Genomic DNA, 57,671 nt, shown 5'->3' on the forward strand with positions numbered 1-57,671 from the left:
CAAATACCTACGTCAATGGTGCTCGTCTCTTTGAAGCTTCCACAATCGTTGATAAAGATAAGACTGTGGAAGGTGATGAGTTTGTTGTAATCGGCGTGACAACACCTGAAACTGCTACAAAAACCCACCCTAAAAACATTAAAGGGGTAACTTTTACAGATCCAATCTCTGAAGTCAATAAGGTCATCGAAGAAGTTCAAGCCAAGGCTCGTGCAGAAGGTAAGGACTACAAACACTATGTTGTGCTTGCTCACTTGGGTGTAGATACCACAACTCCAGTCGAGTGGCGTGGTTCAACCTTGGCAGAAGCTCTCTCTAAAAATCCTCGTTTGAAAGGGAAACGCGTAACAGTAATCGACGGTCACTCTCATACAGTAGAATCAACGACCTATGGAGATAATGTTACCTATAACCAGACGGGAAGCTACCTTCATAATGTAGGAAAAATCACCTACAAATCACGTCAGCTTTTGGGCAATCCAACTCAGATTCCGGCTGCTGATGCTAAAAAATTACCAGCTAATCCTACAGTTGAAAAACTAGTCAAAGACATTAAACAAAAATACGATGCTGAAAATGCTGTTGAAGTCGTTTCAAACAGCCCTGTAGAACTAAACGGTGATCGTGAAAATGTTCGGGTTCGTGAAACTAACCTCGGAAACGTCGTAGCGGACTCCCTCTATCAGTATGGTCAAACAGGATTTAGCCATCCGACAGACATCGCTGTGACAAATGGTGGTGGCTTGCGTGAAACCATTGCAAAAGGCAAACCAATCACTAAAGGAAATGTCATAGCTGTTCTTCCGTTTGGAAATACCATCTCACAAATCCAAGTGACTGGGCAACAAGTTTTGGATATGTTTGAAAAGTCACTCGGCTCTATCTTGCAGGTCGATAAGGATGGCAAGAAGGTCTTGGATGAGAACGGCCAACCATTGCTAGAACCAAGTGGTGGCTTCTTGCAAGTTTCAGGTGTGAAGGTCTACTATGATACTAATCTACCATCAGGAAAACGTGTCTTGGCCATCCAGGTCAAAAACCGCACGACTGGTCGTTATGATCTCCTAGACCTCGCAAAAACTTACTATCTTGCAACCAATGATTTCCTAGCTGCGGGTGGTGATGGCTACACTATGTTGGGTGGCGCTCGTGAAGAAGGCCCATCTATGGATGCTGCCTTTGAAGAGTATCTGAAAACCGCTGATTTGACCCAGTATGAAAAGATTAATCCGAACTCACGGACGATTTCTGTGGACTCTACAACTTTTAGTCTGCCGGTAGAAACGCCTCAAACGAATGCGGCTGCTAACGATGCGACTACAAATGTGCCATTGACTTATGAGGTGGCAGGTCAATTTAGCAAGAAAGCAGTTGTCTCAGAAAAAGCCCTCCCAAATACAGGAAGCGAACAGTCCATCTTCTTGCTCTTAATGGGAATGGTAGCTGGTTTGGCAGGTATCTTGTCGAGTCGAAAACCAAAGCAAAAATAGGTTAAATTTCATATCTAGAAGAGTCTAGGGAAACGTTTTTACGCCTTTTTCCCTTGACTCTTTTTTGGTTTATGATATAATTAACCAGTAAAGAATCGGTGGCTATCTATGTTTTTTTACGAAAAAGATAGCTAGGGAAGGAGTAACACATGAGACAGCTTGCGCAGGAAATCGATAACTTTTTAAACGAGGTGATCTTGAGATCTGAGAACCAGCATGAAATTCTAATCGGGCATTGCACGAGTGACGTTGCCTTGACCAATACTCAGGAACACATCCTCATGCTCTTATCAGAAGAATCCCTAACCAACTCGGAGTTGGCCCGTCGTCTCAATGTCAGTCAGGCGGCAGTGACCAAGGCTATCAAGTCTTTGGTCAAAGAGGGTATGTTAGAGACATCCAGAGATCCAAAGGATGCGCGTGTGATCTTTTATCAACTGACAGAACTAGCTCGACCGGTAGCAGAGGAACACCACCACCATCATGAGCACACGCTCTTAGCCTATGAACAAGTGGCAAGTCAGTTTACTCCAAATGAACAAGAAGTTATCCAGCGGTTTTTAACTGCTTTAGTAGGAGAAATCAAATAATGAGGTATATTACAGTAGAGGACTTGTCTTTCTATTATGACAAAGAGCCTGTCCTCGAGCATATCAACTATAGTGTTGATAGTGGGGAGTTTGTCACCTTGACTGGTGAAAATGGGGCTGCCAAGACGACGCTGATTAAGGCAAGTCTAGGCATCTTGCAACCAAGATTTGGTAAGGTAACCATCTCAAAGACAAACACTCATGGGAAAAAGCTTAGGATCGCTTATCTTCCCCAGCAGATAGCCAGTTTTAATGCTGGTTTTCCAAGTACGGTTTATGAATTTGTCAAGTCGGGTCGTTATCCGCGAAAGGGCTGGTTTCGTCGCTTGAACGCCCATGATGAGGAACATATCAAGGCCAGTCTAGACTCAGTTGGTATGTGGGAACATCGTGACAAACGAATTGGCTCTCTCTCGGGAGGGCAAAAGCAACGAGCAGTTATTGCAAGGATGTTTGCTTCTGACCCAGATATCTTTGTCTTGGATGAGCCGACGACAGGGATGGATGCTGGAAGCAAAAATGAATTTTACGAACTCATGCACCATAGTGCCCACCATCATGGCAAGGCTGTTTTGATGATTACCCATGACCCTGAGGAGATCAAGGACTACGCAGATCGCAATATCCATCTAGTCCGTAACCAAGACTCGCCGTGGCGTTGTTTTAACGTTCACGAAAGCGACCAGGAGGTGGACCATGCTTAGTTTGTTATCTTATGACTTTATGCAGCGTGCCTTCTTGGCGGTCATTGCCATGAGTCTCTTTTCTCCAGTTCTTGGGACTTTCCTTATCTTACGTCGTCAGAGTCTCATGAGCGATACCCTCAGTCACGTTTCTCTATCAGGAGTAGCCTTTGGTCTGGTTTTGGGGATTTCTCCAACTATTTCAACCATTGCTATTGTCCTGATCGCTGCTGTCTTTCTGGAGTATCTCCGTACAGTCTATAAGAACTTTATGGAAATCGGGACAGCTATCCTCATGTCTACAGGGCTTGCAGTCTCCCTTATCGTCATGAGTAAGGGGAAAAGTTCGAGTTCCATGAGTTTGGACCAATATCTCTTTGGGTCTATTGTGACTATTAGCCAGGAGCAGGTGATTTTCCTCTTTGCCATTGCTGCGGTCGTTTTGCTCTTGACTTTCTTGTTCTTGCGACCAATGTATATCCTGACTTTTGATGAGGACACGGCCTTTGTGGATGGCTTGCCAGTTCGTACCATGTCTATCCTCTTTAACATGGTGACAGGGGTGGCGATTGCCCTTATGATTCCAGCAGCAGGAGCTCTTTTGGTATCGACCATTATGGTCTTGCCAGCTAGTATTGCCCTTCGTCTGGGGAAAAACTTCAAATCCGTTATGTTACTAGCCAGCGCTATTGGCTTTTTGGGAATGGTGGCAGGACTTTATATTTCCTACTATGCGGAAACCCCTGCTAGCGCTAGTATTACCATTATCTTTGTAGCTGTCTTTTTGTTAGTCAGTCTACTGAAACGTTTTATCAAATAGGAGAATGAAATGAAAAAAATTAGCTTACTACTGGCTAGTCTATGTGCCCTGTTTTTAGTGGCTTGTTCCAATCAAAAACAGGCAGATGGGAAGCTAAATATCGTGACAACCTTTTACCCTGTCTACGAATTTACCAAACAAGTCGCAGGAGATACTGCTAATGTAGAACTTCTAATCGGTGCTGGTACAGAACCCCATGAGTATGAACCGTCTGCCAAGGCAGTTGCCAAAATTCAAGACGCAGATACCTTTGTCTATGAAAATGAAAATATGGAAACATGGGTTCCAAAATTGTTAGAATCCTTGGATAAGAAAAAAGTGAAAACTATCAAGGCAACAGGTGATATGCTCCTCTTGCCAGGTGGTGAGGAAGAAGAGGAAGGGCATGATCATGGCGGTGAGGGTCACCATCACGACTACGATCCCCACGTTTGGCTTTCACCAGCACGCGCCATCAAACTGGTAGAGCATATCCGTGACAGCTTGTCAGCAGATTATCCTGATAAAAAAGAGACTTTTGAGAAGAATGCAGCTGCCTATATTGAAAAATTGCAAGCATTGGACAAGGCCTACACAGATGGCTTGTCTCAAGCGAAGCAAAAGAGTTTCGTGACCCAGCACGCAGCCTTCCGATACTTGGCTTTGGACTACGGTCTCAAGCAAGTATCCATCTCAGGTCTTTCACCAGACGCAGAACCATCAGCAGCTCGTTTAGCAGAGTTGACAGAGTATATCAAGAAAAACAAGATTTCTTATATCTACTTTGAAGAGAATGCCTCTCAAGCCCTTGCCAATACCCTTTCCAAAGAAACAGGCGTCAAACTAGATGTGCTCAATCCGCTAGAAAGTCTGACAGAAGAAGCAACCAAGGCCGGTGAGGACTATATCTCCGTGATGGAGAAAAACCTCAAGGCTCTCAAGCAGACAACAGATCAAGAAGGGACGGAAATTGAGCCAGAGAAGGAAGAAAACACCAAGACAGTTCACAATGGTTACTTTGAGGATGCAGATGTCAAGGACCGCTCCTTGAGTGACTATGTTGGTAACTGGCAATCTGTCTATCCTTTCCTTGAGGATGGAACTTTTGATCAAGTCTTTGACTACAAGGCTAAGTTGACTGGCAAGATGACCAAAGATGAGTACAAGGCTTACTATAGAAAAGGCTATCAGACAGATGTGACTAAGATCAACATCACTGACAACACTATGGAATTTGTTCAAGGTGGCCAAAGCAAGAAATTCACCTACAAGTATGTCGGCAAGAAAATCTTGACTTATAAGAAAGGCAATCGTGGCGTGCGTTTCCTCTTTGAAGCGACAGATGCGGACGCTGGACAGTTCAAGTATGTTCAGTTTAGTGACCACAATATCGCCCCAGTCAAGGCAGAACATTTCCATATCTTCTTTGGAGGTACTAGCCAAGAAGCCCTCTTTGAAGAGATGGATAACTGGCCAACCTACTATCCAGATAACCTATCTGGCCAAGAAATCGCCCAAGAAATGTTGGCGCATTGATGCAAGAGAGAATCCCGCAAATCTGCGGGATTTTTTGCTAGAAACTTTATCTGGTTAGGTTGCGAGACGGTAAACCGCCTCTGCGTAGATGTCCATAGCGCGATAAAGATCGTCTAGGACAGCTGCTTCATTTGCCTGATGTTCAGTTTGTTGTGCTCCTGGAAAAAGAGCGCCAAAGGCTACACAGTTTGGCATGGTGCGGGCAAAGGTAGCACCACCTGATGAGAGAGGAGGAGTTTTATCTCCGGTTTTTTCTTGGTAGACTTGCATAAGGGTAGTAACAAGTTGGCTATCTCTTGCGACATAGAGGGGTGCTAGATAGTCAAATTCCTGGTAGCCAAGTTGGTAGTCTTTGGCGCACTGAGTGAGCTGTGCCACCAGTTTCTCCTTATCTGCTAGCACAGGTATACGTATGTCGATCCGAATTTCGGAGCGATCGGGATTGATTGTTAAGCCCGCAACATTAAAGGAAAGGGAACCGGACGGTTCATCAGCGACCTCTCCAAATATTTTCAGCCCTTTGCCGTCCTGCCCGGCTTTGTCGGTTAGAAAATGGAGAGTAGGATGCGAGTGAAGGCTTGCGAGTACACTGGCTAGTCGAATGACGGCATTTATACCCTGACTAGCGTCTTTGGCATGTTTGGGCAAACCGATAACAGTCACTGTTTGGTCTGCAGTTTGGTAATCATAACCAGCTTCTGTTAAACCTCTACAAACCGCTTCATAAAGAGGACCTTGGTAACTTGCCTTGTCTGGTACCACATTAAAGGCGCCTCCGATATCGAGCTTGAGTTGATCAGAGCCGGGGCCATGAAGCTTGACTTGAAGGAGCCCCTTTTCAGCGTATGTCAAAGGAAATGACGAATCAGGGGCGAATCCCATACTGGCTGTTTCTTCGAGGGCATTGTAGCGTGCCATACATCTCCAAAGGGTTTCTTCATCCGTACCAAAGATAAACCGCACGCGCTTCTTAAATTGGATGCTTTGGTCAAGCAAGCTTTTCACTGCGTAGAGAGCTGCCAGTGAAGGACCTTTATCGTCCTGTGCCCCTCTTCCGTAGAGGATTCCTTCTTTAATGCTTGCTTCAAATGGTGGCGTCTGCCAATCTGATAAATCTCCTGCAGGTACAACATCCAAGTGGCAGAGGATGGCAAGGAGCTCTCCCTCGCCAACCTCAGCATAGCCATAATAGCCCTTGGGATCAATATAGGTTCGAAAGCCAAGTTCATGGCAGATTTCCAGCGTCTTTTCTAGGACGTCTTGAATAGCTTGTCCAAAAGGTGTTCCCTTCTCCCCTTCGTGAAGGACAGATGGATAAGAAATCAAGGTTTGTAGGCTCTTCACAAAGCTTTGTTTAATAGAATCAGTGATGTAGACGGTCATTCGTTTTACCTCGCACTATTTTATAGGAATGGCAGGAAGGTGCCTAGGATAAGTAGAAGCATGCTCACAATCACGATGGTGATAATGAGTTTCGCAACAAATTTCCACCAAGTTCCTAAGCTGATACGACCAAGTGCGAGAGCTCCCATCACAATACCAGAAGTAGGAGTGATGAGGTTAAGTACACCAGATGCAGATTGGTAGGCAGTGATGATGAGGCTTGCCTTGACATTGACAAACTCACCGAGTGGTGCCATGATACCCATTGTAGCACTAGCTAAACCTGATGAAGATGGGATAAGGAAGGACATAGGGAGGTAGAAGAGGTAGGTCAAGACGATAAAGACTTGAGGTGAGAGACCTTGAAGGCCGACTTCGCCCCAGTGAAGGATTGTCGCAGTGATCATACCGTCATTCATGATAACTTGGATACCACGGGCTACCGCACAAATCAAAGCTACTGTGAGAAGATCTGCTGCCCCATTCATAAAGGTAGAAATGATTTTACTTTCCTTGAGGCCGTATACGATACCGATGAGGATCCCCATGACGGCAAAGAGCATAGCCCCTTCAGGGAAGTACCAACTACCAAAAGGTTGAGCAGATGAACCGATCACTCCACCAACAACAGGAAGTCCAATCAACCAGTTCTTCATATCTTCAAACAAGGTGATATGCAAGTCTACCCAAGGGATAAAGCTGGCGATCATGATGATAAAGGTCAAGATGAACAAGGCCAGTACATGTTTTTGTTTCTTGCTCAAGACAGATGGGGCATCATCATTGTCAGTGACTTTGAAATGTTTGAGGTCTTCTTCTCTTTGAGAATAAACGAGTGATTTTGTAGGATCTTTTTGAATTTTTTCTGCATAGCGGTAAACGAAGTAGGTACTCATACCCGTCATCACAATCCAGAAAATAATCCGGAGAATGACACCGTCCATAGAAGATACGCCTGCAGTATCAGAAGCGATAACAGTTGCGAATGGATTGAGTGTAGAGGCGAGACAGCCAACTTGAGAACCGAGTAGGATAATGGCAACAGCAGTAATGCTATCGAAACCAACAGCCATCATCACAGGGACGAGGAGTGGGTAAAATGCCATGGTTTCTTCACCCATACCATAAGTTGTTCCTCCTAGTGCAAAGAGGGGCATGAGGATGAGAATTAGCATTTTTTCGCGTCCCTTGTATTTCTTAACAATAGAGGCTATACCAACATCTAGTGTGCCAGTTGCATTGACAACGCCAAGGAATCCTCCTACCATGAGGATAAAGAAGGCAACGTCAATAGCGGCTTTTGTAGGTTCGTGACCGAGCATAGCCCGAATCGGAGCCATTAAAACATCGTAAATCCCTTGGGGATTAGAGGTAACGGTTTGATAGGTACCTGCAATGAGGTTACCTGCTTCGTCTGTATCATACTTACCTGCTGGGATGATCCAGGTCAAGATTGCCATAATAGCAATGATAATGATCAAAACAGTGTAAGATGACGGCATTTGGAACCTTTTTTTTGTATTTTCACTCATTTGTTTTTCCTCCTAAACTATGTCACAAAGTATAAAACGAATGATGTTGGTCTGCCTGTGTACTACTAATCAAGCTTGTTGAAAATCGACTAGTCTTTCACAATGATTGTTCCACTTTCGGATTCAATCAGGGCACCGAGATTGCTGAGTGAGGTGATAACAGCCTTACCAGCAGGGTGATGGGTGACAAAGTCAATGGCAGCTTCGACCTTGGGTAGCATGCTACCTGGAGCAAATTGTCCTTGTTTGATGTATTCTTGAAGTTGACTAACGGTAACGCGTTCCAGCCTTTCTTGATTTGGTTTATTGTAGTTGATGTAGACGTAGTCTACGCCAGTGAGCACGATAAAAACATCTGCCTCAACCAATTCTGCCAGCAGTTGAGAAGCAAAGTCTTTGTCTATAACGGCTTCAACACCGTCCAAGTAACCGTTTTCATTTTCAATGACAGGAATACCTCCGCCACCAGCAGCGATGACGATTTGTCCGTCATTGAGTAAAGTACGGATGCTATTGATTTCTTTGATGCCAATTGGTTTAGGTGAGGCGACTACCTTACGCCATCCCCGGCCAGCATCTTCCTTAAAGGTAGCACCTGTCTTTTCACTTTCTGCTTTTGCTTCTTCTTCGCTATAGAAAGGACCGATTGGTTTGCTTGGATCAGCGAATGCCGGGTCGTCCTTGTCGACGATGACTTGAGTGACTACAGAGGCGACGCTCTTTTCGATGTTAGCGTCTACTAGGGCATTTTCCAAGGCGTTTTGGAGCCAAAAACCGATACTGCCCTCGGTCATAGCGACTAGAGAATCCAGTGGAAAGGCAGGATTTTTTTCAGAATTAGCCTTCAAGTGTTGGAGCAGGAGATTTCCAACCTGAGGGCCGTTGCCATGGGTGATGATGAGTTCATCCCCGTTTTGAATCAGTTTGACCAGATAACGAGCTGTTTCTACCAGAGCAGCTTCCTGAGCCTGGGCAGAGGGATCGGTGGAGAGGATGGCATTTCCGCCTAAGGCGACGACGATTTTCCGATGAGACATGATCTCTCCTTTCACTAAGATACAAACCTATCAGACCTCAAAGAAAAGATTGAAAGTAAGACCAAGATTGGATACCTGGAGCAAGCACTATTTCAGATGAGGTGAGAGGTAGATGCATTGAGGCAATCTGGACGAAGGGAGTTCAAAAATGGATAGCAATGGTTTAAACCACCAAAGGGACTAGACTAGTGATAAAAGGATGATAGGAAGGTTTGTTTAGAGGTGGCAATTGATTAAACGAACTTCTTATTTCTAGAAATATGGATTGTAATGCTTACTAGCCAGAGTCCCTAAGGTGCTTGGTTACTACATATTAGACCTTGGGAATATAGAGATTTCCAAGAGTCGCTGCCATGACAGCTTTGATGGTATGCATCCGATTTTCTGCTTGATCAAAGTGTCGTGCGTATTGACTGCGGAAGACTTCGTCCGTTACTTCCATTTCTTCTACGCCGAATTTTTCAGCTACTTGTTTACCGTAAATGGTATTGGTATCATGGAAGGCTGGCAAGCAGTGAAGGAAAATTAACTTGTCGTTCCCAGCTTTCTTCACCAACTCCATGTTGACTTGGTAAGGTTTGAGTAGGGCAACCCGCTCAGCAAATTTGTCTTCTTCACCCATAGATACCCAAACGTCAGTGTAGAGGACGTCAGCTCCTTTGACAGCCTCATCAGCATCTTCTGTAATCAGGATGTGGGCGCCGCTTTCTTTTGCATATCCTTTTGCCAATTCTACGACCGATTGGTCAGGGAAGAGTTCTTTTGGAGAGAAGACATGTACGTTGACTCCGAGAATCGCTCCCGTCACAAGGAGACTATTGGCAACGTTGTTACGACCATCTCCACAGTAGACCAAGGTCAATCCTTCTAGATGACCAAAGTTTTCTTGTACGGTGAGGTAGTCGGCCAACATTTGAGTTGGGTGCCATTTGTCAGTCAAGCCGTTCCAAACAGGAACGCCAGAATACTGAGCCAGTTCTTCTACCATATCCTGGCTAAATCCACGAAATTCAATTCCGTCAAACATGCGTCCGAGAACTTTAGCGGTATCTTCAGTTGATTCTTTCTTGCCAAGTTGGATATCGTTGGCGCCTAGGTATTCAGGATGTGCACCTAGGTCAATGGCTGCTGTTGTAAAAGCAGCCCGGGTTCTAGTAGAAGTCTTTTCAAACAAGAGAGCAATGTTTTTACCTGCTAGATAGCGGTGTTCGATATTGCGTTTTTTGAGGTCTTTCAAGTGAGCTGATAGACCGATAAGGTATTCGAGCTCTGCTCGGCTAAAATCTTTTTCTGCTAGAAAACTACGTCCTTGAAATAGGGAATGTGTCATGATAACCTCTTTCTAATACTTCGTCCTAAGGGACTTGGCCAAGTATAATCTGTCTATCTATCAGAAGGATGAGGAAGTCAAATTTCTTCGCGTTCAAACGGCATAGACATGCAACGAGGTCCACCACGGCCACGTACCAATTCCCTTCCGCGAATCTTAATGAGGCGAAGACCGTATTCTTCCAGTTTCTTATTGGTAACGGTATTTCGTTCATAAACGACTACCACACCTGGTGCGATTGCAAGGGTGTTAGAACCGTCATTCCATTGTTCACGAGCAGCAGCAACGATGTTTCCGTCCCCACATGGGATGAGGGTTACCTTCTCAACACCGAGGTTTTGGGCAAGGAGTTCTGCTAGATCGCCTTTTTCTTCGACGATTTGCAATTCTTCATTTTCATAGGTCACAGAGAAGACTCGGAGGTTGCCTTGGATTTCTGGGTGGATAGTAAATTTATCGTAGTCCACCATAGTAAAGACAGTATCCAAGTGCATGAACTTACGGCTGTTTGAGAATTCAAAGGCCAATACTTTTTTGAAGCCAACATTTTTCTTGAAGATGTTAACAAGTAGTTTTTCTATAGATGCAGCATCCGTCCGTTGAGAAATACCTACAGCTAGAACATCTTTAGAGAGAACAAGTTCATCGCCTCCTTCGATGCGTGTCGTTTCTTCGCGATTGTAGATCAAATCAAGGCCACCGTAAACTGGGTGGTATTTAAAGATGTATTTACCGTAGAGGGTCTCGCGATTGCGGGTGTCGGCATACATATGGTTGAGCGATACAGCATGTCCGATAGTAGCAAATGGATCGCGAGTGAAGTAGAGGTTGGGCATGGGATCGATAGCAAATGGATAATCTGATTCAACTAAGTCGGTCAATCCTTTTGCTGATTCAGGGATTTCAGGAAGTTCTGTTTTTTGAACCCCAGCCATGGTTTTTTCGATCAATTCGAGATTGTCTTCTATGTCTTGGAGGAGCTTGCGAATTGCAATCTTAGTTTGACGGCCACGGATGTTGGCTTCGTCTAAATATTCCTCGATGAATTGATTTCGGATTTCTGGAGTAGTCAATGATTCAGCAGCCAGTTGCTCTAGGTAAAGAACTTCGACTCCTTCGTCACGAAGTGCCTGAGCAAAAGCGTCGTGCTCACTCTGGGCGTCCGCTAAAAATGGGATGTCATCAAAGAGTAGCCTCTCGAGGTGGTCCGGCATTAAGTTTTCCAACTCTTTGCCCGGACGATGCAACATAACTTTTTTCAGTTTCCCAATTTCTGAGAATACCTGAATGGGATGTGAAGACATGTGGTTTCCTCCTTTAAAATTTTGCTTTGATACCTTTTTTGATACCGCTTACATGTTCGTTATAACACAAACAATAATGCTTGTCAAGGACGAAAATATAGAGAAAATTTCGACAAAACATGGTTTTTATAGCGTTTTATGTTAATATGCAGTAGGGGATAGAAAACAAAGATAAAATGGATATACATACAATAAAATGAATAGAAAAATTTTTAAAATTTTATATTAAATTTTATGATTTGAGATGAAAAAATTACTTTCATATATAGAATTAATAAGGGATTCGGCTGAGGTTGTAATTGAAAGAATGATGGTAAATTATATGAAATTTATCTGAAAAGCCTTTCTTCTGGAAAGTATAAAATGTATATTGTACAAATTATAGAATCTTTTCTGAGTATTTAGGGAGACAGTCTTATCTTATTGACGCTACTTAGATTTTTTGTTATAGTCAACGAGATAACAACTAGGAAGAATGGGTTATTCACAAGTTGTGGATAAGTCTGGGGAGAGCAGGACATTCAGTTAGTAAGCTAGAGGTATCTTGAGAATAGTACCGGCAACTAGTAACGAGCTTGTTTTCTAGTAGAAATCGTAGAGCAGTGGGGGATTTGAGCAGGCTGCCTGATGGTGCCAGTTTCAAAGTCTAAGAGCTGGAGTTTGAAAAAGCTAATTTTTAAGCATATTTTCTTATCCACAACCTGTGGATAACTTTGGGGACAAGAGAAATAATCAGAGAAAGAGATATGAGATGATGACAAAAATAAAACCGCATGGACCATTACCAAGTCAGGCCCAGCTAGCTTATCTGGGAGATGAACTAGCTGCATTCATCCATTTTGGCCCCAATACCTTTTATGACCAGGAATGGGGAACAGGTCAGGAGGAGCCTGAACGCTTTAACCCGACCAAGTTGGATGCGCGTGAGTGGGTTCGGGTGCTCAAAGAAACAGGTTTTAAAAAACTGATTTTGGTGGTCAAGCACCACGATGGCTTTGTCCTCTACCCGACAGCACATACAGATTATTCGGTCAAGGCTAGTCCTTGAAGTTTCCCAAGCTGCAACTGAGTTTGACATGGATATGGGAGTTTATTTATCTCCTTGGGATGCCCATAGTCCCCTTTATCATGTGGACCGAGAAGCAGACTACAATGCCTATTATCTGGCTCAGTTGAAGGAAATCTTATCAAATCCTAACTATGGGAATGCTGGTAAGTTCGCTGAGGTTTGGATGGATGGTGCTCGAGGGGAAGGGGCCCAGAAAGTCAACTATGAGTTTGAGATTTGGTTTGAAACCATTCGTGACTTGCAGGGCGATTGTTTGATTTTCTCAACTGAAGGGACCAGTATCCGCTGGATTGGAAATGAACGAGGCTATGCAGGGGATCCCTTGTGGCAAAAAGTCAAACCAGAGCAGTTAGGAACAGAGGCGGAATTAGATTATCTACAGCACGGAGACCCCTTGGGGACGCTGTTTTCAATCGGTGAGGCGGATGTATCCCTTCGGCCGGGTTGGTTTTACCATGAGGATCAGGATCCCAAGTCTCTCGAGGAGTTGGTCGAAATCTACTTTCACTCGGTAGGGCGGGGCACACCTCTCTTACTCAATATTCCGCCTAATAAAGATGGACTCTTTGACGAAAAGGATATCCAGCGTCTCTATGAATTTGCTACCTACCGTGACGAACTCTATAAAGAAGATTTGGCTCTGGGAAGCAAGGTATCTGGTCCGGCTCTATCAGAAGACTTTGCCTGTCATCATCTGACAGATGGACTAGAGACTAGTTCTTGGGCAAGTGATGCAGAACTGCCAATTCAGTTAGAGCTCGATTTAGAGTCACCTAAAACTTTTGATGTGATCGAGCTGAGGGAAGATTTGAATCTAGGACAACGCATCGCTGCTTTCCATGTTCAGGTAGAGTTGGATGGTGTTTGGCAGGAGTTTGGATCAGGATTTACAGTGGGATATAAACGCCTTTTGCGAGGATCCATGGTAGAGGCTCAGAAGGTGCGTGTAATCATCACAGAGGCACAGGCTTTGCCTTTGTTGACCAAGATTTCACTCTATAAAACACCTACCTTGTCAAAAAAAGAAGCTATTCAGCAACTAGAGTTTTCAGAAAAAAGTCTAGCTGTGACCAAGGGAGAAAATGTCCACTTTACAGTGAAGCGCATAGAATCTAGCAGTCCTTTAGAAGCTAAGATTTCGATTCAACCAGGGACGAGTGTACATGGTGTCGCTTATCAGGATGAGATTCAAGTTATTGAGTTTCAAGCTGGCGAGACTGAAAAAAGATTGACGCTTCCAACCTTGTATTATACAGGAGATAAAACTTTGGATTTCTATCTGAACCTAACGGTGGGTGGTCAGCTTGTAGATCAACTTCAAGTCCAAGTTTCATAAAAAAACCTTTGCGCGGTGCAAAGGTTCTTTTGGTTATTAGTGATTTGGTAGCCAGCTGAGGATGAAGGTCAGTTGCTCAGCTTTCAAGAGGTCTTGGTGTTGAATGCTAGATACAGAGTTCTTGTCTAATCGACACTCTTTGACAAAGTTGAAATGGCTGTGGTTTTGCTCGGCATGGATATCCAGCCATTTATTTTCCTTAGCTAGGTAGACACGCAGATGGTCAAAGAGAGGGATTCCGAGGTCGTAGCTGGGTTTGCCTGGACAGGTCGGGTAGAATCCAAGAGCTGACCAGATGTACCAAGCAGAGAGACTACCGTTGTCCTCATCGCCAGGATAGGCTTGCCAGCTTGGGTGAAAGGCTTTCTGACGTATCGACTTGATGAGAAGAGCAGTGTAGTCAGGGTAGTCACTGTAGCGGAAGAGATAAGGGATGTGGAAACTAGGTTGGTTGGAAATGGCGACTTGTCCAAAGGGAGCAGTAGCCATCTCGCTCATCTCGTGAATCTCGTAACCATAGCCAGTCGTTTCAAAGAGAGGAGCATCCTGACAAGCTTTCAAAAGGTAGTGGCTAAAGGCTTCATTTCCACCCATCAGTTGACGCAAACCTGAGATGTCATGTAAGACGCCTAAAGTCGCTTGAATGGCAGAACATTCAGCATAGTCGCGTCCCCAACTATAAGGAGAGAAGTCAGGACGGAAGTTGCCTTGACGATCTCGCGCACGCATATAGCCTGTCTCAGAGTCAAAGAGATGACGGAAATTTTGAGAAGAAGTGTTATAAGTGTCAGCAATCTCTGTTTTCCCTAGTTTTTTGGCACAGCTGGCGATACAAAAGTCGCTATAGGCATAATCAAGGGTGTGACTGACGCTTTCGTGATTGTCTGTGGATAGATAGCCTAGTTCTTGGTATTGGGCTAGTCCGTGACGACCATTGATGCCGAGAGGGTCGGACTTGGTGGCTGTCTCCAGCATGGCTTGGAGGAGTTCCTTCTCTAAATCGGGGGCCATTTCCTTGCAGGCGCTATCTGCGATAATGCCGTCTAAAAGGGTACCAGGCATCATGCCACGTTCATCTGGGGCCAACCACTTTGGAAGGAATCCAGTATCGCGGTAGCTATTGAGGAAGCCTTCTAAAAAGAGACGATAATGTTCCGGTATGATAAGGGCAAAGAGGGGAAATGTAGTCCGGAAGGTATCCCAGAAACCATTGTTGCTATAGAGGACTCCGGGCTTGACAGTACCAGTAGTCAGATCCATGTGGATGGCTTGCCCTGACTCATCAACCTCATAAAAAGTCTGAGGAAAAAGGAAGAGTCTATAGAGGCAGTGGTCAAAGAAGGTTCGGTCAGCCTCTCCTGTCTCCAACACATCAAAACGATGGAGGAGATTTTCCCAGTCTGCTTGTGCATTTGCTTTACAGCTATCAAAGTCCTTTTGAGGTAGATTAACCAGAGCTTGAGAAGGAGAGATAAAAGAAGTTGCTAGCTGGATTTCAGCATGACTGTCTGCGAGGTCAATTCGCCAGTCTCCACCTTCTTGGCTGACAGCAAGAATATCCGTATTTATTTGTAGGGCAGTGAAGAGTATCAGCGGATTTTTATTGGTCTCTGTTTTACCTTCTTGTCTTAGGGCCAGAGTCCGCTTATCTACTTGCTTGACTGTCAGTTCATCCGCTGCGTGAAGATAGAGGGAGAGGGCTTTGCCTTGCTTTTGCTCTAAGCGGATAGAGGCACCGTAGCAAGTCGGTGTGAGCTGGGTTTCAATCTGATAGCGCAGGGAGAAAATTCTCAGATAATGAGGTTGGAAGCGAGCTTTGTCGATATCATAAGAAGACTGACGGTGGAAGAGACTTTCTCCATTTAGTTTACCTGTGACGGGTGTTATGAGCAACCAAGAATAATCACCAATCCAAGGGCTGGGCTGGTGGGTTAAGCGAATCCCCTGAAAGATGGGCAGATGCGGATCGAAAAACCAAGCTCCCTCCTGGTCACTGGTCTGGGGCACAAAATAATTCATCCCAAAAGGCACGCCTGTGTAGGGCAGGGTATTTCCTCGAGAAAAGGCATGTTTGCTGGCAGTGCCAAAACGAGTATCGATGGTTTCAAGTAGTGGTTTCATAGTCGTTCCTTTAGCTGTTTTTCTACATTATATCAGAAAAAGGGGGGCTTTAGATATGGAGCTCAAAAGAAAGCAATTTTGTAGAGAAATGACTAACATTTGTGTATATATTTTCTAAGCTAAAAGCTATATACTGAACATGAAACTTGTTTGAAAGAGGATACTGCACGATGATTTATTCGAAAGAAATTGTTAGAGAATGGCTAGACGAAGTAGCAGAGCGTGCCAAGGACCATCCGGAGTGGGTGGATGTCTTTGAGCGTTGCTACACCGACACCTTGGACAACACGGTCGAGATTCTAGAAGATGGTTCAACTTTTGTACTCACAGGGGATATTCCTGCCATGTGGCTTCGGGATTCAACAGCCCAACTCAGACCCTACCTTCATGTGGCTAAAAGAGATGCCCTCCTGCGTCAGACCATTGCAGGTTTGGTCAAGCGTCAAATGACCTTAGTATTCAAAGATCCGTATGCCAATTCCTTTAACATTGAAGAGAATTGGAAGGGCCACCACGAGACTGACCATACAGACCTTAATGGTTGGATTTGGGAACGCAAGTACGAGGTGGATTCGCTTTGCTATCCTTTGCAGCTGGCCTATCTCCTCTGGAAAGAGACTGGCGAGACCAGTCAGTTTGATGATACTTTTGTCGCAGCGACTAAGGAAATTCTTCATCTGTGGACGGTGGAACAAGACCACAACAACTCTCCTTATCGTTTTGTTCGTGATACGGACCGTAAGGAAGACACTCTGGTAAATGATGGCTTTGGACCTGACTTTGCGGTGACAGGTATGACCTGGTCAGCCTTCCGACCGAGTGATGACTGCTGCCAGTATAGCTACTTGATTCCATCCAATATGTTTGCCGTAGTCGTCTTGGGTTATGTTCAAGAAATCTTTGCAGAACTGGATCTAGCTGATAGCGAGGGTATTATTGCTGACGCTGAGCGTCTCCAGTCTGAAATCCAAGAAGGCATCGAAAACTACGCTTACACAACTAACAGCAAGGGTGAAAAGATTTATGCCTTTGAAGTGGATGGTCTAGGAAATGCTAGCATCATGGATGATCCAAACGTCCCAAGTCTACTGGCTGCTCCTTATCTTGGTTACTGTGCGATTGACGATGAGGTTTACCAAGCAACTCGTCGTACCATTCTGAGCCCTGAAAATCCATATTTCTACCAAGGTGAATATGCTAGCGGTCTCGGAAGTTCTCATACCTTCTATCGCTATATCTGGCCCATTGCCCTTTCTATCCAAGGCTTGACAACAAGAGATAAGGCAGAGAAGAAATTCTTGCTGGATCAGCTAGTTGCCTGCGATGGTGGTACAGGTGTTATGCACGAAAGTTTCCACGTGGATGACCCGACTCTCTACTCTCGTGAATGGTTCTCCTGGGCCAACATGATGTTCTGTGAGTTGGTCTTGGATTATCTGGATATCCGCTAATACTTTTCGAAAATCTCTTCAAACCACGTCAGCTTCGCCTTGCCGTAGGTATGGTTACTGACTTCATCAGTTCTATCCACAACCTCAAAGCAGTGCTTTGAGCAGACTGCGGCTAGCTTCCTAGTTTGCTCTTTGATTTTCATCTAGTATAAGGAGCACACTTTCGCTCAATCGATTCTTGTTAGAATCACAAATTCACATTTAAAACGTTAAAAATTAAATTTAGAATGAGGTTTTACTTCATGGAAAATGTTGTTGTACATATTATCTCACATAGTCACTGGGACCGTGAGTGGTACTTGCCTTTTGAAAGCCACCGTATGCAGTTGGTGGAGTTATTTGATAATCTTTTTGACCTTTTTGAAAATGATCCTGAGTTCAAGAGCTTCCACTTGGATGGTCAAACCATTGTCCTTGATGACTACTTGGAAATTCGCCCTGAAAATCGCGACAAAGTCCAAGGTTACATCGACCAAGGCAAACTCAAAATTGGTCCCTTTTACATCTTGCAGGATGACTACTTGATTTCCAGCGAAGCCAACGTCCGCAACACCTTGATTGGTCAGCAAGAAGCTGCAAAATGGGGCAAATCAACCCAGGTTGGTTACTTCCCAGATACCTTTGGAAATATGGGACAAGCTCCCCAAATCCTTCAAAAATCAGGCATTCACGTGGCAGCCTTTGGCCGTGGTGTCAAGCCGATTGGATTTGACAACCAAGTCCTCGAAGATGAGCAGTTTACTTCTCAGTTTTCAGAAATGTACTGGCAGGGTGCAGACGGAAGTCGTGTCCTCGGTATCCTCTTTGCCAACTGGTACAGTAATGGGAATGAAATTCCAGTGGATAAAGACGAAGCCTTGACCTTCTGGAAACAAAAATTGTCAGACGTGCGTGACTACGCTTCGACCAACCAATGGTTGATGATGAACGGATGTGACCACCAGCCTGTACAGCGAAATCTGAGTGAAGCCATTCGTGTGGCAAATGAACTCTTCCCAGATGTGACCTTTGTGCATAGTTCATTTGATGACTATATCCACGCAGTAGAAAGTGCTCTGCCTGAGCAACTATCTACCGTTACAGGTGAGTTGACCAGTCAAGAAACAGACGGTTGGTACACGCTTGCCAACACTTCTTCATCCCGTATTTACCTCAAACAAGCTTTCCAAGAAAATAGCAACCTGCTAGAACAAGTGGTGGAACCATTGACTGTCATCACTGGCGGACATAACCACAAGGACCAGTTGACCTATGCTTGGAAAGTCCTTCTACAAAATGCGCCCCATGATAGTATCTGTGGCTGTAGTGTGGACGAGGTTCACCGTGAGATGGAAACACGTTTTGCCAAGGTCAACCAAGTCGGAAATTTCATTAAGACCAATCTTCTCAACGAGTGGAAGGGTAAAATCGCAACCCACGAAGCGCAAAGCGACCACCTCTTTACCGTCATCAACACAGGTTTGCATGACAAGGTCGATACGGTCAGCACAGTGATTGATGTGGCGACTTGTGATTTCAAAGAATTGCACCCAACAGAAGGCTATAAGAAGATGGCAGCCTTGACCTTGCCAAACTACCGTGTCGAAGACTTGGAAGGGCATGCTGTAGAAGCGAAAATCGAAGATCTGGGAGCTAATTTTGAGTATGATTTGCCAAAAGACAAGTTCCGCCAGGCTCGTATCGCTCGACAAGTGCGCGTGACAGTGCCTGTTCATCTGGCACCACTTTCTTGGACAACCTTCCAATTGCTTGAAGGAGAACAAGAACACCGTGACGGTATTTACCAAAATGGAGTAATTGATACGCCATTTGTAACGGTCAGTGTGGATGACACTATCACAGTCTACGACAAGACAACTCATGAAGCTTATGAAGATGTTCTTCGTTTTGAAGACCGTGGTGACATTGGAAATGAGTACATCTATTTCCAACCAAAAGGAACAGAACCTATCTACGCCGAGCTGAAAGGCTATGAGGTCTTGGAAAATACAGCTCGTTTTGCCAAGATCTTGCTCAAGCATGAATTGACAATTCCAGTAAGTGCAGACGAAAAACTGGATGCGGAACAAAGAGGCATCATCGAGTTTATGACGCGTGAAGCTGGGCGCTCAGAAGAATTGACAACCCTTCCTCTGGAAACAGAGATGACCGTCTTTGTTGACAATCCACAAATTCGTTTCAAGACTCGCTTTAACAATACTGCCAAGGACCATCGTATCCGTCTCTTGGTTAAGACTCATAACACGCGTCCAAGCAATGACTCTGAAAGCATCTATGAGGTAGTGACACGACCAAACAAACCAGCAGCTTCATGGGAAAATCCTGAAAATCCACAACACCAACAAGCCTTTGTCAGCCTTTATGATGATGAAAAAGGGGTGACGGTAACCAATAAAGGACTGCACGAGTATGAAATCCTTGGCGACGATACCATTGCAGTGACCATCCTTCGTGCCTCAGGTGAGCTAGGTGACTGGGGCTACTTCCCGACACCAGAGGCTCAGTGCTTGCGTGAGTTTGAAGTCGATTTTGCTCTCGAATGCCACCAAGCAGGGGAACGCTTCTCAGCCTTCCGTCGTGCTAAAGCCTTCCAAACACCATTCACTAGTCTTCAAGTTGCTAAACAAGAAGGAAGTGTTGCTGCGACTGGTAGCCTCTTGAGTCATGCGGCACTCAGCTTACCACAAGTTTGCCCAACAGCCTTTAAAGTGGCGGAAAATGAAGAAGGATATGTACTCCGTTACTACAATATGAGTCAAGAAAATGTTCGCATATCAGAACACCAACAAACCATTTTGGATTTGCTTGAGCGACCATATCCAGTTCATTCAGGACTATTGGCTCCACAAGAAATTCGTACAGAATTGATTAAAAAAGAAGAAATCTAACAGTTTTAAAGTGTTTGATAACTAATACTATGAGATAGAAAGGAGGGGCGAAAGAGTATGGATAAACTACTGATTCGCCCCTTTTTTGGTGAAAATATGACGATTGCAACCATTGATATCGGAGGGACTGGGATTAAGTTTGCCAGTCTGACTCCTGATGGAAAAATACTAGATAAGACAAGTACACCGACACCAGAAACCCTAGAAGATTTACTGGCATGGCTAGACCAACGTCTGTCGGAGAAAGATTATAAGGGCATTGCCATGAGCGTTCCAGGCGCGGTCAATCAAGAAACAGGTGTGATTGAGGGGATCAGTGCTGTGCCTTACATCCATGGCTTTTCTTGGTATGAGGTCCTTGCTCATCATCAGCTACCCGTCCATCTAGAAAATGATGCCAACTGTGTTGGACTGAGTGAACTGCTGGCTCACCCAGAGATTGAAAATGCAGCCTGTGTCGTGATTGGGACAGGAATTGGCGGAGCTATGATTATCAATGGCAAACTTCACCGAGGTCGCCACGGCTTAGGTGGTGAGTTTGGCTATATGACAACCATTGAACCAGCTGAAAAACTCAACAACTGGTCGCTACTAGCCTCTACAGGAAACATGGTTCGCTACGTAATTGAAAAATCTGGTCAGACTGACTGGGATGGTCGCAAGATTTACCAAGAAGCTGCAGCAGGCAATGCCCTTTGCCAAGAAGCCATTGAGCGCATGAACCGTAATCTGGCTCAAGGCTTGCTCAATATCCAGTATCTGATCGATCCAGATGTCATTAGTCTGGGAGGCTCTATCAGTCAAAATCCAGATTTTATCCAAGGCGTCAAAAAAGCTGTTGATGCATTTGTCGAAACCTACGAAGAATACACGGTCGCACCAGTTATCCAAGCTTGCACCTATCATGCAGATGCCAATCTCTATGGTGCCCTTGTCAACTGGTTGCAGGAGGAAAATCAATGGTAATTTTTACAGGACTTAGTCCCAAACAAGAGCAAGCATTAGAGTTGCTTAAAAAGCATATTTCGCTAGCAGATGTAGAGGTAGCAGTCGCTCAGTCTGACCAAGCCTCTATCTCTATCAAGGGTGAGGGTGGCCACTATCAACTAACCTATCGCAAATCTCACCAACTTTACCGTGCCTTGTCCTTGTTGGCAACAGCTCTAGTAGAAGGTGATAAGGTAGAGATTGAAGAACAAGCTGCTTACGAAGAGTTGGCCTACATGGCAGACTGTTCGCGAAATGCAGTGCTAAATGTGGCTTCTGCCAAACAGATGATTGAGGTCTTGGCTCTCATGGGCTACTCAACCTTTGAGCTCTACATGGAAGATACTTATCAGATTGAGGGACAACCTTACTTTGGTTATTTCCGTGGTGCCTACTCGGCTGAGGAGTTGCAGGAAATAGAAGCCTACGCCCAGCAGTTTGACATGACCTTTGTGCCTTGCATCCAGACCTTGGCTCATTTGTCGGCCTTCGTTAAATGGGGTATCAAAGAAGTGCAAGAACTCCGTGATGTAGAGGACATTCTCCTTATCGGTGAAGAAAAGGTTTATGATTTGATTGATGGGATGTTTGCCACTCTATCTAAACTGCAGACACGCAAGGTCAATATTGGGATGGACGAAGCTCACTTGGTTGGTTTAGGGCGCTACCTTATTTTGAACGGTGTTGTCGACCGTAGTCTTCTCATGTGTCAACACTTGGAGCGCGTGCTGGATATCGCAGACAAATATGGTTTCCACTGTCAGATGTGGAGTGATATGTTCTTCAAACTCATGTCAGCAGATGGCCAGTACGACCGTGATGTGGAAATTCCTGAGGAAACTCGTGTCTACCTAGACCGTCTCAAAGATCGTGTAACCTTGGTTTATTGGGATTATTACCAAGATAGCGAAGAAAAGTACAATCGTAATTTCCGCAATCACCACAAGATTAGCCAAGATATCGCCTTTGCAGGTGGTGCTTGGAAGTGGATTGGTTTTACCCCACACAACCATTTCAGCCGTCTAGTGGCTATCGAGGCCAATAAAGCCTGTCGTGCTAATCAGATCAAAGAAGTCATCGTAACTGGTTGGGGAGACAATGGTGGCGAGACAGCTCAGTTTTCTATCCTACCAAGCTTACAAATCTGGGCAGAACTCAGCTACCGCAATGACCTAGACCGTTTGTCTGCACACTTCAAGACCAATACGGGTCTATCGGTTGAGGACTTTATGCAGATTGACCTAGCTAATCTCTTGCCAGACCTACCAGGCAATCTCAGCGGGATCAATCCCAACCGTTATGTCTTTTATCAGGATGTTCTCTGTCCGATTCTTGATCAACACATGACACCTGAAAAGGACAAACCCCACTTTGCACAAGCTGCTGAGATTCTGTCAGAAATTAAAGGCAAAGCAGGCATCTACGCCTATCTCTTTGAAACTCAGGCTCAGTTGAATGCTATTTTAAGTAGTAAGGTTGATGTTGGACGACGCATTCGTGAAACTTATAAAGTCGGTGACAAAGTCAGCTTGCAGCAAATCGCCAGAGAAGAATTACCAAAACTTAGAAGCGAGATTGAAAACTTCCATGCCCTCTTTAGCCACCAATGGTTGAAAGAAAACAAGGTATTTGGTTTGGATACGGTTGATATCCGTATGGGCGGACTCTTGCAAAGGCTCAAGCGAGCAGAAAGTCGCATCGAAGCCTATCTGTCTGAGCAGATTGATCGCATTGATGAGCTAGAAGTTGAAATCCTACCATTTACTGATTTCTACGCAGACAAGGATTTCGCAGCCACAACAGCCAACCAGTGGCACACCATTGCAACAGCATCGACGATTTATACGACCTAATACTCTTCGAAAATCTCTTCAAACCACGTCAGCTTCGCCTTGCCGTATATATGTTACTGACTTCGTCAGTCTTATCCGGAAATCTCAAAGCAGTGCTTTAAGCAACCTGCGGCTAGCTTCCTAGTTTGCTCTTTGATTTTCATTGAGTATAAAAACAAGAACAGTGTCCCTTGTTCAGAGTGTTTCTCGTGAAACCTATTTCTTATAAAAAACTTCTCCACATAAAATAATTTGTGGAGTTTTTTCTATAATTAGTAGTTTAAACTATTCTTAAAATAAGAGTATACTAATGATGTAATCGTTATCAAACCTAAAAATTCGATGAAATCAGTTTTTAGGAATAAAATGGGAGGAAATTATGAAAAAGTTTTCAAAGACCTTGAGAGATAACTGGATTTTTCTCTTGATGGTTTTACCAGGGGCACTTTGGTTGATTCTATTCTTCTATATCCCAGTATTTGGAAATGTGGTCGCCTTTAAAGATTACCATATGAGTGGTGAAGGATTTATCCACAGTATTATGAATAGTAAATGGGTCGGCCTCGATAACTTTAAGTTCTTGTTTAGTTCTAAAGATGCCTTTATCATTACTCGAAATACCGTCCTTTACAACCTTGGATTCATCTTTATTGGTTTGATTGTGTCGGTTGGAATTGCCATCATCCTCAGTGAGCTTCGTTCTAAGAGAATGGTTAAAATTTTCCAAACGTCTATGTTGTTCCCATACTTCTTGTCATGGGTTATCATCAGTTTCTTTACAGATGCATTCCTCAACATTGACAAGGGTGTGATCAACCACTTCCTTTCTTCCATCGGATTGAAGGAAATTAACTTCTACGCTGACTTAGGTATTTGGCCATATCTTCTCCTTTTCCTAGGTATCTGGAAAGGATTCGGATATAGCAGTGTCATGTACTATGCGACTATCATGGGAATTGACCCTACCTACTATGAAGCAGCAACAGTGGACGGGGCTAGCAAGTGGCAACGGATTCGCAATGTAACCATTCCACAGTTGACACCGCTGATAACTGTTTTGACCATCCTTGCAGTCGGAAACATCTTCCGTGCAGACTTCGGTCTTTTCTATCAAATCCCACACAATGCTGGTCAGCTCTATAATGTAACCAACGTACTAGACGTCTATGTCTATAATGGTTTGACTCAGACAGCGGATATTGGTATGGCATCAGCAGCTGGTCTTTATCAGTCAGTTGTCGGTTTAATTCTCGTTATCTTATCAAATATACTTGCAAGACGAGTAGATCCAAATTCAGCACTATTCTAGAAAGGAGGAAAGCATGGCAGAAAAAATTAAAAAAGCAAAAATTGATAATGTCGGCATTCACTCCTTTAGTAAGAAGGCAGATATCTTCTTCAGTATTATTTCTGGATTGATTGCTCTCTCTTGTATCTTGCCCTTTATCTTTGTCATCATGATTTCCATCACAGATGAAAAGAGCATCCTTCAACATGGATATAGCTTTTTCCCATCACAGTTTGGATTAGATGGCTTCGAGTTTTTGGCTCAGTTTAAAGATAAGATATTACAAGCGCTCTTTATCTCAGTGTTTGTAACAGTAGTCGGAACCTTGACAAACGTCTTTATCACAACAACTTATGCCTACGCCATTTCACGTACAACTTTTAAGTACCGCAGATTCTTTACAGTTTTCGTCCTACTTAGTATGTTGTTCAACGCCGGTTTGGTTCCAGGCTATATCGTGGTAACTCGTTTGCTTCAACTAGGTGACACAGTTTGGGCCTTGATTGTTCCAATGCTTCTCTCACCATTTAACATCATCTTGATGCGTTCCTTCTTCAAGAAGACCATTCCAGAAGCCATTTTGGAGTCTGCTCGTATCGATGGTGCTAGTGAAGCCCGTATCTTCTTCCAAATCTGTTTACCATTGTCGCTACCAGGTATCGCAACCATCACGCTTTTGACAGCTCTTGGTTTCTGGAACGACTGGTTCAACGCCCTTCTTTACATCAAGAGTGACAACTTGTATCCATTACAGTATTTGCTCATGCAAATCCAACAAAATATGGACTACATAGCCAAAGCAGTAGGTCTTTCTGGTCAACTGGGAGTTGCTCTTCCAAAGGAAACAGGACGTATGGCCATGGTTGTCGTTGCAACCCTTCCGATTGCAATTCTGTATCCATTCTTCCAACGCTACTTTGTAAAAGGTTTGACCATCGGTGGTGTGAAAGAATAGGACTTACTGAGAAACATCGTTTCTCCCTTCCCAACTTCATCTTAGTGGCTGAAGTTAAAATCATTAAATCGTTTATAAGTTTAAAAATAAAAAAAGGAGTTTTTATCATGAAAAACTGGAAAAAATATGCTTTTGCATCTGCTAGCGTAGTAGCTTTGGCTGCAAGTCTTGCTGCTTGTGGAAACCTTTCAGGTAACAACAAAAAAGCTGCTGACTCAGGATCAGGAGAAAAACCTGTTATTAAAATGTACCAAATCGGTGACAAGCCAGATAACTTGGATGAATTGCTAGAAAATGCAAACAAAATCATCGAAGAAAAAGTTGGTGCTAAATTGGATATCCAATACCTTGGATGGGGTGACTACGGTAAGAAAATGTCCGTTATCACATCATCAGGTGAAAACTACGATATCGCTTTTGCAGATAACTACATCGTAAACGCGCAAAAAGGTGCTTATGCTGACTTGACAGAATTGTACAAGAAAGAAGGGGCAGAGCTTTATAAAGCACTTGACCCAGCTTACATCAAAGGGAACACTGTAAACGGTAAGATCTACGCTGTTCCAGTTGCGGCTAACGTTGCATCTTCACAAAACTTTGCCTTCAACGGAACTCTTCTTGCTAAATACGGTATCGACATTTCAGGTGTAAACTCATACGAAACACTTGAACCAGTCTTGAAACAAATCAAAGAAAAAGCTCCAGATGTAGTACCATTTGCAGTTACTAAGAACTTCATCCCTTCTGAAAACTTTGACTACCCAGTAGCAAACGGACTTCCATTCGTTATCGACCTTGAAGGGGATACTACTAAGATCGTAAACCGTTACGACGTTCCTCGTTTCAAAGAACACTTGAAGACTCTTCACAAATTCTACGAAGCAGGATACATTCCAAAAGACGTAGCAACAAGCGACACTTCATTTGACCTTCAACAAGACACTTGGTTCGTTCGTGAAGAAACAGTAGGACCAGCTGACTACAGTAACAGCTTGCTCTCTCGTGTAGCTAACAAAGACATCCAAATCAAACCATTCACTAACTTCATCAAGAAAAACCAAACAACTCAAGTTGCTAACTTTGTTATCTCAAACAACTCTAAGAACAAAGAAAAATCAATGGAAGTGTTGAACCTCTTGAACACTAACCCTGAACTCTTGAACGGACTTGTTTACGGTCCAGAAGGCAAGAACTGGGAGAAAATTGAAGGTAAAGAAAACCGTGTTCGTGTCCTTGAAGGATACAAAGGAAACACTCACATGGGTGGATGGAACACTGGTAACAACTGGATCCTTTACATCAACGAAAACGTTACAGATGAGCAAATTGCTCAATCTAAGAAAGATTTGGCTGACGCTAAAGAATCTCCAGCGCTTGGATTCATCTTTAACACTGATAGCGTGAAATCTGAAATCTCTGCAATCACTAATACAATGCAACAATTCGATACAGCTATCAACACTGGTACTGTAGACCCAGATAAAGCTATTCCAGAATTGATGGAAAAACTGAAATCTGAAGGTGCATACCAAAAAGTATTGGATGAAATGCAAAAACAATACGATGAATTCTTGAAAAGCAAAAAATCATAAGACAAACTGATTTCGTGTATTCATTCCTAAAAAATGTTATCACTACCTCCTCTGGTACTCCCGGGGGAGGTAGTGGTTTTTTTATTAGAGTAGCTAAAAGTAAAAAAATCTTGTTAAAAACTTTGTGAAATGCCAGTATAAAATATAGATATCGATTAATTGGACTAATACCTCTATTAGTTTAATTAAGTAGATTTTTAGAATGAACTAGCTTATAATAAGAGTACGATGAAAGCGCTTAACATTGTGAAATTTAACTGGGTTTTGATTTAAGAAGTGGACAGGATTCCTTCTTAAATGTTTCATTTATGTCTGATTTCAGCTTGTTCATATTTTGTAAATTATGAAAGATTCAAGTGAAACACAGCAAGTGAAAATCCGATAAAAAGTTGTTTGCTATCCCTTTTGGGAACAAGAAATATTACATGAGGTTATTCATATGAAAAAAACACCCAATCGATGGTTAATTTTGGCTGCGGCCATTTTAACGAATCTCTCTCTAGGTGCAGGATATGCCTGGTCGGTCTTTCAGAAGGCACTCCTAGAAACCAATGCTAGTCAAGGATGGGTTCAAGCTCAGACTTCCTTAGCCTTTAGTATTTCTTTTGCTATGGTACCTGTTGGAATGATTCTTTTCGGTCCCAAAGTAGATTCGGTTGGACCTAAAAAGTTTGTCTTTCTAGGTGGTATTCTCTTTGGTACAGGGATGTTTGCGACTGGTTTTGCCAACTCACTACCTGTGCTTTATCTAACGTACGGTGTCATCCTAGGACTTGGTATCGGCTCTGCCTATGGGGCATCTACGTCCGTTGCGACAAAATGGTTCCCAGACAAAAAAGGCCTAGCTGGTGGATTGACAGCGGCAGGATTTGGCTTGGGTCCACTAATTATCGGACCGGTTGCAAAATCTTTGATTGCTTCTATGGGGATTTACTCTACCTTTAAGGTACTAGGTATTGTCCTTTTACTAGTGATCTGTACATCTTCCCTAGTTATGGCCAAAGCTCCTGCTGTTGCTCCAGCGGCTGGGGATGCTCAACCAGAAGGAAAAACTTATAAAGAAATGCTCCGTGATGGAAATTACTGGCTTCTATGGTTGATCTATGTTCTTGGTGCTACAGGCGGAATGATGATTATCGGAACTGCAGCAGCGATCTCAGACCAATACCAACTTGTTGGAGAAGCGACCCTCTTCGTTATGCTGGTATCCATTGCAAATACATTTGGTCGTATCTTCTGGGGTACGGTATCTGATAAGATTGGCCGCTATCCTACCGTTATTGCCATGTTTGGAGCGGTCGCTACTGGTTTGTTGCTCACAGCCTTATTCAAAGGTCCTGGAAGCATCTTGGCCATCCTTGGAATCATGATGGTTGCCTTGTCATTTGGTGGCTTCCTCGGTTCTTTCCCAGGAATTACTGCTGAAAACTGGGGAGTGACCTACGTAGGGACAAACTATGGATGGATGTTTACTGCTTATGGTGTAGCTGCTATTGCTGGTCCTCAGTTAGGGGCACGTCTTGCACAGGCAAACCAAGGAGATTATACAATGGCCTTCTTTATCGTTATCGGTATGGCTATCATTGGTATTCTACTCCAACTCTTCTATATGGCTAAAGCTAAAAAAGTTTAAAAATGAATCCTTGGATCATCCAAGGATTTTTTAAATTGGAGTAGACATTCGTTGGGATTAGCTCCTTTTTAATTTCCGGTCAAATAAATTGCATTCGTTTTCTCAAGTGGGTATACTAGAATAGTTGAATGAAAAATTCTGAAAATTTAAGAATAGAAAAGAGAACAAATCTTATGGCAAAAGATATTCGTGTCTTACTTTACTACCTCTATACTCCAATTGAAAATGCAGAGCAATTTGTGGCAGATCACTTGGTTTTCTGTAAATCAATCGGCCTTAAAGGCCGTATCCTAGTCGCTGACGAGGGAATCAACGGAACCGTTTCAGGTGACTACGAAACAACTCAAAAATACATGGACTACGTTCATAGCCTCCCAGGAATGGAAGACCTCTGGTTCAAGATTGACGAAGAAAATGAACAAGCCTTCAAGAAGATGTTTGTTCGTTACAAGAAAGAAATTGTCCACCTTGGTTTGGAAGACAATGACTTTGATAATGACATCAACCCACTTGAAACAACAGGTGCTTACTTGTCTCCAAAAGAGTTCAAAGAAGCCCTTCTTGACGAAGATACCGTGGTTCTTGACACACGTAACGATTACGAGTACGACCTAGGACATTTCCGCGGTGCTATCCGCCCAGACATCCGCAACTTCCGTGAGTTGCCACAATGGGTCCGTGACAACAAGGAAAAATTCATGGACAAGCGTGTCGTGGTTTACTGTACAGGTGGCGTTCGCTGTGAGAAATTCTCGGGCTGGATGGTTCGTGAAGGTTACAAAGATGTTGGCCAATTGCACGGAGGAATCGCAACTTATGGTAAAGACCCAGAAGTTCAAGGTGAACTTTGGGATGGGAAAATGTACGTCTTTGACGAGCGTATCGCCGTTGATGTCAACCATGTCAACCCAACCATTGTAGGGAAAGACTGGTTTGATGGAACACCATGTGAACGTTATGTCAACTGTGGAAATCCCTTCTGTAACCGTCGTATCCTAACATCAGAAGAAAATGAAGACAAGTACCTTCGTGGATGCTCACACGAGTGTCGTGTTCACCCACGCAACCGCTACGTCTCAGAAAATGAATTGACACAAGCAGAAGTTGTTGAGCGCCTAGCTGCTATCGGTGAAAGCTTGGATCAAGTCGCTACTGTATAACATCAAACAGCCTTCAGGGGCTGTTTTTCTATGCTTTTTATCTAAAAATCTAAAATTTGTTTCTGTATCTTTCAGGAAAATAGGTTATACTATGTGTAAACGATTTCAAAGGAGGCCAGTTATGGCGAAAACATTTTTTATCCCAAATAAAGATAGCATTCTAGGACAACAGGAGGTCTTGACTGCCAAGTCCATCTTGGCCTTGGTGGAGGGCTTGGAGTCACACAGTTATGATACGGTCTATCTCCGTCAGCCCCTCAATCGTCTCGAGTATATCGAGTGTGGGATTGTAGGTCAGTCGCAATTTCTCTTCAAGGTGAACTATGCGGATAGCCGAAAAGGCTATCAAGTGGTGATTCCAGACTTCCTTACCAGAGCGGACTGGGAGATTGTAGAAGCTCTCCTCCAAGCCCTATCGAGTAAGTTGGGGCAAGTGGTAGAAGGGTTAGAAGGGTTTGAGTTTGAAGCTTATTTCCGACAAACGGTCAAGCATTATCTAGCTGACAAAGCGACTCGTCTAGTCTATTGCCAAGGGCTCTTGGCCCCAATCTATCTCAACAAGGAATACCTCGAGAGTTTTTTGGCTGAGGATGGATTGGCACGTTTTGAAGAGCTGGTCAAGAAGGTTCAAGGATCTGATGCCTACCTTGCCAGTGTGAAATTTTACCCAGACGCCCAAGGCAAGGTGCACGGTATCTATCACCTAGCCCAGGGAGTCAAGACGATTTTGCCAAAGGAACCCTTTGTACCAGCTCCTTATACCGAGCAGCTGGCAGAAAAGGAGCTTGTTTGGGAGATTGACCTAGTGGCGATTTCTGGTGATGGCTCAAAAGCAGAAGACTATGAAGCCATCGCTCGCTTGGATTATGAAAAATTCCTAGAGTCACTACCAAAAGCATTTTACCAGCAATTAGATGCTAATCAATTAGAAGTACAACCCATCCTAGGACAAGATTTTGAAGGATTGGCAACTATCAAGTAGACATTGTTCAAAAAAGAGTAAGCATAAAAATCCCTGTCATTAATAAATGGCAGGGATTTTGGTTAAAAGAATGTCAGGATGCGAAGGTAGTCCACTGTCAGCGCTAGCTCTGCAATGAAGAAGGGTAAGAGAATAGCACCATCAAGTAAGACAGCGAGCAGGAATCGATAAAATGGGTCGAGGCTATTGGTCTTACTTGGCTTGCTAATCACAAAGAGATTGCCGAGGGCAAAGATGGCCATGCTTAGAAGAGTGAGGATACCAGCAAATCGCAAGCCGCCAAAGAGTGCAAAGAAACTTGCTAGAGCCGTTAGGACAAGTGGGATAGCAAAGAGTCTGCTATACCGATCGAAGGCTTCTTGGAATGTAAAGTCGCTCTCTTGATCCAGCACACGTCGGACAGTAAAGCCTCCCAAAATGATGGAAAAGTAAAATAGAGCGCTAGCGACCAGAATCGAAAGCCCAGCAAAGAGATCTAAAGGTGGGAGCTGGTTAGGAGAACCATTAGCAATAGAAATCATATAACCGTAGTAGAGGTGCTTGATATGATAGATACTAAAGAAAAGATTAATCGAAGATAGCAAAGTGAGTAGGCCAAAGACACTGTAACGATGCTTTTGGTCCGTAGTCTTGCTGGCAGTTGGTTCTTGGATAGCATCCAGTAGCCAAGTCCAAAATAGTGCGATTTCTTCTTTTAATCTGGCTGTTTTACGAGGGTCAATATCTGGGATATAGGGGCTTTCTAAAGCCTTGCTGAGGATGCTTTTTTCTTTTGCAGGGTTTTCTTGCTTGCGTTCCTTTTCAGCTTTCCCTTCTCCCTCTTCCTCGGTTTGGTTTTCCTCGATTATTTCGGGAGTTTCCTCCTCATGCGTTTCCAGCTCTTTAGGTGAGACAGAAGTTTCTTGGCTTGCTTGTAGTTCAGCTTCCACAGTTTCCGAAGTCTCTGGTTGGTCGGGCTGGATTTCTGATTTTGTCTGAGCTGATTTCTTCTCAAGATCGGCACTTTCAAACCATTCTTGTGTCATGGTGGAACCTCCTTTTTTATGGTCGTTTTCTATTTTTAGATTAGCAGATGAAAGCGTTTTTGTCAATGGTTTCTAGATGGAGAAGAGTACTCTTCTTTAGGTAGGTAGATATCCTGGTTGGCTTTTGCAATGAGCAGGTCCTTGACATCTGCTTTGTCTGTCTTGTATGGGTTGGCAAGTTCATTCTCTTTTTGTCCACGATGTTCTTCTTTGGGTTTATGATAGATACCACCATGCTGAGAAGAAAGATCTAGATTGATACGGTCAGTCTCTTTCTGGGAGAGAATGAGGTTTAGAGTGGAATGGGCCTCTAGCTCAACCTTGCCGTGGGCCTTGATATTCTCAGCATAGATGTGTTCTCTTTCCGTCTTGACCTGGCTATCTGTCAATTCGGTATCAAAGATATTGATGATATGAGGTGTCGTTAGTGTACTATTCTTGATAGAGCTTTCTGTTATTCTTAAGAGATAGCCTTTTGCTTTGATTGTTGCATTTTCAAGATTGGCTTGACGAATATTGGTTTGTCCACGATTGGCTGAGACGGTGATAGCTTGCAGCTTTCTTCCTTTAGGGAGGGAGAGAACGACTTCGTCAAAACGATTAGAATAGTTGCTGGCGATACGAAGTAGGCCTTCGATTCCTGAACCGAGAAAGCGATGTTGGGAGGCTTGTTTGTCAGTGACGCTTAGTGTTTTGTCACTCATGCCAGTAGTCAGATCGTGACGACCAGACACGGAAGGATGATAGGTGATGTGAATCTTGTCATCTACAGACTCTGTGATGGTTAGGCTATGTTCCTCAAGGGTCAAATCAAGCTTTTCCACTTCACTTCCAAAGGTCACTTCTTCGATACGATTGTCATAGACGGGGTCTTTTGACATGGCAAGCAAACTTTGAATACCATTGGACTGCGCACCTACAATGATCATGATAAAACCGAGGATTGTAGAAACCACACCAAAAATGAGAAATCCTTTTGTCAATTTACGCATGTCTATCACCTCTCTTTCCTTTTTTAAGAATCCATTGTGCTAAGCGGACGATTAGGAGGCCAAAGAAACGAGCTACATAGGAGATACCTAGTAGAACAAGAGAAGAAGCACCGATAGAAAGCAAACCAGCCCCAAAAATCAAGATAAAGGCAGATTTGGCTTCGACTAGGACACTAAAGCTCTCTATGATAAAGAGTCCACCTAGCAGGATACCCGTTACAGAGACGGTAAAAAAGGCTAAAATGACGGAGACGGCTGCGATAATAATACCGATGATGGCCATGAGGATGCCGATCCCGACCGGAATTCCGATAGGAGCTACTAGCAGGGCCAGGAGGGCAATGTGTAGCAGTTGACGGTCATTCTTTTGAGCAGGGGCTTCATTGACTTTTTTATCGAGAAGATCAGAGAGGACATCATGAGCCGCTTCTTTTGGTGTTCCTAGACTGGCAATGAGTTCCTCTTCGCCCTCTGAACCTGCATCGTCAAATAGTTCCTTAAAGTAGTCCATAGCTTCGATGCGGTCAGCTTCAGGCAGTTTATTGAGATAGGTTTCTAACTGAGTCAGATAGTCAGTTCTTGTCATGGCGGATACTCCCTTCTATGATGCCGTTGACGGTGTCGGTATAGAGCGTCCACTCTTCCTTTAGAGTAACGAGCTGCTCTACGCCCCGATTGGTCAAGGAGTAGTATTTGCGCATACGCCCCTGAAACTCTCTAGAGTAGGTGGTCAGAAAGCCACTGGCTTCCAATTTTTTGAGAATGGGATAGAGCGTAGATTCTTTGATATTGGCGATGAGCTTAATGGTTTGACTAATCTCATAACCATAAGAATCCCCCTGCTCCAGTACAGCCAAGATGAGAAACTCGATCAAGGCAGAGGATGTTGGGAAGTACATGGGAAACCTCCTTTATATTATATAAAAATTTTATATATACTCTTTTCAAATATATTGTATCTCAATATGAAAGCCCTGTCAAGAAATATGTGTAAAAATTTTACATATAAAAAACTCCTAGTAAAAACTAGAAGTTTAGAGGATTTTATCAGCCCGATCCACCATAAAGAGTGAGACGGTCATGATGCTATCGATGACTAGAAGGGCAAGGACAGCTGGAATCCAAGATTGGAAAAGTTCAAAACTGTAACCAAACAAGGCGGGTCCAAAAGCAGCTAAGATGTAGCCTCCTGTTTGCGCTAGTCCTGATAGCTGAGCGGTCTTTTCAGGAGAACTGGTTTTAAGCGAGAAGCAAACCATGAGGTAGGGGAAGAGGGCACTGCAGGCCGTTCCAATCAAGAGATGGACGACTAACCAGTAGAGGAAATTATTGGCTGGATACAAGAGCATGGCAATTCCCATCATACCAGCGATAGAGATAATTGCCAGCATGATTCGACGGTGACTATCTGATAGACGAGTCGTCAGACTTGGAACAGTCATCGAAAAAGGAATGCTGATCAGTGAGAAGATAGAAGCCAGAAGAGCCGCATCACTATTAGAAATACCAGCACTAACAGCCATAGTTGGCAACCAGGTCATACTTGTATAAAAGAGCAAGGACTGAAGCCCGCCAAAGATAATGATAGCCCAGACATCTTTACTTTTTAGAATATTCTCTTTGACTTGCTTTTCTTTTTGGCTTTCTAGGTGGTGGTTGTGGCGATGATTTGGCAACCAGACTAGCAGAGTGACCAGACAGAGAAAGCTGAGAACGAGGATAAGTCCCTTCCAAGAACTAGCTTGGGTGATAGGGACCGAAAGATAAGAAGCGATGGCTGTCGAAATTCCCATGGCAGTGACATAGAGAGTTGTTAGGAAGCTAATCTTTTGAGGCTGATTTGCCTGAATCATACTTGGGAGAAGAACATTGAAAATAGCAATGCTCGCTCCCACAATTAGTGTCCCTAGATAGAGAAGGGGAAGATTGAAAATCCGAATGACAGAGCCAACAGTTAAGAGTAGGAGACAGTATGTAAAGAGATGTTCCAACCCGATTTTTTGTGCCAAGCGGCTTGCAAAAGCAGAGAAAAGAGCAAACATCAAGAGAGGGAGACTGGTTAAAATCCCAAGAGAGCTAACCTCCACTCCTAGTCCCTGAGCAATATCTCCTAAAATAGTTGGAAGAGCAGTAAAAGGAGATCGTAAAACAGTCCCGATTAAGACAATTCCTAGAACAAAAAAGAGTGATTGTTTTTTCATAAAAACCTCGATAAGATGATTTTAATAACAGCTTATTTTAAGGTTTTTTCCTTATAATGTCAAGTAATGACAGCCAAGACAGTTAAATCAATGGAAGTGAAAATAAAGTGAAAAGAGACAGATTTCTTTACTAGAATTTTCCTTGATTTGATATAAAAATAGGAAACTAGGAGAATTTGTGATAAAATAGTGGAAGGAAATCTATACATTGGAGAAAAATTGTGCCTGAAAAGCAAAAAATCAGCGTCTTGATGTCGGTCTATGTAAAGGAAAATCCGACGTTTTTAAGAGATGCTATCAAAAGTGTTCAAAACCAGACCTTGAAACCGAGTGAACTTGTTCTTGTTGAGGACGGGCCGCTCACACCCGAACTCTATCAGGTGCTAGAAGAAGTGGCAGCTCAGTCAGACATTCCAGTGAAACGGTGCCCCTTAGAACAAAACCAAGGTTTAGGCTTGGCTCTTCGATACGGTGTTTTACAGTGCCAGCATGACATTATTGCCCGCATGGATACGGATGATTTAGCCGTTCCGGATCGTTTTGAGAAACAGCTTCAGCTAATGGAGAAAGAAGATCTCGATCTCTTAGGTGGGCATATCGCAGAGTTCATTGACAATCCAGATGAGATTGTGTCTTATCGTCGTGTTCCAACTCAGCATGCAGACATTGTGGCTTATCAGAGAATGAGAAGCGCCTTTAACCATATGACAGTCATGTTTAAAAAGGACATGGTCCTCAAGGCTGGCAACTATGAAGATGGCCTTTACATGGAGGATGACCTCCTTTGGCTCAATATGATTGCTGCAGGTGCCAAGACTGGGAACCTAGATCAAATCTTGTGTAAGGTTCGTGTCGGTGCAGGGATGTTTGAGCGTCGGGGTGGATCGCGTTACCTTAAACTCTATCGTCAGGCTCGCCAAAGGATGCTTGAGCGAGGGCAAATTTCTTACATGGAATATGCTAAAAGTGTAGCCATTCAGGCAATTGTTGCACTTTGTCCAGGCTTTGTACGTCAGTTTATCTTCGTCAAACTTTTAAGAAAGAGAAAGTAAGCCCCGATAGACTGAATGATTTAGGCTATCATAACAACAGTATCATCTGACTCTTTTAAGGGGGAGTAAATTCCTATGAATAAAAAACTAACAGATTATGTGATTGATCTGGTTGAAATTTTAAATAAACAGCAAAAACAAGTGTTTTGGGGGATATTCGATATTCTGAGTATGGTGGTTTCCATCATCGTATCTTATATCTTGTTTTATGGCCTTATAAATCCTGCGCCTGTGGATTACGTGATCTACACTCTTTTAGCCTTCCTCCTCTATCAAATCATGATTGCGTTTTGGGGGCTAAATGCTAGTATTAGTCGTTATAGCAAGATTACGGATTTCATGAAAATCTTTTTCGGAGTGATGCTCAGCAGTGTTCTTTCTTATGGAATCTGCTATGCCTTCCTTCCATTGTTTTCTATCCGTTTCATCGTACTCTTCATTTTGTTGAGTACCTTCCTTATCTTGCTTCCTCGTATCACTTGGCAGTTGATTTATTCTAAACGTAAAAAAGGTAGTGGAGATGGAGAACACCGTCGGACCTTCTTGATTGGTGCTGGTGATGGTGGTGCCCTCTTTATGAACAGCTACCAACACCCAACTAGCGACCTTGAGCTAGTGGGGATTTTGGATAACGATGAAAAGAAAAAGGGACAAAAACTAGGTGGAATCCCAGTTTTGGGCTCTTATGATAATCTACCTGAATTAGCTAAACGTCACCAAATCGAGCGTGTTATCGTAGCGATTCCTTCGCTTGACCCATCAGAGTACGAACGCATCTTACAGATGTGTAATAAGCTAGGTGTCAAATGTTACAAGATGCCTAAGGTTGAGACAGTCGTTCAAGGACTCCATCAACCAGGTAGTGGTTTCCAAAAAATTGATATCACAGACCTTTTGGGCCGTCAGGAGATTCGTCTCGACGAATCGCGTCTGGGTACTGAGATTACAGGCAAGACCATCTTGGTGACAGGAGCTGGTGGTTCGATTGGTTCAGAGATTTGTCGTCAAGTTAGCCGCTTCAATCCCGAGCGTATCGTCTTGCTTGGACATGGTGAAAACTCAATCTATCTCGTTTATCATGAATTGATCCGTACATTCCAAGGGATTGATTATGTTCCTGTTATTGCAGATATTCAGGACTATGACCGTCTCTTGCAGGTGTTTGAGCAGTACAAACCAGCCATTGTTTACCATGCTGCAGCCCACAAGCACGTTCCGATGATGGAACGCAATCCAAAAGAAGCCTTCAAGAACAATATCCTCGGTACCTACAATGTTGCCAAGGCTGTTGATGAAGCCAAAGTACCTAAGATGGTCATGATTTCGACTGACAAGGCGGTCAATCCACCGAATGTTATGGGTGCAACTAAGCGCGTGGCAGAATTGATTGTCACTGGCTTTAACCAACGTAGCAAATCAACCTACTGTGCAGTTCGTTTTGGGAATGTTCTTGGTAGTCGTGGTAGCGTGATTCCTGTCTTTGAACGTCAGATTGCTGAAGGTGGTCCGGTAACGGTGACAGACTTCCGTATGACACGTTACTTCATGACCATTCCAGAGGCCAGTCGTCTGGTAATCCATGCTGGCGCTTATGCCAAGGACGGAGAAGTCTTTATCCTAGACATGGGCAAACCGGTTAAAATCTATGACTTGGCTAAGAAAATGGTTCTTCTAAGCGGACACACGGAAAGTGAAATTCCAATCGTTGAAGTTGGAATTCGCCCAGGGGAAAAACTCTATGAAGAACTCTTGGTTTCGACCGAATTGGTTGATAACCAAGTCATGGACAAGATCTTCGTTGGTAAGGTAAATGTCATGCCTCTAGAAGCCATCAATCAAAAAATAGAGGAGTTCCGTTCACTCAGCGGAGATGAGCTCAAAGAAGCGATCATTTCTTTTGCGAATGAGACAACTCATGCTGAGTAAGAGTGTTCATCTACCTTCATAATGAAACAACTATCGCCAGTTTTCTGAGGAAATCAGAAAGCTGGTTTTTATAAATAGAGAGTAGAGGACGTCGGATATTTCAAAGGTTTAATAAGCGCAACTATTCAAGGGACGATGTTATGTGATCTATCAGGAGAGTGATTTCAGACAATCTAAAAACTACCTCTATTTTTAGCTGGTAACATAACTTTGCGAAATAAGTATTAAAGTCAAAAGGAGATTTTTGTATGCTGAGTGCTATTAGGAGTTTTTTCAAAGGCTATGCAAATTTTTCTGGTCGTTCCACACGTCCAGAATTTTGGTGGGTTTGGCTGCTAAATATGGTAATTTTCTTGCCCGCCTACTACTCGCTATTCACGGGATTAGAATCTGATAAAGCCATCAGGAATATTGCGGTCTTCAGTATGTGTATTATTTTGTTTATAGTAGAGTTTGTTCCTCTACTAGCACTGATAGTACGTCGCTTACGAGATGTGGGTATCCATTGGGCCTATATCTTTATTGTATTTGTTCCTTTGGGTGCAGTAACACTGCTCGTTATGCTCGCTATGCCAAGTCAACGATTTGGAGAAAAAGTGATAAAAAATAGTGACAAAAATAAAGAAAATAAGGAAGACTCTCAGTTTGAAGACATGGTACGAAAATATTAGGATATTTTTAGTCTAGTTAAAAACGGCTGAGTCGTTTCCCAGCAAATAATCGCTTATAGTAGCAACCTATACAAAAAAATACTCCTTAACCTAGTTCACTAGTGTTAGGAGTATTTTTGTATGGTTAGAGCTGGCTAATGATATCATCAATGGTACGGGCAATCCAGTCAGGTTGATAGCTGAGTAAATCAGCCTCTTCTCCAAATCCCCAAGTAACAGCGAACTTTTTAATACCAGTTTCTTGGGCTCCGATCATATCAAACTTGGTGTCGCCAATGATGAGAACTTGGTCTGCAGGCAGTTGATGCGTCTGCAAGGCGTAACGGATGACATCCGCCTTGTGCGGCGTTTCAGGACTAGAGCCGTAAATGCCATCAAAGAAATGATGGATTCCCAGATTTTTAGTCATATCCTGGGCAATCGGAGTATTCTTTGTTGTAGTGATGTAGAGAGGGTAGTTTTGCGAAATCTCTTGAAGCAATTCCGTTATTCGGGGGAAGAGTTGGGCTTCGTGGATTCCTTTTTCCTTGTAGTAAGAGCGGTATATCTGCACAGCCTCTGGGATTTGTTTCTTGGGAAGGCATGTTGCAAAACTACTTTCAAGGGGCGGTCCCATAAAACCACGAATGGTTTTGGCATCAGGGCTTGGAACTCCTAGCTCTTTAAAGGTATGGGTAAAGGCATTGTGGATCCCGATGGAACTGTCAACCAGAGTTCCGTCTAGATCAAAAAAGACTGCTGAGATAGAGGGCATAGTTTCTCCTAATAGATATAGATAAGCTTATTTTCCGAAGATTTCTTTTTGTAGGCGGCGACCAGTAGGTGTGGCGGCGAGTCCACCCTCAGCCGTTTCACGAAAGGCAGTTGGGAGGCTTGATCCGACCTGATACATGGCATCGATGACTTCGTCAACAGGGATTTTAGACTCGATACCTGCCAAGGCCATATCAGCCGCGATAAAGGCAAAACTAGCCCCCATGGCATTGCGTTTGACACAGGGAACTTCAACCAAACCAGCGACGGGATCGCAGATAAGGCCTAGCATATTTTTAATGACAAAGGCAATGGCTTGGCTAGCCTGATAGGGGCTTCCACCTGCAGCCAAGGTCAAGGCTGCGGCACTCATGGCAGAGGCAGAGCCAACTTCGGCCTGACAGCCACCTTCAGCACCTGAGATAGAGGCATTGTTCGCGATGACTAGTCCAAAGGCACCAGCAGCAAAGAGGAAATCCAGCTGTTCTTCGTGACTAAGGTCAAGTTTTTGGATAGCAGCAGTGAGAACGGCTGGCAGACAGCCAGCACTTCCTGCGGTTGGAGTGGCGCAGACCAAGCCCATCTTCGCATTGTGTTCATTGACCGCGATGGCATTACGGGCTGCTGATAGGATGGTAAAGTCCGACAAGGCCTTGCCACTTTTGAGATGGCGGTCTAGTTTGGCCGCATCTCCGCCTGTTAAGCCACTACGGGATTTGTTTTCACTGAGGCCGAGCTCGACAGAGGCTTTCATGACTTCTAGATTGCGTTCCATGAGGAGGAGAACTTCTGGCCGTTCTCGACCGGTTAGTTGATATTCGGTTGCAATCATGAGTTCGGCGACATTTCCTTGGAAGTCTAGATCTGCTTGCTCAACCAATTCTTTGATAGAATAAAACATGTTTCCTCCTACTTAAAGAAATTGACATTGTGGAGATGAGGGATTTTTCGGATTTCTTCAATCGCCTCTTCGCAACTTCGACTATCGACTTCGATAATCATGATGGCTTTTTCTCCAGCTTTTTCTCGAGTCACATTCATCTGTGCGATGTTGATATCGAAACGAGAGAGGGCTTCTGTGACATGGGCAATCATACCCGGAACATCCTGATGCACGATGATGATGGTCGGGGTATTCATGTTGAGAGAGACAGCAAAGCCGTTAAGTTCCGTAACCTGGATATTTCCTCCACCGATGGAAATTCCTGTCACACTAATGGACTTGTGTTCATTCTTCACAGTAATTTTAGTGGTATTAGGATGAGGAGCATTGCTGTCCTTCTGAATGGTCCAGACAATCTTGATACCGCGTTTATGGGCAATCTCTAGGCTATTTGGAATGTCGGGATCGTCCGTATCCATACCTAATATACCAGCGACGAGAGCAAGGTCGGTTCCATGACCACGGTAGGTTTTGGCAAATGAATTAAATAAATGGAATTCGACTTCTGTCGGCGTATCATCAAAGATGGAAGAGACGATTTTCCCGATGCGAACAGCTCCAGCAGTATGGCTACTTGATGGGCCAATCATAACTGGTCCGATAATGTCAAAGACAGATTGAAAACGAAGTGAGTGCATCTGTTTCCCCTTACAAAGATTCTTATATCTATTATATCAAAGAATGGACCTCTGCGCTTATTTCCCTTATCAAAAGCTTAAAATGATTAAAGATAGTATAAAATAAGGTCTTTTGTGACAAAAACCTCCATAAAACGGTAAATATAAAACATTTTTGTAATATTTCTACATAAAACCGTTAAACAACGGTAACATTCGAGGAGTAGAATAGTATCATAGATAAAAAGGAGAATTTTTAGATATGTCATTAACAACTAAAAAAATTAAAACAACTATCGCAGGAGTAGCAGCTTTGCTTGCTTTCTTTGCTCCATCACTTGCATCTGCCCAAGAAACTGTAACTTACACAGTTAAATCAGGTGATACTCTTTCAGAAATCGCTGAGAAGTACAACACAACTGTTGAAAAATTGGCGGCAAAAAACAACATTAAAGATATTCACCTTATCTATGTTGACCAAGTTTTGGTTATTGAAGGAACAGCTTCTACTGTAGCTCCAGCAGCAACAACGGAAGAAACAGCTCCAGTAGCTACAGAAACAGTTGAAGAAGCTCCAGCAGCAACAACAACTTATGAAGCCCCAGCTGCACCTGCAACTCCAGCAGCAGAAAGCAACACTGCAGCAGCTTCTACTGTAAGTGGTTCTGAAGCAGAAGCCAAAGAATGGATCGCTCAAAAAGAATCAGGTGGTAGCTACACTGCTACAAACGGACGTTACATCGGACGTTACCAATTGACAGATTCATACTTGAACGGTGACTACTCAGCTGAAAACCAAGAACGTGTAGCAGATGCCTACGTTGCAGGACGTTACGGTTCATGGACAGCTGCCAAGAACTTCTGGCTTAACAACGGTTGGTATTAAGAATACAAGAGTCCTTTAGGGCTCTTTTTTGTTTACAAAGATGTTAACTTCTCGCTCTAGCTCTGTTAGTAAGTGTTCATCTTCTACTAGTTTAGCTAAGGAGAGTCCATTCTGTATCAACTGAGCATCATTAGCACAAATGCCGATACGAATATAGGAAAACGCAAGTGTATCGTACTGTTTGCTTGCTTTTGCCTCCTCTAAGAGAGTGTAGCAAAGCTGTTTGCAAAGCAACTTATCACCATTGTAAAGATAAAGAGTTGAGAGATTCAGAAGCAACATCATACGAAGCTGAAAGACAGGACTATAGTGTTTATAAACCTCTAGTCGTTCGAGAATTTTTTCGGTAATCTGATGAATATACTCCATAGGAAAAGCAAAGAGAATGGTATTAAGGACTTTGAGGTCACTCTCATACCAAGTATCTTGTTTCTCAATCTTATCCCATAATCTGTTTACAATGTTGTCAACCTTACTTGACAATTTTTCTATCCCATTTTCACGGATGTAGATAACGATTTCGAGCATATCTTGCAACTGCTGGATGGGAAAATCATGATGTGTTTTTAGATAATGTTGGCATTTTTTGAGTAATTTACTTAAGTCGCTCGTACCACTAATAGAAGCCATTTTTAGAAAAGTCTGCATGATAGTTGATCGTTCACTTGGGTGGTAGAGATGGCAAATATATTCAAACTCTTCAAAACTCATATTAATTTGCTGGAGAAGAAATTCCATATTCTCATATTTTGGAGTTGTCTTGCCACTTTCTATTTTTGATAGGCTGGTTCTTGAGAGAACACCCCCACAGACCTCTTCTTGAGTCAATCCTTTTGACTCACGGATTTCTTTATAAACATTTCCAAAATCGTAGCGCATGATTCCCTCCTTATTTGTGAAAAAAGTTAACAATAAATTGAAACTGATTAAAAATATTGTATCATAGTAATATAAAAAGTAAAAAAGAAATCTAAAATAAATTTGTGAAAAAGGTTAACAAATTTTACGACAAGGTATATTGTATTTTATAATCAAGATGATGAAGTACTAAGGGGGTATCAAATGTATAAAAAAGTATATCGTCTGTTGTTATTTATGTTATGGATGGTTATTTTCTTCCCTTGGGGATGGCTCTTATAAAATTTTGATTAAGTAAAACGAAAGGAAGGTGAGTCCAATGGACTTCAATGTTTACAAATGAACCAATTCATCTGTTTCTGTGAAACAGTTCAAGATATAAGATGTGAGGAAAATATCATGAAAAAATTAGTAAAAATTGGTGTCGCAACCGTAATGGCATGTGGTCTGCTTGCTACGACAAATGCTTTAGCAGTATGGGTAGATGGTGGTCAATGGAACTATGGAGTAGGTTGGACAGGAACTTTTGGATATTCTGATTATTTACATTCTACTCGCTCTCATACAGCAACTGTCCGACATGGAGGTAGAATCTCTAAGGATCGTCAGGGTCCTAGGGTTTGGGCACAAGCTTCCCTTACTAAAATTCCGCCAACAGGATTAGAATATTTCTATGGATTTTAAGTGAAATTTTCCCTCTCCTATTAGGAGAGGGAGAACTTTATTGGAGGTATCTTTATGAAAAAAATCAGTAATTTCTGTATGTTACTACTGCTTCTGTGTACCACTTTCTTTGTTTTTAATGTAAACTATACACGAGAAGTAGTTCGGATTCAGGAAATGGGAAAGACAGCGAGTTCTTTGGATGTATACTTGAAAGATGTCAATGAACCTGCAGAATCTGTTCTTCGATTTTTTGAGTATGTATCAAAGGAATACAAAGTATCCATCATCAAAACAGACAGTGGTGATGAGGTAATCAAGTCTGGTGTTTTTGATAAAGATACCTTCCCCTACCAAGAGTTTGGGATTTCTTCCCTTGGTTTTACCACAGATGGTGAAGGAGTCTACAGTAATAAAGAAATTTCCAATAAACTTGGTACGATTCCGACCTTTCTAAAAGCCAAGCCTATTCAGCTTATGACTTTTCAAGCCTACATCAAGGATACATCTCGTAGTTTAAATGGTCGCTACACGATTAGTTCGGCTCAAGAGATGGATAGAGATCAGATTTTACAGAAGTGGAGTGATTTTTTCAAGACTGACCAGACTACCTTGCTAGAGCCAACCTACAAAAGTGCAGTGGAAGTCTTAAATCGAGATTTGCTCTTATCTGCTATTATTTTTGTCTTGGCTATTTTGCTTCTTGTCTTAGTAACAGTGTATCAGCCAATGATGGAGATGAAAAGAGTTGGGGTACAAAAATTACTTGGTTTTCAAGATCGGGCTGTTTTAGCTGATGTTGTGAAAGGCAACCTCTACCTCCTCCTAGGTGGGGCGCTTGTGATTAATCTAGGGGTGTTTTTCTTGCTTGATTATAAGCCGAAAGATTTGTTCCCTATGCTGTGGTTGTCTCATTTTTTGCTTTTGCAGCTTTATCTCTTTATCAGTTGGTTGACCTATCTCTTGATCCAAAAAATGACAATCAGCTCTCTGCTGAAAAGTTTTTCATCTTTTAAATTTGGTTTACTCTTTAATTATTTGATGAAAATTGGAACTACCATTTTACTGACAGTCTTGCTAGTTGGGGTAGGAAAAAGTTTGGAGCAAGAAAACAAAGAGTTGGATTACCAGAAACAGTGGATCAGTCAAGGAAATTATCTGACCTTGGAAACTTTCCAACTCAATGATAACCTGTGGCAAGAGCAGTTGGCAGGCTCAGGGCAAGCAGTGGATTATTTCTATCGATTTTATCAGGATTTGGTAGAAAAAACGCAGGCGGGCTATGTGCAAACTAGCAACCTGCCTATAAAAAATTTTGCCACTGCAGAACAAGTGCAGCGGTATCAACTGGCTGATATGCTAACTGTTTACTATGCCAACCGTCATTTTTTAGAAAGTCAGGGATTCAAGTTACCAGATACCGGCGCAAAAAAAGTTATTTTGATGCCAGCAAGTACGAAAGGTGAAGAAGATAAAAATCAGCTCTTGGGGAAATTAATTGCCTATCTTTCGATGAAGTATGAAGAGCAGCAAAAACGAACGATAGAGGAGATGGATGTCGAGATTGCCTATTATGAAGGAGATTGGTCGTTCTTTCCATATAGTGATAAGCGAAAGGAAAATCTCTACAATCCAATTATTAGCTTGGTCAATGATTCTGATATGATGTGGGATGAAAAAGCTCGCCTGTCAACAACAGGTTTAAATAACCCGATTAAAATCGAAAATACGGCTCAACACCAAAAAGAGGTGACAGCGTTAGTTGGGAAATTATCAGATGGGAATTATTTAAAATTTTCATCTATTCAAGCCATTCAACAAGATAAAGTAGATTCTTATCGAGATGCTGTTCGGAATTTCAACATACTCTTTGCTTTGGTTGGTCTTCTTAGTATGATGATTTCCTACTTCTTACTAGTAACAACTTTCTTATTGAAGCGAACAGATATCATCACCAAGAAGTTCATGGGTTGGAAATTGATAGATCGGTATCGTTCTTTCTTGAGGATTCTCTTGTTGGTATATAGCCTCCCTTTTGTAGTCCTGCTATTCTTTACACAGGCACTTTTCCCGCTCCTACTTTTTGCAGGATTTACAGGCTTAGATATCCTGTTTGTGCTTTTCTTGGGCTCTAAGATGGAAAAACGAAATGTAGTGCAGTTATTGAAAGGGGACATCTTATGATAAAGTTGGAAAATGTTACGAAAACCATTGGGAAAAAAGTTATTTTGGAGAATTTATCTCTAAAAATTAACCAAGGAGATTTAGTTGCCATTGTTGGGAAAAGTGGCAGTGGCAAGTCAACCTTGTTAAATCTTTTGGGTTTGATAGATGGCGATTACAGTGGACATTATGAAATTTTCGGTCAGCAAAATGTACCTGTCAATTCTGTTAAGTCGCAAGCGATTATCCGCGAACATATCTCCTATCTGTTTCAAAACTTTGCTCTGATTGATAATGAAACAGTAGAGTATAATCTCATGCTCGCTCTAAAGTATGTAAAATTATCCAAGAAGGACAAAGTCAAAAAGATAGAAGAAATTTTAGAGAGAGTGGGATTGTCATCAACTCTACATCAGAAGGTTTCAGAGTTATCTGGAGGGGAACAGCAACGAATCGCAGTTGCTAGAGCCATTTTAAAACCGAGTCAGCTCCTTTTAGCAGATGAACCAACCGGTTCTCTAGATCCTGAAAATCGAGATTTGGTTTTAAATTTTCTCTTAGATATGAACAAGGAAGGGAAAACGGTCATTATCGTTACCCACGATGCCTATGTGGCCGAACAGTGCCATCGAGTCATTGAATTGTGAAAAATACAGAAATCTTATCAAAAATCTTTAAACTTAAAGATACCTTTAAAATTTAATTTTAAAACACTCATTTATCAATATTTTTTGATGGATAAAAATAGAAAATCGGTTGTTTTTAGGAGATTCCCTAAAATTACCTCCTATGGAAATCGTATGCCTCTTAAGCTTCGAATACCTTAGTTCTCGTGATTTTTGAGCTATTCTAGCTTTAGAATCCTTCAGAACGTAAAATTTTAAGCAGTCAAAGATCTAGAAAACTCATAAAACATTTATTTTATAGCAGTTCTAAGCTTAGAATTATATGGATATGTATGTATTTGACCTATTCGATGGTTAGGACAGCTCTATTCTGGGAAATCTGGACGATCAATGGTTTAGAATAGTATTTCGACAATGGATTTTGTTGAAGGATTGATTATTTTATGATACTCTAAAATAAAACTGATTTAATGTATTAAATGGAGAATCGTTACATGAAACATTTTTTTGCAGGAATTGGTGAAATTCATTTTTTGTTATTTTTATTATATCTAAGCATGTCTACTAGTCCAATTATTGGACTAGTGATTGGATATACTAAAATAAATCTAATCAATTCTATTATTATAGTTCTTGGTATGATATTGGCATTAATTTTGGTATTATCAAGAGTGTATAGAAAATATTTTTATAGAGACGATGATGACTAAAGTTTTTATCAATAAAGCAGGGTTTAAAACTCTGCTTTATCAAATATTGAATTACAGAAAGTGCTCTGTGGCATTGAAAATGACAGCTATGATGATTTATATAAAATTAAAAAGATGATCGGGATACTTTAAAATTATGATGCGTAAACTAATTGTTTTCTTATTAATGCTCCCTTTTTTGGTCTTGTGGTTAGAGTTGCATGTCCTAGTGAATAACTTGCCATTGAATCTAGAAATTCCCCTTGATTTTGTTATCAGTATGGGTCTTACTTTCTGTAGTTTGATTTTCTCAAAAATAGTTTTAGACCTACTATATGCATTGAAAGATTTATACAAGAAAGAAGGTCTTATTACGATTTTTCCCTTTATTTTTATAAGAAGGAAGAGAGTAAATGTGAGATTCTCACCCTATTTTTCATTCCATCGTAAAAGTTTGTCTACTGATGATTTGAAATCTAGAATTATATGGAGTTTTATTCTTGAAATTGCTATTATCCTAGTATTTATTTTGAAAATTCCTTTTGCTATCATCATGCTTACTACAATATTTTTCTGGACTATAATGGATATCAACCATCTCGTTTTTAATAAGACGGAATTTCTTTTTAATCAAAACAAATGGCAAAAAGAAGATTCGTTTGAAAGTGATTTGACGAAAACGTTAAAGGATAAAATACAAAAATCAGAGCTAACTTATTCTGACTTAATGTCTCTACAGCTGTATGATGCGATTAACCAATCCACCTTTTTAACGGAAAGTGAATTCTTTGAGGATATTTTGAAAAAAATCAAAGATTCTCAGAACACCCTTCTGTGTACAGGTCTTGTCGAGTTACTGATGTATGAGATTTCTATTAGTAACAATAACAACTGGAAAGAAAAGGTTGATAAAATTAGAATACGGCTTATCAGAATCAATCAATTAGATTTTTTCTATTATACAAGTTGGTTAAGGCAAAATTTTGATTTCTGTATGAATAGAGAATATGATAAGATGAAATCTAGAAGGATATTTATTAGCAATAAGAAGATAATCTAGATTCGTCTTGTAAGTTTAATAAGTGAAGTTATTTGAAGATATTTCAAGTAATTAGGTTTACAAATTTGTTCGTCTATAAAATATGATTAGGCAAAAAAGAGCATCTTATCTAGGTGATGAAGAGATGATGTAACTTAATGCTACACAATGGCTTACTTTCTTTTTGGAGAAACGTTGCACTAAATGGAGCACTTACTTATTTTATGAGGATAGAAAATGATTCGACTAAGTGATAAAGTTAGACTAATATTTGCTATTTTAGGAGCAAGTGCCATATTGGTTAGTATGTATCTTATACCTTTTATTAAAACTGAGGATAAAGTTTGGGAGCTATTTTTATTTATTTTAGGTGTTTTGTTAATTGTAATTTCATTACTAAGTTTCAAAAAAAATTAAATTTTGGAAATAGCGTCAGTGAGAAGGACAGGATGATAGTATTATGATGGTAGTTTTAATTTCAGTGGTTGTGGCATTGCTGTACTATGTAATTACAGAATATTTTAAGAATAGTTATATTGATTGTATACTATTTCTAACTTTGCTGATTTCTCATTTGATATGGGATTACTATTTTTTGCCCATTGAAATTTTAATGGCTTTAAGTGGAGTAAATTTGCTATCAAGATTTTTCAAAAAAAAGAGAAGTCAATAGATTTGCTAGAGGATTATTAAGACGAAAGGTAAAATTGGGATAGTTAAAATGAAACATTTTTTTGCAGGAATTGGTGAGATAAGATTTATTAGTTATCTATTGTCTCTATGTGTAGGACTAGCCCCTCTTTTTCATATCTATGTAATAGGTTCTGAAATGAGTTTTGTGAAAATAGTATTATCTATTTTGGGAATTATATTTGTTTGTGTTTTAACTATTGCTCGAATTTATAGGAGTTTTTTCTATAAAGAATAGCTTGGATTTGAACTGTGTTTAAAAACAGAGGTTGGTCGATTGACAGCCTCTTCCTTGTCTTCTCCAACCAAGCATGTTATAATGAATACTGCTCAAGCGACCTTCAATCGTTAAAGCACACACGACCTTCAATCGTGAATAAACGAATAGATGGGAGACTTACCATGAGTGATAACTCTAAAACACGTGTTGTCGTGGGGATGAGTGGTGGTGTTGATTCGTCGGTGACAGCTCTTTTGCTCAAGGAGCAGGGCTACGATGTGATCGGTATCTTCATGAAGAACTGGGACGACACAGATGAAAACGGCGTCTGTACGGCGACCGAAGATTACAAGGATGTGGCTGCGGTGGCAGATCAGATCGGCATTCCTTACTACTCTGTCAATTTTGAAAAAGAGTACTGGGACCGCGTCTTTGAGTATTTCCTAGCGGAATACCGTGCAGGGCGCACGCCAAATCCAGATGTGATGTGTAACAAGGAAATCAAGTTCAAGGCCTTTTTGGACTATGCTATGACCTTGGGTGCAGACTACGTAGCGACTGGGCATTATGCCCGAGTGGCGCGTGATGAGGATGGCATCGTTCACATGCTTCGAGGCGTGGACAATGGCAAGGATCAGACCTATTTCCTCAGTCAACTTTCGCAAGAACAACTCCAAAAAACCATGTTTCCACTGGGGCATTTGGAAAAGCCTGAAGTACGAAAACTAGCAGAAGAAGCAGGCCTTGCGACTGCCAAGAAGAAAGACTCGACAGGGATTTGTTTTATCGGAGAAAAGAACTTTAAAAACTTTCTCAGCAACTACCTACCAGCCCAGCCTGGTCGTATGATGACTGTGGATGGTCGCGATATGGGTGAGCATGCAGGTCTGATGTACTATACAATCGGTCAGCGTGGCGGACTTGGTATCGGTGGTCAACACGGTGGGGACAATGCGCCGTGGTTCGTTGTCGGAAAAGACCTCAGCAAGAATATCCTCTATGTCGGACAAGGTTTCTACCATGATTCGCTCATGTCAACCAGCCTAGAGGCCAGTCAAGTTCACTTTACTCGTGACATGCCAGAGGAATTCACGCTCGAATGTACGGCTAAATTCCGCTACCGTCAGCCTGATTCTAAGGTGACTGTACATGTCAAAGGCGACAAGGCAGAAGTCATCTTTGCAGAGCCGCAACGCGCGATCACACCAGGACAGGCAGTTGTCTTTTACGATGGCGATGAGTGTCTTGGCGGTGGTTTGATTGACAACGCCTACCGTGACGGACAAGTTTGTCAGTATATATAGTTTGACAAATTTTCTCAATTTGCTACAATAATAACAGCAATAGAAATGATGGTCAAAGCTCATGGATGTTGCAGGTCTTTTTGTCCTGCACTTCTTTGGAGTTTTGACTGTTTTTGTGTCGTTTAAGGGAAAGGAAAGAGATGACTCAAGTGGATTTTCGGACCAAAGTGGGGAACACGGTCTTTGGTGTTCGGGCGACAGCCTTGATTCTTCAAAATCGCAAACTCCTAGTTACCAAAGATGAGGGAAAGTATTACACTATCGGTGGTGCCATCCAAGCCAATGAAAGAACGGAAGAAGCGGTAGTCCGTGAAGTGAGGGAAGAACTAGGTGTCAAAGCTGAGGCTGGGCGACTAGCCTTTGTAGTTGAGAATCGTTTTGAACAGGACGGTGTTTCCTATCACAACATCGAATTTCATTATCTAGTTGATCTACTGGAGGACGCTCCTTTAACCATGCAGGAAGATGAGAAAAGGCAGCCCTGTGAGTGGATTGACTTAGACAAGCTTGAGGATTTCCAACTAGTTCCAGCCTTTTTGAAAACAGCTCTACCAGCTTGGGACGGCCAACTGCGACACATTCATCTTGAGGAATAGGAGAGAAAATGACTTATAATTTTACTGAAGAATACGATATTATTGTAATCGGTGCGGGGCACGCTGGGGTCGAGGCTTCCTTAGCTGCCAGCCGTATGGGCTGTAAGGTCTTGCTTGCGACCATCAACATTGAAATGCTGGCTTTCATGCCTTGTAACCCTTCTATCGGTGGCTCTGCCAAGGGGATTGTTGTGCGTGAAGTCGATGCCCTCGGTGGTGAAATGGCCAAGAATATTGACAAGACTTACATCCAGATGAAGATGCTCAACACAGGGAAAGGACCTGCTGTTCGCGCCCTTCGTGCGCAGGCTGACAAGGAGCTTTACTCTAAGGAAATGCGCAAGACAGTTGAGAATCAAGAAAATCTGACCCTTCGTCAAACCATGATTGATGAGATTTTGGTGGAAGATGGTAAGGTTGTTGGTGTGCGGACGGCGACCCATCAAGAGTATGCTGCTAAGGCTGTAATTGTGACAACGGGGACTGCCCTCCGTGGAGAAATCATCATCGGGGATCTCAAGTATTCGTCAGGTCCTAACCACAGCCTAGCTTCTATTAACCTTGCTGACAATCTCAAGGAACTGGGCCTCGAAATCGGTCGTTTCAAGACAGGAACCCCTCCACGTGTCAAGGCCTCTTCTATCAACTACGACGTGACAGAGATTCAGCCAGGAGATGAAGTGCCTAATCACTTCTCATACACGTCACGTGATGAAGACTATGTCAAGGATCAGGTGCCATGCTGGTTGACCTATACCAACGGTACCAGTCATGAAATTATCCAAAATAACCTCCACCGTGCGCCTATGTTTACAGGTGTGGTCAAGGGAGTGGGGCCTCGTTACTGTCCGTCGATTGAGGATAAGATTGTGCGCTTTGCGGATAAGGAACGCCATCAGCTCTTCCTTGAACCAGAAGGACGCAACACAGAGGAAGTTTATGTCCAAGGTCTTTCAACCAGTCTACCTGAAGATGTCCAGCGTGAGCTAGTTCATTCTATCAAAGGGTTGGAAAATGCTGAGATGATGCGAACTGGTTATGCTATTGAGTACGATATGGTCTTGCCTCACCAGTTACGTGCCACTCTGGAAACCAAGAAAATCTCAGGTCTTTTCACTGCAGGTCAGACAAATGGAACGTCAGGTTACGAAGAAGCTGCTGGCCAAGGGATTATCGCGGGTATCAATGCGGCTCTGAAAATCCAAGGCAAGCCTGAGTTGATTTTGAAGCGAAGCGACGGTTATATTGGGGTCATGATTGATGACTTGGTGACCAAGGGAACCATTGAACCCTACCGTCTCTTGACCAGTCGTGCTGAATACCGTCTCATTCTCCGTCATGACAATGCCGATATGCGTTTGACAGAGATGGGGCGCGAGATTGGCCTTGTGGACGATGAACGTTGGGCTCGCTTTGAGATTAAGAAAAACCAATTTGACAATGAGATGGCTCGTTTAGATAGCATCAAACTCAAGCCAGTCAAGGAAACCAATGCTAAGGTTGAAGCGATGGGATTCAAGCCATTGACGGATGCCGTGACAGCCAAGGAATTTCTCCGTCGCCCAGAAGTCTCTTACCAGGATGTGGTGGCTTTCATCGGGCCAGCTGCAGAGGAATTGGATGATAAGATTATCGAATTGATTGAAACAGAAATCAAGTACGAAGGTTATATTTCCAAAGCTATGGACCAGGTTGCCAAGATGAAGCGCATGGAAGAAAAACGCATTCCAGCCAATATTGATTGGGATGATATTGATTCTATCGCGACAGAAGCTCGTCAGAAGTTCAAACTCATCAATCCAGAAACCATCGGCCAAGCCAGCCGTATTTCGGGAGTAAACCCAGCAGACATTTCTATTTTGATGGTGTATCTGGAAGGTAAAAATCGTAGTATTTCTAAAACTCTTCAAAAATCAAAATGATACGTCGTCGGCTTCGGCTCACCTAACTTAAGTTATGCTTTCGCCTAGCCTTCTAGTCTGATTTCGATTTTTATTGAGTTTTAATCTCAAAAGAAGGCATAGAGAAAAACAGCTCCGAAGATGGGGCTGTTTTATAATTTATTCTTCATCTGGTGTGAGGATCATCGGGATGATAATCGGTTCACGTTCTGTATTTTCATAGAGGAAGGGGCGAATGGCGTTGACAATGGCACCATTGACAGATTGTACGCTAGCATCCTTATTTTTTAGTGCGATACGAATAGCGTTGAAGAGGATGCGCTGACTTTGGCGAATCAAGTCTCCAGACTCTCTCATGTAGACAAAGCCTCGGCTGAGGATGTCTGGGCCAGACAGAATCATCTGCGATTTAAAGTCAACAGTTGCGACTGCTAGAACGACACCGTCTTCAGATAAATCACGACGATCTTTGAGGACAGCAGCGCCGATTTCACCGATACGATTTCCATCGACATAGATGTCTTGGGCATTGAAGTGACCTGCGATACGGGCTGAGTTAGCAGTAAGAGCAAGCACATCACCATTGCTCATGATAAAGATATTGTCCTTCTCGACACCCGTATCCACCGCTAGTCCAGCGTGGACTTTCTGCATACGATATTCACCGTGGACAGGCATGAAGTATTTCGGCTTAATCAAGCGGAGCATGAGTTTTTGCTCTTGCTGACCACCGTGTCCAGATGTATGGATATTGTTCACTTTACCGTGGATAACTTCGACACCAGCTTCAGAAATAGTGTTAATCAATTTGTTGACGCTAGTGGTATTTCCAGGGATTGGGCTAGAAGAGAAGATAACAGTATCGCCGGGTTGGAGTTGCACCTGACGGTGGGTTCCATTGGCGATACGAGAGAGGGCTGCCATCGGCTCACCCTGACTACCTGTACAGAGTATGAGAATCTCGCCTGCAGGGTAGTCTTTGATTTCATTTGGCTCGATAAAGGTTCCCTTAGGAGCTTTGATGTAGCCAAGCTCGATCCCGTTGACAATGGCCTTTTCCATAGAACGACCAAAGACCGCAATCTTGCGTCCAGTCTTAACAGCAGCATCTGTTGCTTGCTGGAGACGGAAGATATTTGAGGCAAAGGATGCAAAGATGATACGACCTTCGATGCCTTGGATAATCTTCATGATGGACTGGCCAACGACTTTTTCAGAGTTGGTAAAGGTTGGTACTTCCGCATTTGTCGAGTCAGAGAGGAGACAGAGCACGCCTTCTTCCCCAAGGGCAGCCATACGGTGCAAGTCCGCTGGTTCACCAACTGGAGTGAAGTCGAACTTGAAGTCACCCGTACAGACGATTTTTCCTTGAGGAGTATGGATGACAATCCCCAAAGGCTCTGGAATGGAGTGAGTGGTTCTAAAGAAAGTTGCCTTGAGATTTTTAAAGGTTAACTCAGTGTTATGGTTGATTTCGTAAAGTTTGGCGTTGCGCAAGAGGCCGTGTTCTTCGAGTTTTCCACGGATCAAAGCTAGGGCAAGCGGTCCAGCGTAGATAGGGACATTTGCTTGTTTGAGAAGGAAAGGAATCCCACCGATGTGGTCCTCGTGTCCGTGTGTGATCAAAACAGCCTTGACGCGGTCAATATTGTCTACGATGTAAGAGTAGTCGGGGATAACATAGTCGATACCCAGCAAGTCATCTTCTGGGAATTTAATCCCAGCATCGACGATGATAATCTCGTCTTGGTATTCAATTCCGTATGTGTTTTTCCCGATTTCTCCCAGACCACCGATGGCAAAAACGCCGACTTCTTCAGGTTTAAGAGTATAGGCCATATTAGAACTCCGTGATTTCGAAGACGCCAGTTTCTTTTTCGTAATCTAGCAATTTGTCAGACAAGAGTTCGATATACTCGATGTTGTACTCTGGGCGGTTTTCTTCGACAAGTTGGCGAGCAGCGATACGGCCCTCAAGTTCTGAGCTGGCATCGATGTCTAGGTAAAGTGAGCGTGTTGTTTCACGACGTGGGCTACGTTCTTTTGTTTCTTGATAAAAAACTTTGTAAATCATATAGTTCCTTTCTATTTACAGGTCAGCTTATTCCAAACTTTTAGCAGAGATTTGCTTGATTTCATTCCATTTTGTGTCTAGATTGACCTTGATTCGTTACAATTATTTCAATTATACCACAAAATGAAAAATTAGTAAAAGACGGAAATGGAGAAAGTCGGGAGGGGAAGAAGGAGCAAAAAGACAGGTAGGATTTGGTCGGAGAGTACTTAGGTGTTATAATAGAAAGAGAAAGGGAAGTTTATGGATGGGAATATTCCCTATAGCTTTTAAACAAGGAGGATTAAGGATGTTTAGTTTGTTTGAATTTGCAGTAGGGGGTCGCCTCTTGGTGTTTATAGTTTTTGTAGCCTGTGTATATGGTGGAAATCTTATTTTTACGTATCTAGAACACCGCAAAACAAAATTCCTTTGGAAGCTTGCTTTTGTGACACTCTATTCAATTTTTCTCCTTCTTGTCACCTATGTTGTCTGGCTCGTTTTTCATTTTGGTTTAAATGTTTGAGCTCAATTATTCATCTAAATAAACAGATACGAAAAGTCCACCTCGTCTTGATAGATGGGGCGGATTTTTCTATTTTTAGGTGCTATCTTTATTGTTATGACGATGATTTCTAACGTCGAGAATCGAGTTAAAACATAAAAAGAAAATAATGCAAACAGATAAATCAATTGGTAAGGGGATTCTGGTTATGTTTAAATCATTGAAAATGCTGAGAAAACTGTAAGAGATGAAGAGAATAAAATTTACCCTTCTAAAAATGTGTCTTTTATCTAACATGACTTATCCAAATTTCTTACGAAGATCTTTCCCGATAGTGTAAGCAGCCATAAATAAAGCTATACCAACACCTACACCAAAACCACCCTTGATTCCTTGCAATTCTTTATTAGAAATTGAACAATACTGATCCAAACCTTTCATCATACTAACCTCCTAAAAAATAACCAGCTGCCAAACCAGACCCTACAAGTGCTGTCCCGCCTGCAATAGCTTTCCAAGATACTGCTACTCCAAAGATAACTAAGGGAGCGAGACCACCATCAATATCTGATAATTCATTTTCAGATAACGATAAAAATTGATTGTCAAGAACGTCAAAATTTGTCATTGAACTTTCCTCCTTTTTTCTTGTTCACTTATATATTCGGAAAAGATAGAAAAAAGCTAGAACTTTTTTGATTTTTTTGCCACCCTCTTTGTCTAAGTGGCAGGTTTTTTTGTTTGGGGCAAAGAAAATTCCCATGCGTCAGCTTTTGTAGTATAATAGTAAACAGACAAAAAGATAGGAGTGTGTTATGAAAGTATTAGCTTTTGATACGTCTAGCAAGGCTCTTTCTCTCGCTATTTTAGAGGATAAGCAGGTTCTTGCCGAGACCATAATCAATATCAAGAAAAATCACAGTATTACCCTCATGCCTGCCATTGATTTTTTGATGGCAAGTTTGGATTGGACACCTAAGGATTTGGATCGAATCGTGGTCGCTGAAGGGCCAGGTAGCTACACGGGCTTGCGAATTGCGGTAGCAACTGCCAAGACCTTGGCTCATACCCTGAACATCGAGTTAGTTGGCATGTCTAGCCTCTTGGCTTTGGTACCACGCCAACAAGAAGGCTTACTTGTTCCCCTGATGGATGCACGTCGCAACAATGTTTACGCAGGGTTTTATGAAAAAGCCCAATCAGTCTTTCCAGAAGCCCACTTGTCATTTGCGGAAGTTTTGGAGCAAGTCAAAGATACCGAACAGGTGACCTTTGTCGGAGAAGTTGGAGCCTTTGTGGAACAAATTGAAGAACAGTTGCCACAAGCCAACTACCAAGAAACTTTTCCAAATGCAGCTAATCTAGCTCTTTGGGCCTGGGATAAGGAAGCAGATTCTTTACATGACTTTGTACCTAACTACCTCAAACGTGTTGAGGCTGAGGAAAATTGGCTTAAGAACCACACCGAGTCTGGGGAGTCCTACATTAAACGCCTATGATAGAGATTAAACGAATCCAACTGCAACCTGACTTGGCTCAAGCTATCTATGCTGTTATGGTAGATGTTTATTCAGTCAGTCCTTGGACTTTGGAGCAAATCCAAGCAGACCTGTCCCAAGACCAGACTTGGTATGCTCTGGCTTATGATGGAGCAGAATTGATTGGATTTCTAGCCGTTCAGGAGAATCTCTTTGAAGCAGAAGTCCTACAAATCGCTGTCAAAGCAGCCTATCAAGGGCAGGGAATTGCGTCAGCCTTGTTTGCAACATTGCCGACGGATAAGGAAATTTTCCTCGAAGTTAGAAAATCAAATCATCAAGCGCAAGCATTTTACAAGAAAGAAAAGATGGCGGTTATCGCTGAGCGAAAGGCCTACTACCATGGCCCAGTCGAGGACGCCATTATCATGAAGAGAGAAGTAGATGAAGGATAGATATATTTTAGCATTTGAAACATCCTGTGATGAGACTAGTGTCGCCGTCTTAAAAAACGACGACCAGCTCTTGTCCAATGTCATTGCGAGTCAAATTGAGAGCCACAAACGTTTTGGGGGCGTAGTGCCAGAAGTAGCTAGCCGTCACCATGTCGAGGTCATTACAGCCTGTATCGAGGAGGCTCTGGCAGAAGCAGGAATTACCGAAGAGGACGTGACAGCTGTGGCGGTTACCTATGGACCTGGCTTGGTCGGAGCCTTACTAGTTGGTTTGTCAGCTGCTAAGGCCTTTGCTTGGGCACATGGACTTCCACTGATTCCCGTTAACCACATGGCTGGCCACCTCATGGCCGCTCAGAGCGTGGAGCCTTTGGACTTTCCCTTGCT

The 57,671-nt window shown here is 42.6% G+C and carries 52 protein-coding genes and 1 pseudogene (2 of these 53 running past the window's edge); 34 read left to right on the plus strand and 19 right to left on the minus strand.

The features are described 5' to 3' along the window. The 5 genes from nt5e to ADI74_RS07330 form a co-directional block, all read left to right on the plus strand. A protein-coding gene (gene nt5e, locus ADI74_RS07310) for a cell surface ecto-5'-nucleotidase Nt5e (RefSeq protein ID WP_049538019.1) crosses the window boundary here: on the plus strand, positions 1 to 1,490 show its 3' portion. The gene continues 562 nt to the left of window position 1, outside the view; the window shows 1,490 of its 2,052 coding nt (coding positions 563-2,052); the start codon falls outside the window, past its left edge; it ends in the stop codon at positions 1,488 to 1,490. Between the two features lie 149 nt (positions 1,491 to 1,639). Further along, positions 1,640 to 2,080, plus strand: coding sequence for a zinc-dependent transcriptional regulator AdcR (gene adcR / locus ADI74_RS07315; RefSeq protein ID WP_001249328.1), 441 nt, complete (start codon positions 1,640 to 1,642; stop codon positions 2,078 to 2,080). Next, positions 2,080 to 2,784, plus strand: a complete 705-nt coding sequence (locus tag ADI74_RS07320) for a metal ABC transporter ATP-binding protein (protein WP_049538020.1) — start codon at positions 2,080 to 2,082, stop codon at positions 2,782 to 2,784. The genes adcR and ADI74_RS07320 overlap by 1 nt, the downstream gene beginning before the upstream one ends. After that, positions 2,777 to 3,583, plus strand: a complete 807-nt coding sequence (locus ADI74_RS07325; RefSeq protein WP_000950023.1) for a metal ABC transporter permease — start codon at positions 2,777 to 2,779, stop codon at positions 3,581 to 3,583. Before ADI74_RS07320 ends, ADI74_RS07325 begins: the two co-directional genes overlap by 8 nt. A 9-nt stretch (positions 3,584 to 3,592) precedes the next feature. Beyond that, complete coding sequence (locus ADI74_RS07330; protein WP_049538021.1) at positions 3,593 to 5,098, plus strand: zinc ABC transporter substrate-binding protein AdcA; 1,506 nt, start codon at positions 3,593 to 3,595, stop codon at positions 5,096 to 5,098. A 54-nt stretch (positions 5,099 to 5,152) separates the two neighbouring features. On the opposite strand, the gene ADI74_RS07335 is transcribed toward ADI74_RS07330, so the two are convergent. The 5 genes from ADI74_RS07335 to arcA form a co-directional block, all read right to left on the minus strand. Next, positions 5,153 to 6,481: a dipeptidase gene (locus ADI74_RS07335; protein WP_049538023.1), complete on the minus strand. Its 1,329-nt coding sequence runs from the start codon at positions 6,479 to 6,481 to the stop codon at positions 5,153 to 5,155. A gap of 20 nt (positions 6,482 to 6,501) precedes the next feature. After that, entirely contained in the window at positions 6,502 to 8,013 is a 1,512-nt protein-coding gene (locus ADI74_RS07340) for a YfcC family protein (RefSeq protein ID WP_049538025.1), read from the minus strand. An 89-nt stretch (positions 8,014 to 8,102) separates the two neighbouring features. Next, positions 8,103 to 9,050 carry a carbamate kinase gene (gene arcC / locus ADI74_RS07345; protein ID WP_049538026.1) on the minus strand — a complete coding sequence of 316 codons (948 nt, stop codon included), beginning with the start codon at positions 9,048 to 9,050 and terminating at the stop codon, positions 8,103 to 8,105. A gap of 313 nt (positions 9,051 to 9,363) precedes the next feature. Next, on the minus strand, positions 9,364 to 10,380 hold the full coding sequence (gene argF / locus ADI74_RS07350) for an ornithine carbamoyltransferase (RefSeq protein WP_049538027.1): 1,017 nt from the start codon (positions 10,378 to 10,380) through the stop codon (positions 9,364 to 9,366). A gap of 77 nt (positions 10,381 to 10,457) precedes the next feature. Beyond that, a complete protein-coding gene (arcA, locus tag ADI74_RS07355) occupies positions 10,458 to 11,684 on the minus strand; it encodes an arginine deiminase (protein ID WP_000094628.1) in 1,227 nt (408 codons plus the stop codon). Between the two features lie 754 nt (positions 11,685 to 12,438). Between arcA and ADI74_RS07360 the strand changes: the two are divergent. Further along, positions 12,439 to 14,089: pseudogene (locus tag ADI74_RS07360) on the plus strand (alpha-L-fucosidase). Positions 14,090 to 14,125: 36 nt separating this feature from the next. Here ADI74_RS07360 and ADI74_RS07365 read toward each other — a convergent pair. Continuing rightward, positions 14,126 to 16,210: a GH92 family glycosyl hydrolase gene (locus ADI74_RS07365; RefSeq protein WP_049538029.1), complete on the minus strand. Its 2,085-nt coding sequence runs from the start codon at positions 16,208 to 16,210 to the stop codon at positions 14,126 to 14,128. A 170-nt stretch (positions 16,211 to 16,380) separates the two neighbouring features. On the opposite strand from ADI74_RS07365, the gene ADI74_RS07370 reads away from it, so the two are divergent. From ADI74_RS07370 to ADI74_RS07420, 10 genes are all read left to right on the plus strand, one after another. Continuing rightward, the gene (locus ADI74_RS07370) at positions 16,381 to 17,661 is read left to right on the plus strand and encodes a glycoside hydrolase family 125 protein (protein WP_049538030.1); all 1,281 of its coding nucleotides are present in this window, start codon (positions 16,381 to 16,383) and stop codon (positions 17,659 to 17,661) included. Positions 17,662 to 17,903: 242 nt separating this feature from the next. After that, a complete protein-coding gene (locus ADI74_RS07380) occupies positions 17,904 to 20,549 on the plus strand; it encodes an alpha-mannosidase (RefSeq protein ID WP_049538034.1) in 2,646 nt (881 codons plus the stop codon). Between the two features lie 96 nt (positions 20,550 to 20,645). Continuing rightward, entirely contained in the window at positions 20,646 to 21,515 is an 870-nt protein-coding gene (locus tag ADI74_RS07385) for an ROK family protein (protein ID WP_049538082.1), read from the plus strand. After that, positions 21,509 to 23,389 carry a beta-N-acetylhexosaminidase gene (locus tag ADI74_RS07390; protein WP_049538035.1) on the plus strand — a complete coding sequence of 627 codons (1,881 nt, stop codon included), beginning with the start codon at positions 21,509 to 21,511 and terminating at the stop codon, positions 23,387 to 23,389. The genes ADI74_RS07385 and ADI74_RS07390 overlap by 7 nt, the downstream gene beginning before the upstream one ends. Before the next feature lie 358 nt (positions 23,390 to 23,747). Next, the gene (locus ADI74_RS07395) at positions 23,748 to 24,677 is read left to right on the plus strand and encodes an ABC transporter permease (protein WP_049538037.1); all 930 of its coding nucleotides are present in this window, start codon (positions 23,748 to 23,750) and stop codon (positions 24,675 to 24,677) included. 13 nt (positions 24,678 to 24,690) lie between these two features. Continuing rightward, on the plus strand, positions 24,691 to 25,611 hold the full coding sequence (locus tag ADI74_RS07400; protein ID WP_000818291.1) for a carbohydrate ABC transporter permease: 921 nt from the start codon (positions 24,691 to 24,693) through the stop codon (positions 25,609 to 25,611). A 107-nt stretch (positions 25,612 to 25,718) separates the two neighbouring features. After that, the gene (locus tag ADI74_RS07405; protein WP_049538039.1) at positions 25,719 to 27,203 is read left to right on the plus strand and encodes an ABC transporter substrate-binding protein; all 1,485 of its coding nucleotides are present in this window, start codon (positions 25,719 to 25,721) and stop codon (positions 27,201 to 27,203) included. 439 nt (positions 27,204 to 27,642) lie between these two features. Then, positions 27,643 to 28,836 (plus strand): L-lactate MFS transporter, encoded by a 1,194-nt coding sequence (locus ADI74_RS07410; RefSeq protein WP_049538040.1) that lies wholly within the window; start codon positions 27,643 to 27,645, stop codon positions 28,834 to 28,836. 173 nt (positions 28,837 to 29,009) lie between these two features. Beyond that, positions 29,010 to 29,996: a rhodanese-related sulfurtransferase gene (locus tag ADI74_RS07415; protein ID WP_049538042.1), complete on the plus strand. Its 987-nt coding sequence runs from the start codon at positions 29,010 to 29,012 to the stop codon at positions 29,994 to 29,996. 121 nt (positions 29,997 to 30,117) lie between these two features. Next, positions 30,118 to 30,978 carry a DUF4299 family protein gene (locus tag ADI74_RS07420; RefSeq protein WP_049538044.1) on the plus strand — a complete coding sequence of 287 codons (861 nt, stop codon included), beginning with the start codon at positions 30,118 to 30,120 and terminating at the stop codon, positions 30,976 to 30,978. 62 nt (positions 30,979 to 31,040) lie between these two features. Here ADI74_RS07420 and ADI74_RS07425 read toward each other — a convergent pair whose 3' ends face one another. From ADI74_RS07425 to ADI74_RS07445, 5 genes are all read right to left on the minus strand, one after another. Continuing rightward, positions 31,041 to 32,003, minus strand: a complete 963-nt coding sequence (locus tag ADI74_RS07425; protein WP_049538045.1) for a DUF6574 domain-containing protein — start codon at positions 32,001 to 32,003, stop codon at positions 31,041 to 31,043. 62 nt (positions 32,004 to 32,065) lie between these two features. Further along, a complete protein-coding gene (locus tag ADI74_RS07430) occupies positions 32,066 to 32,995 on the minus strand; it encodes a DUF4097 family beta strand repeat-containing protein (RefSeq protein WP_001229044.1) in 930 nt (309 codons plus the stop codon). Next, positions 32,988 to 33,581, minus strand: a complete 594-nt coding sequence (locus ADI74_RS07435; RefSeq protein ID WP_000198659.1) for a DUF1700 domain-containing protein — start codon at positions 33,579 to 33,581, stop codon at positions 32,988 to 32,990. Before ADI74_RS07435 ends, ADI74_RS07430 begins: the two co-directional genes overlap by 8 nt. After that, the gene (locus ADI74_RS07440; protein WP_000273860.1) at positions 33,568 to 33,894 is read right to left on the minus strand and encodes a PadR family transcriptional regulator; all 327 of its coding nucleotides are present in this window, start codon (positions 33,892 to 33,894) and stop codon (positions 33,568 to 33,570) included. Before ADI74_RS07440 ends, ADI74_RS07435 begins: the two co-directional genes overlap by 14 nt. A 135-nt stretch (positions 33,895 to 34,029) precedes the next feature. Further along, on the minus strand, positions 34,030 to 35,196 hold the full coding sequence (locus ADI74_RS07445) for a CynX/NimT family MFS transporter (protein ID WP_000744867.1): 1,167 nt from the start codon (positions 35,194 to 35,196) through the stop codon (positions 34,030 to 34,032). A 221-nt stretch (positions 35,197 to 35,417) separates the two neighbouring features. On the opposite strand from ADI74_RS07445, the gene ADI74_RS07450 reads away from it, so the two are divergent. The 3 genes from ADI74_RS07450 (at position 35,418) to ADI74_RS07460 (ending at position 38,845) form a co-directional block, all read left to right on the plus strand. Continuing rightward, the gene (locus ADI74_RS07450; RefSeq protein WP_049538046.1) at positions 35,418 to 36,248 is read left to right on the plus strand and encodes a glycosyltransferase; all 831 of its coding nucleotides are present in this window, start codon (positions 35,418 to 35,420) and stop codon (positions 36,246 to 36,248) included. Between the two features lie 75 nt (positions 36,249 to 36,323). Further along, a complete protein-coding gene (locus ADI74_RS07455) occupies positions 36,324 to 38,174 on the plus strand; it encodes a nucleoside-diphosphate sugar epimerase/dehydratase (RefSeq protein WP_049538048.1) in 1,851 nt (616 codons plus the stop codon). Between the two features lie 248 nt (positions 38,175 to 38,422). Continuing rightward, on the plus strand, positions 38,423 to 38,845 hold the full coding sequence (locus ADI74_RS07460) for a DUF805 domain-containing protein (RefSeq protein ID WP_042767620.1): 423 nt from the start codon (positions 38,423 to 38,425) through the stop codon (positions 38,843 to 38,845). Between the two features lie 124 nt (positions 38,846 to 38,969). On the opposite strand, the gene ADI74_RS07465 is transcribed toward ADI74_RS07460, so the two are convergent. The 3 genes from ADI74_RS07465 to sdaAB are packed head-to-tail and all read right to left on the minus strand — an operon-like array spanning position 38,970 to position 41,179. Next, on the minus strand, positions 38,970 to 39,599 hold the full coding sequence (locus ADI74_RS07465; protein WP_042767622.1) for an HAD-IA family hydrolase: 630 nt from the start codon (positions 39,597 to 39,599) through the stop codon (positions 38,970 to 38,972). A gap of 27 nt (positions 39,600 to 39,626) precedes the next feature. Then, complete coding sequence (sdaAA, locus tag ADI74_RS07470; protein ID WP_042767623.1) at positions 39,627 to 40,499, minus strand: L-serine ammonia-lyase, iron-sulfur-dependent, subunit alpha; 873 nt, start codon at positions 40,497 to 40,499, stop codon at positions 39,627 to 39,629. An 8-nt stretch (positions 40,500 to 40,507) separates the two neighbouring features. Next, entirely contained in the window at positions 40,508 to 41,179 is a 672-nt protein-coding gene (gene sdaAB, locus ADI74_RS07475; protein WP_042767625.1) for an L-serine ammonia-lyase, iron-sulfur-dependent subunit beta, read from the minus strand. A gap of 241 nt (positions 41,180 to 41,420) precedes the next feature. Between sdaAB and ADI74_RS07480 the strand changes: the two genes are divergently transcribed. Further along, complete coding sequence (locus tag ADI74_RS07480) at positions 41,421 to 42,044, plus strand: LysM peptidoglycan-binding domain-containing protein (RefSeq protein ID WP_042767626.1); 624 nt, start codon at positions 41,421 to 41,423, stop codon at positions 42,042 to 42,044. A gap of 15 nt (positions 42,045 to 42,059) precedes the next feature. On the opposite strand, the gene ADI74_RS07485 is transcribed toward ADI74_RS07480, so the two are convergent. Next, a complete protein-coding gene (locus ADI74_RS07485; protein WP_001268190.1) occupies positions 42,060 to 42,923 on the minus strand; it encodes a helix-turn-helix domain-containing protein in 864 nt (287 codons plus the stop codon). A gap of 378 nt (positions 42,924 to 43,301) precedes the next feature. Between ADI74_RS07485 and ADI74_RS07490 the strand changes: the two genes are divergently transcribed. The 10 genes from ADI74_RS07490 to mnmG all read left to right on the plus strand — a co-directional run bounded on the left by ADI74_RS07490 (position 43,302) and on the right by mnmG (position 52,814). Continuing rightward, positions 43,302 to 43,586 carry a lactococcin 972 family bacteriocin gene (locus ADI74_RS07490; protein ID WP_000737526.1) on the plus strand — a complete coding sequence of 95 codons (285 nt, stop codon included), beginning with the start codon at positions 43,302 to 43,304 and terminating at the stop codon, positions 43,584 to 43,586. Positions 43,587 to 43,640: 54 nt separating this feature from the next. Beyond that, entirely contained in the window at positions 43,641 to 45,749 is a 2,109-nt protein-coding gene (locus ADI74_RS07495; RefSeq protein WP_049538052.1) for a bacteriocin-associated integral membrane family protein, read from the plus strand. Continuing rightward, complete coding sequence (locus ADI74_RS07500; protein ID WP_049538054.1) at positions 45,746 to 46,375, plus strand: ABC transporter ATP-binding protein; 630 nt, start codon at positions 45,746 to 45,748, stop codon at positions 46,373 to 46,375. Before ADI74_RS07495 ends, ADI74_RS07500 begins: the two co-directional genes overlap by 4 nt. Before the next feature lie 473 nt (positions 46,376 to 46,848). Further along, the gene (locus ADI74_RS11435; RefSeq protein WP_049538055.1) at positions 46,849 to 47,064 is read left to right on the plus strand and encodes a hypothetical protein; all 216 of its coding nucleotides are present in this window, start codon (positions 46,849 to 46,851) and stop codon (positions 47,062 to 47,064) included. A gap of 136 nt (positions 47,065 to 47,200) precedes the next feature. Then, complete coding sequence (locus ADI74_RS07510; protein ID WP_049538057.1) at positions 47,201 to 48,103, plus strand: hypothetical protein; 903 nt, start codon at positions 47,201 to 47,203, stop codon at positions 48,101 to 48,103. Between the two features lie 439 nt (positions 48,104 to 48,542). Next, positions 48,543 to 48,755: a hypothetical protein gene (locus ADI74_RS11335; RefSeq protein WP_049538059.1), complete on the plus strand. Its 213-nt coding sequence runs from the start codon at positions 48,543 to 48,545 to the stop codon at positions 48,753 to 48,755. 48 nt (positions 48,756 to 48,803) lie between these two features. Then, on the plus strand, positions 48,804 to 49,010 hold the full coding sequence (locus tag ADI74_RS11340; RefSeq protein WP_080980381.1) for a hypothetical protein: 207 nt from the start codon (positions 48,804 to 48,806) through the stop codon (positions 49,008 to 49,010). 164 nt (positions 49,011 to 49,174) lie between these two features. Then, complete coding sequence (gene mnmA, locus ADI74_RS07525) at positions 49,175 to 50,296, plus strand: tRNA 2-thiouridine(34) synthase MnmA (protein ID WP_049538060.1); 1,122 nt, start codon at positions 49,175 to 49,177, stop codon at positions 50,294 to 50,296. Positions 50,297 to 50,436: 140 nt separating this feature from the next. Then, on the plus strand, positions 50,437 to 50,892 hold the full coding sequence (locus tag ADI74_RS07530) for an NUDIX hydrolase (protein ID WP_049538061.1): 456 nt from the start codon (positions 50,437 to 50,439) through the stop codon (positions 50,890 to 50,892). Positions 50,893 to 50,900: 8 nt separating this feature from the next. Next, positions 50,901 to 52,814, plus strand: a complete 1,914-nt coding sequence (gene mnmG, locus ADI74_RS07535) for a tRNA uridine-5-carboxymethylaminomethyl(34) synthesis enzyme MnmG (protein WP_049538062.1) — start codon at positions 50,901 to 50,903, stop codon at positions 52,812 to 52,814. A gap of 138 nt (positions 52,815 to 52,952) precedes the next feature. On the opposite strand, the gene rnjA is transcribed toward mnmG, so the two are convergent. Both rnjA and ADI74_RS07545 read right to left on the minus strand, forming a co-directional pair. Then, on the minus strand, positions 52,953 to 54,632 hold the full coding sequence (gene rnjA, locus ADI74_RS07540; protein ID WP_000331964.1) for a ribonuclease J1: 1,680 nt from the start codon (positions 54,630 to 54,632) through the stop codon (positions 52,953 to 52,955). A gap of 1 nt (position 54,633) precedes the next feature. Then, positions 54,634 to 54,867 carry a DNA-dependent RNA polymerase subunit epsilon gene (locus ADI74_RS07545; protein ID WP_000639588.1) on the minus strand — a complete coding sequence of 78 codons (234 nt, stop codon included), beginning with the start codon at positions 54,865 to 54,867 and terminating at the stop codon, positions 54,634 to 54,636. 289 nt (positions 54,868 to 55,156) lie between these two features. Between ADI74_RS07545 and ADI74_RS11245 the strand changes: the two genes are divergently transcribed. Beyond that, positions 55,157 to 55,372: a hypothetical protein gene (locus ADI74_RS11245; protein ID WP_049538064.1), complete on the plus strand. Its 216-nt coding sequence runs from the start codon at positions 55,157 to 55,159 to the stop codon at positions 55,370 to 55,372. A gap of 279 nt (positions 55,373 to 55,651) precedes the next feature. Here the strand turns inward: ADI74_RS11245 and ADI74_RS07555 are convergent, their stop codons facing one another. Both ADI74_RS07555 and cibA read right to left on the minus strand, forming a co-directional pair. Continuing rightward, positions 55,652 to 55,795 (minus strand): hypothetical protein, encoded by a 144-nt coding sequence (locus ADI74_RS07555; RefSeq protein WP_049538066.1) that lies wholly within the window; start codon positions 55,793 to 55,795, stop codon positions 55,652 to 55,654. Between the two features lies 1 nt (position 55,796). Continuing rightward, complete coding sequence (gene cibA, locus ADI74_RS07560) at positions 55,797 to 55,979, minus strand: fratricide two-peptide bacteriocin subunit CibA (RefSeq protein ID WP_000180842.1); 183 nt, start codon at positions 55,977 to 55,979, stop codon at positions 55,797 to 55,799. Positions 55,980 to 56,166: 187 nt separating this feature from the next. On the opposite strand from cibA, the gene tsaB reads away from it, so the two are divergent. The 3 genes in view from tsaB to tsaD are tightly spaced (each overlapping or abutting the next) and all read left to right on the plus strand, a layout consistent with a single transcriptional unit that may run on beyond the window. Continuing rightward, positions 56,167 to 56,850 carry a tRNA (adenosine(37)-N6)-threonylcarbamoyltransferase complex dimerization subunit type 1 TsaB gene (gene tsaB, locus ADI74_RS07565; RefSeq protein WP_049538067.1) on the plus strand — a complete coding sequence of 228 codons (684 nt, stop codon included), beginning with the start codon at positions 56,167 to 56,169 and terminating at the stop codon, positions 56,848 to 56,850. Beyond that, positions 56,847 to 57,284, plus strand: coding sequence for a ribosomal protein S18-alanine N-acetyltransferase (gene rimI, locus ADI74_RS07570; protein WP_049538069.1), 438 nt, complete (start codon positions 56,847 to 56,849; stop codon positions 57,282 to 57,284). Before tsaB ends, rimI begins: the two co-directional genes overlap by 4 nt. Further along, positions 57,274 to 57,671 carry the 5' portion of a tRNA (adenosine(37)-N6)-threonylcarbamoyltransferase complex transferase subunit TsaD gene (gene tsaD / locus ADI74_RS07575; protein ID WP_049538070.1) on the plus strand. Its footprint extends 613 nt past the window's final position, so 398 of the gene's 1,011 nt are visible here — the first part of the coding sequence; it begins with the start codon at positions 57,274 to 57,276; the stop codon falls past the right edge of the window. The genes rimI and tsaD overlap by 11 nt, the downstream gene beginning before the upstream one ends.

Source organism: Streptococcus pseudopneumoniae (assembly GCF_001074565.1).
Classification (GTDB): domain Bacteria; phylum Bacillota; class Bacilli; order Lactobacillales; family Streptococcaceae; genus Streptococcus; species Streptococcus pseudopneumoniae_J.

Bases quoted from the DNA above. Each gene is read 5' to 3' on its own strand.
- mnmG (WP_049538062.1), top strand. From the start codon at position 50,901: ATGACTTATAATTTTACTGAAGAATACGATATTATTGTAATCGGTGCG.
- ADI74_RS07385 (WP_049538082.1), top strand. From the start codon at position 20,646: ATGACGATTGCAACCATTGATATCGGAGGGACTGGGATTAAGTTTGCC.
- ADI74_RS07325 (WP_000950023.1), top strand. From the start codon at position 2,777: ATGCTTAGTTTGTTATCTTATGACTTTATGCAGCGTGCCTTCTTGGCG.
- mnmA (WP_049538060.1), top strand. From the start codon at position 49,175: ATGAGTGATAACTCTAAAACACGTGTTGTCGTGGGGATGAGTGGTGGT.
- ADI74_RS07490 (WP_000737526.1), top strand. From the start codon at position 43,302: ATGAAAAAATTAGTAAAAATTGGTGTCGCAACCGTAATGGCATGTGGT.
- ADI74_RS07445 (WP_000744867.1), bottom strand. From the start codon at position 35,196: ATGAAAAAACAATCACTCTTTTTTGTTCTAGGAATTGTCTTAATCGGG.
- arcC (WP_049538026.1), bottom strand. From the start codon at position 9,050: ATGTCTCATCGGAAAATCGTCGTCGCCTTAGGCGGAAATGCCATCCTC.
- ADI74_RS07380 (WP_049538034.1), top strand. From the start codon at position 17,904: ATGGAAAATGTTGTTGTACATATTATCTCACATAGTCACTGGGACCGT.
- sdaAA (WP_042767623.1), bottom strand. From the start codon at position 40,499: ATGTTTTATTCTATCAAAGAATTGGTTGAGCAAGCAGATCTAGACTTC.
- sdaAB (WP_042767625.1), bottom strand. From the start codon at position 41,179: ATGCACTCACTTCGTTTTCAATCTGTCTTTGACATTATCGGACCAGTT.
- cibA (WP_000180842.1), bottom strand. From the start codon at position 55,979: ATGACAAATTTTGACGTTCTTGACAATCAATTTTTATCGTTATCTGAA.
- ADI74_RS07320 (WP_049538020.1), top strand. From the start codon at position 2,080: ATGAGGTATATTACAGTAGAGGACTTGTCTTTCTATTATGACAAAGAG.
- ADI74_RS07440 (WP_000273860.1), bottom strand. From the start codon at position 33,894: ATGTACTTCCCAACATCCTCTGCCTTGATCGAGTTTCTCATCTTGGCT.
- ADI74_RS07425 (WP_049538045.1), bottom strand. From the start codon at position 32,003: ATGACACAAGAATGGTTTGAAAGTGCCGATCTTGAGAAGAAATCAGCT.
- ADI74_RS07395 (WP_049538037.1), top strand. From the start codon at position 23,748: ATGAAAAAGTTTTCAAAGACCTTGAGAGATAACTGGATTTTTCTCTTG.
- adcR (WP_001249328.1), top strand. From the start codon at position 1,640: ATGAGACAGCTTGCGCAGGAAATCGATAACTTTTTAAACGAGGTGATC.
- ADI74_RS07415 (WP_049538042.1), top strand. From the start codon at position 29,010: ATGGCAAAAGATATTCGTGTCTTACTTTACTACCTCTATACTCCAATT.
- ADI74_RS07510 (WP_049538057.1), top strand. From the start codon at position 47,201: ATGATGCGTAAACTAATTGTTTTCTTATTAATGCTCCCTTTTTTGGTC.
- ADI74_RS07430 (WP_001229044.1), bottom strand. From the start codon at position 32,995: ATGCGTAAATTGACAAAAGGATTTCTCATTTTTGGTGTGGTTTCTACA.
- ADI74_RS07390 (WP_049538035.1), top strand. From the start codon at position 21,509: ATGGTAATTTTTACAGGACTTAGTCCCAAACAAGAGCAAGCATTAGAG.
- argF (WP_049538027.1), bottom strand. From the start codon at position 10,380: ATGACACATTCCCTATTTCAAGGACGTAGTTTTCTAGCAGAAAAAGAT.
- ADI74_RS07485 (WP_001268190.1), bottom strand. From the start codon at position 42,923: ATGCGCTACGATTTTGGAAATGTTTATAAAGAAATCCGTGAGTCAAAA.
- ADI74_RS07405 (WP_049538039.1), top strand. From the start codon at position 25,719: ATGAAAAACTGGAAAAAATATGCTTTTGCATCTGCTAGCGTAGTAGCT.
- ADI74_RS07545 (WP_000639588.1), bottom strand. From the start codon at position 54,867: ATGATTTACAAAGTTTTTTATCAAGAAACAAAAGAACGTAGCCCACGT.
- ADI74_RS07530 (WP_049538061.1), top strand. From the start codon at position 50,437: ATGACTCAAGTGGATTTTCGGACCAAAGTGGGGAACACGGTCTTTGGT.
- ADI74_RS07400 (WP_000818291.1), top strand. From the start codon at position 24,691: ATGGCAGAAAAAATTAAAAAAGCAAAAATTGATAATGTCGGCATTCAC.
- tsaB (WP_049538067.1), top strand. From the start codon at position 56,167: ATGAAAGTATTAGCTTTTGATACGTCTAGCAAGGCTCTTTCTCTCGCT.
- ADI74_RS11340 (WP_080980381.1), top strand. From the start codon at position 48,804: ATGAAACATTTTTTTGCAGGAATTGGTGAGATAAGATTTATTAGTTAT.
- rimI (WP_049538069.1), top strand. From the start codon at position 56,847: ATGATAGAGATTAAACGAATCCAACTGCAACCTGACTTGGCTCAAGCT.
- ADI74_RS07455 (WP_049538048.1), top strand. From the start codon at position 36,324: ATGAATAAAAAACTAACAGATTATGTGATTGATCTGGTTGAAATTTTA.
- ADI74_RS07340 (WP_049538025.1), bottom strand. From the start codon at position 8,013: ATGAGTGAAAATACAAAAAAAAGGTTCCAAATGCCGTCATCTTACACT.
- arcA (WP_000094628.1), bottom strand. From the start codon at position 11,684: ATGTCTTCACATCCCATTCAGGTATTCTCAGAAATTGGGAAACTGAAA.
- ADI74_RS07330 (WP_049538021.1), top strand. From the start codon at position 3,593: ATGAAAAAAATTAGCTTACTACTGGCTAGTCTATGTGCCCTGTTTTTA.
- ADI74_RS07420 (WP_049538044.1), top strand. From the start codon at position 30,118: ATGGCGAAAACATTTTTTATCCCAAATAAAGATAGCATTCTAGGACAA.
- ADI74_RS07500 (WP_049538054.1), top strand. From the start codon at position 45,746: ATGATAAAGTTGGAAAATGTTACGAAAACCATTGGGAAAAAAGTTATT.
- ADI74_RS07460 (WP_042767620.1), top strand. From the start codon at position 38,423: ATGCTGAGTGCTATTAGGAGTTTTTTCAAAGGCTATGCAAATTTTTCT.
- ADI74_RS07465 (WP_042767622.1), bottom strand. From the start codon at position 39,599: ATGCCCTCTATCTCAGCAGTCTTTTTTGATCTAGACGGAACTCTGGTT.
- rnjA (WP_000331964.1), bottom strand. From the start codon at position 54,632: ATGGCCTATACTCTTAAACCTGAAGAAGTCGGCGTTTTTGCCATCGGT.
- ADI74_RS11435 (WP_049538055.1), top strand. From the start codon at position 46,849: ATGAAACATTTTTTTGCAGGAATTGGTGAAATTCATTTTTTGTTATTT.
- ADI74_RS07335 (WP_049538023.1), bottom strand. From the start codon at position 6,481: ATGACCGTCTACATCACTGATTCTATTAAACAAAGCTTTGTGAAGAGC.
- ADI74_RS07410 (WP_049538040.1), top strand. From the start codon at position 27,643: ATGAAAAAAACACCCAATCGATGGTTAATTTTGGCTGCGGCCATTTTA.
- ADI74_RS07555 (WP_049538066.1), bottom strand. From the start codon at position 55,795: ATGATGAAAGGTTTGGATCAGTATTGTTCAATTTCTAATAAAGAATTG.
- ADI74_RS07495 (WP_049538052.1), top strand. From the start codon at position 43,641: ATGAAAAAAATCAGTAATTTCTGTATGTTACTACTGCTTCTGTGTACC.
- ADI74_RS07370 (WP_049538030.1), top strand. From the start codon at position 16,381: ATGATTTATTCGAAAGAAATTGTTAGAGAATGGCTAGACGAAGTAGCA.
- ADI74_RS11245 (WP_049538064.1), top strand. From the start codon at position 55,157: ATGTTTAGTTTGTTTGAATTTGCAGTAGGGGGTCGCCTCTTGGTGTTT.
- ADI74_RS11335 (WP_049538059.1), top strand. From the start codon at position 48,543: ATGATGGTAGTTTTAATTTCAGTGGTTGTGGCATTGCTGTACTATGTA.
- ADI74_RS07480 (WP_042767626.1), top strand. From the start codon at position 41,421: ATGTCATTAACAACTAAAAAAATTAAAACAACTATCGCAGGAGTAGCA.
- ADI74_RS07365 (WP_049538029.1), bottom strand. From the start codon at position 16,210: ATGAAACCACTACTTGAAACCATCGATACTCGTTTTGGCACTGCCAGC.
- ADI74_RS07435 (WP_000198659.1), bottom strand. From the start codon at position 33,581: ATGACAAGAACTGACTATCTGACTCAGTTAGAAACCTATCTCAATAAA.